Here is a 57,671-nt window from a genome sequence, read left to right on the forward strand (position 1 = left end):
CAGAAACAGCATGTCGCCCTGGCCGAGCAGCGACTCGGCGCCCATCTGGTCGAGAATCGTGCGCGAGTCGATCTTCGACGACACCTGGAACGCGACGCGCGTCGGAATGTTCGCCTTGATGAGACCGGTGATGACGTCGACGGATGGCCGCTGCGTCGCGAGGATCAGGTGGATGCCGGCCGCGCGCGCCTTCTGCGCGAGCCGCGCGATCAGCTCCTCGATCTTCTTGCCGGCGACCATCATCAGGTCGGCGAGTTCGTCGATGACGACGACGATCAGCGGCAGCGGCGCCAGCGGCTCGGGCGCATCGGGCGTCAGCGAGAACGGGTTGCCGAGCTTCTTGCCCTTCGCCTCGGTGTCGCGGATCTTCTGGTTGAAGCCGGCGAGATTGCGCACGCCGACGGCCGACATCAGCCGGTAGCGCTTTTCCATTTCGCCGACGCACCAGTTCAGCGCGTTGGCCGCGAGCTTCATGTCGGTGACGACCGGCGCGAGCAGATGCGGAATCCCTTCGTAAACCGAAAGTTCGAGCATCTTCGGGTCGATCATGATCAGGCGCACTTCCTCTGGCGTCGCCTTGAACAGCAGCGAGCAGATCATCGCGTTGATCGCGACCGATTTGCCCGAGCCGGTCGTGCCGGCCACCAGCATGTGCGGCGCCTTCGCGAGATCGGCGACGACGGGATGGCCGGTGATGTCCTTGCCCATCGCAAGCGTGAGTCGCGAGTGCGAGTTCTGGTAGACGCTCGCCTCGAGAATTTCCGAGAGGCGGATCGTTTGGCGCTTCGCGTTCGGCAGTTCGAGGCCCATGCAGGTCTTGCCCGGAATCGTTTCGACCACGCGGATCGACGTGAGACCGAGACCGCGCGACAGGTCCTTCATCAGACCGACGATCTGGCTGCCGCGCACGCCGAGCGCCGGTTCGACTTCGAAGCGTGTGATGACCGGACCCGCCGATGCGCCGACCACCATCACCGGCACCTTGAATTCCTGCAGGCGCTGCTCGATCAGCAGGCCGGTTTCGCGGAGCTTTTCATCCGGGATCGGTTCGATGTCGGCATCGGCGGGGGCGAGCAGATCGAGCGTCGGCAGTTCGACCATCGATGCGGCCGGCGCATGGAACTCGAAGCCGTTGACCGGCGCGTGGCCGGGCAGCGGCGGGCGGGCGGCGGGCTCGGCAGTGGGTTGGTCGGCGGATTGGACCTGCGGTTGCGGTGTTAGCGCGGGCGAAGACGACGGAGCCGGCGACGGAGCCGGCGACGGAGCCGGCGACGGTTCGGCGGCCGGCGTGTTCGCGGCAGGCGTTGCGCTTGCGCCGACCGAAGGCTCGATGCTGGTCGCCGGCGCGGCGAAGCCCGGGAAACGGACTACGTTCGAGACGACGGCCGGTGCGGTTGCCGGCATAGCGAGATTCGCCGCACTCGTCGAAGTCGACGACGGCGAGTCGTTTGCGGTGGTGTTCGCGGGCTCCTTCACAGCGGGCAGGGCAGGGGCGTGCGACGTCGCGGGCTCACCTGACTGCGCACTTTCGCTGGCGAGTTCCGAGACCGTCGCGCCGGACCACGGCGGCACGCTTGCGCTCGACGGCGCGGCGGCCTCCGTCTGCGGCGAGTCCGCTGACGCGGCCGCGCGTTGAGCCGCGGCGGGGGCGAGCTTGCTCTCCCAAGGCACGAGCGTCTTGTCGATGACGATTTCGGCTGCCGGAGCCCGCGCTTGCGGAGGCGTCGCGGTGTCGGCGGTGGCCGGTTCGACGGTTCGCGCGGATTCCTCCCCCTGCGATTCCGGGACGCTGGTGTTGGTTGCTGTCTGCGTCGAATCGTTTTGAACCGCCGGTGCGTCTTCTTGCGAAGCATCGTCCCGTAGGCTGGCTGCGAAGCGCTCGAATGGCGTCGCCGTCGGCGACTCATGTTGCGGCGCGCTTGCGGCGGGTTCGGTGGCGGCAGGCTCAGCCACAGCGGATGCCGATGGCTCGACAACCGCGGATTCGACAGCCGCAGCAGCCACGTCGGCCACCGACTCGGTTGCAGTCGTCGTCTGCGGCGCAGCCGTAAGCGGCGCATGAATGACGGGCGGTTCGGTCGGCCATTGCGCAACCGCTTCGTTGCCGCCCTCGACCGACCTCTCGGACTCGGCCACCGCACGCTCAGCCGGCAACTCGACCGATGCGGTTTCTTGCTGCGACTGCGCCGGCGACACCATCCGCGCCGAACTCTCCACGCTCTGCGCCTGCGGCGCCGCAACCGTCTCGCCGTTTTCGACAGGTAGCACGTCCCGCTGCGCCGGTGGCACATCGAACGTCGTCGACGCACGCTCTGCATCGCCAATCTTCGTGCTATCGGCGCCACGGCTGCGCGCCAGGCTCACACCGGCCATGTCGGTCCAGCGCGCGGCGTTTTCCGCGATGCTGCGCAGCGTTTCCTCGACGCTCGCGGGCGGCGCGACCGTCGACGCGTTCGTCGTCGTTCCAGTGAAGTTCGGTGTAGGCCGGCGCACCGTCGACGGCGAGGTGACGCTATTGGCGCGCGAAGCGGCCGGGAACGGTTGACGCGGGGTCGCGCCGCGATTGAGCGGCGCGCTGCCGTCGGCCGGACGTGGCAGCGACGACGGGCGGCTTGCGCGGCCCGCGGCATTCATCGATCCCGCTGTGATGCCGATACCGGCGCCCGAGGCGGCGGCGCGGCCCGCCATTGCCTGTGCCGCTCGCGCCGACACGCCGGCCGCGTTGGCGGCCGTCGCCGCCAACGCGGCACTGGAGCCGAACGACGCGGCCGCACGCTGATCTCCGACCGAACGCCGCCCGACCTGCGCAGCGCCATCACGAGCCGACATGCCCGATGCACCCGCCGCACCCAGCGATGCCGCCGCCGTCGCCGCGCGCGGCTCCGTGGTGCGCAGCCAGCCGGCCGGCGCGACCGGCTCGGCCGGCACGAATGGTGCGGCGGATCTGTCCGCAGCCTTGTCCGCATGCAGCGCCTGCGTTGCCGTCGACGTTGCCGGGCGCGGCGACGCGCTCGACCCCGTCCGTAGCACCGGCTCGGTCTGCTTGACCGGCCCGCGCGCCGCGTCAGCGGCCGCATCGGCTCGCCCGCTTGCGCCGGCGCCACGGGCGGAAGCGTCCTTGCTAACCGCGATGCCAGCCGCCGCGGTGCCGGCAGCAGCGGCGGAGCCCGCGCCGCGCCCGCTCGCGGGCGGACGCCACACCGTCGGCCGCGCGTAGCGACCCTTGTTATTGCGTGGCGCCATCGTGTTGGTAGCAGGCGACACATGCGACGGCGCGCCGTCGTCGACGCTGCGGTGGCGGCGCGCATCCTCGTCGCGCTTCGCGAGTCCCCGCGACAGACCGAGGCCGAACGCGCCGTCGGCCCAAACGGCGACGTCGCTCCAGCGGAAGTCGACGAGCCACGGCAGGCTGATCACGAGCAGCGCGAGCGCCGCGAGCGGCGTGCCGACATGGCCGAGCAGATGTCCAAGCCCCGCGGCGAGCGCATGACCGAAACCATTGATGCCGGCAACGCCGATCAGCGAGCCCTCGAGCGTGCAACTCGCGATCAGCACGCAGACGAAGCCGAGCCACAGCCGGATCGTGCCGGGGCCGCGCAGACCCGCGCCGCCCGGCAGCATCGACTTCACGAGGCGCCACAAAAGAGGAATGAACCAGCCGGCCGACCCGCCGAACCAGCCGAAAACTACCGTGTGCATACCAGACATCTACGAATGACGGAGCGCGCGAGAAGCGCAATCCGTCGAGTTTAAACGGCGCAGCGCGCGGCTTCGAAGGCCGGCGCAAATCCCGAACGCGGCGCAAACTCGCATCACTTATCGCTGCGATCGAAAATCAGGGTGTCGCCGTTGTCGAGGATTAGCTGCATCTGCTGCGGCGCTCGCATCTGCACGCCGGTGCGATCGATGCGCTCGAGCGCATCGAGGAACGGCTTCTCGATGTCGCCGCCCGGCGAGACGCACGCCATGCGTGTGCCGGCGAGGGAACCGAAGCTCAGCTTGCCGTCCTTCAGCATGTACGAACCCATGAAGCGGTTGCAACCGGAAAAGCCGCTCGCGTGACGCCGGCCGCCTTCGGTCGACAACGTCAGCGTGAGCGGCTTCTGATCCTTCGACGGCACCGCGCGCGCCGTGCCGTCGGCGTTCTTCCACGAGCTCAACACCCAGCTGGTGTCGTCGAGCAGTTGCACGGCGGCGGGATTGAACGGATCAGGCGGCGGCGCCGACGAGTCCGGATGCTTCGGGATCGCGCAGGCACCGAGCAGCGCGGCGATGCTCAACGCGGCGACGGCCGTGCGCAGGCACGGAATGATGCGCGCAAGAGGTCGCGGGCGGGAGCGGATGAGCATGGCGTCGTTCCTGTTCAAACTGGCGAAGGCGTAAGGGTAACGTACTAGGGTCTGTTTACATATGGAACGCACGTGCGTTGCCGCGAGAAGGGCCGCTCGCAAGGATTGCGACGCCGCGAATACTCGACGTATTCGCAAGGAGCATGACGCAGCGAGCGGCCCTTCTCGCGGCAACCCCAGTTCTGAATTCCATTCCAGGGGAATGCCCGCTATCGGCCGCATGGCGGCGTCGTGCGTCGCTCACGTGGCGCGGCCACGCAGCGCTCCTTACTCCTTGCCCTGCGGCCGATAGCGGGCATTCGCACGTGCGTTCCATATGTAAACGGACCCTAAGCTTGTCGTGCGCGAGCGATGCTCGCGGTGACGTGATCGCGGCTGCGAACGTCGACGCGGCGGCACGGTTCCGCTCGACCGCCACGGCCTCGCGAGCGCACCCAAAGCGCACCCTGAGCGCCGCGCGGCAAGGGGCCCGCATGTTAACATCGCGGTCTATCCAATCCCACCCTCATCCCGACTTTTATCTGGAGTTCCCATGCAGATCGGCCAACGGATCGGCACGCCCCTTTCTGAATCCGCGACGCGCGTGATGCTGCTCGGCGCCGGCGAACTCGGCAAGGAAGTGATCATCGCGCTGCAACGGCTGGGCGTCGAAGTGATCGCCGTCGACCGTTACCCGAACGCGCCGGGCCATCAGGTCGCGCATCGCGCGCATGTGATCGACATGACCGACCGCGCCGCGCTGCGCGCGCTGGTCGAGCAGGAGCGCCCGCATCTGATCGTCCCCGAAATCGAGGCGATCGCCACCGACGAACTCGCCGCGATCGAAACCGAGGCGCTCGCCGAGGTGATCCCGACCGCGCGTGCCACCCAACTGACGATGAACCGCGAAGGCATCCGCCGCCTCGCTGCGGAGGAGCTTGGCCTACCGACCTCGCCGTACGCATTCGCCGATTCGCTCGACGAGCTGCGCGCGGGCATCGCGAAGGTCGGCTATCCGTGCGTAGTGAAACCGGTGATGTCGTCGTCGGGCAAGGGGCAGTCGGTGCTGCGCAGCGACGCCGACGTCGAACCCGCCTGGCAGTACGCGATGGCGGGCGGCCGCGTGAATTTCGGGCGCGTGATCGTCGAGGGTTTCATCGACTTCGAATACGAAATCACGCAGCTCACCGTGCGCGCGATCGACCCGGCGAGCGGCGCGGTCGGCACGTACTTCTGCGATCCGATCGGCCACGTGCAGGTCGCGGGCGACTATGTCGAATCGTGGCAGCCGCAGCCGATGAGCCCGCGCGCGCTCGAGCGTTCGCGCGAGATCGCGCACAAGGTGACGGCGGCGCTCGGCGGCCGCGGCCTGTTTGGCGTGGAACTTTTCGTGCGCGGCGACGACGTATGGTTTTCGGAAGTGAGCCCGCGTCCGCACGACACGGGGCTCGTCACGCTGTGCTCGCAGCGCTTCTCGGAGTTCGAGCTGCATGCGCGCGCGATCCTCGGCCTGCCGGTCGATACGTCGCCGCGGGCGGCGGGCGCGTCGGCGGTGATTTACGGCGGTCGCGACGAGGCCGGCATCGCGTTCGAAGGCGTCGCGGCCGCACTTGCAGTGCCCAATGCGGATCTGCGCCTGTTCGGAAAGCCGGAAAGCTTCGTCAAACGTCGCATGGGCGTCGCGCTCGCGACCGGCGAGAACATCGGGGAAGCGCGCTCGCGTGCCAGGCAGGCGGCGGCCGCGGTGCGGCCGGTGTCGGCGAACTAACGGGCAGGCGGCGAGGCGCGGCGCAAAAGTGTGCGGGACGCACACGAAAGAGCTCCGCATTCGTTTCTGGTTTATCGAAGCAAAGAGATCGGAGTAGAGGATCGTATGGCGCTTGAAACTCGCAGCAATCCATGGCGCGGCGCGCTTCGCTGGGTCGGCGCACTCGGCGTGGCGTTCGCGCTGAGCGCCGGCATCAGCGGCTGCGGGCTCGCGGCCGCGCCGTGCCGGATCGCTTCGGCGGGACTGAAGATCGTGCCGGTGGTCGGCCACGTCGCCGCTGCGCCGACCGATGCGTGTGCCGGCGTGATCGATCCTTGAAGCGTCGTTGAGCTGTCCGTGAATCGCCCATGAGCTGCCTGTGACTCGGCCGTGACTCGGCCGTGGCTCGGCTGTGACCGGCGTCGCGGCCGGTGCTGCCCTCCCTGCCTGACCCCCGCAACAATCGAGGTATTCGATGAAGACATGGCGTGTTGCAATCCTCACGACAGCAGCATCGACGGTGGCCTGGCTGGCGGCATCTTCCGGCGGCGCATCGGCCGCGCCATTGCAATTCAAGCACATTGAGGGCAAGAACCATCAGACGCGCAAATACACCTGCGCGACCGGCAAGATCTTGCAAGTCACCTACTGGAACGCGCGGAACGGCCAGAGCTTCGCCGTGCTGCCGGTGAAAGGCGCGTCGATGCTGTTCGTCAACACGATCTCGGCGTCCGGTGCGAAGTACCAGGCCGGCAGCTATACGTGGTGGACCAAGGGTCCGCGCGCCAACCTGTACGACCTGACGAGCGGCGAAAATGCGCCGCCGATTCTCTCCGACTGCGTGACCGTGATTCGCTGATTTGCTGATCGGCGGACACGTGCACCGCATGCGGCGGCTTCACCCCCGACCGCCGCCTGCTTCTTCTCGCGCCTGGCTTCCTGTCCCCCGCGCCGCCCCGTGGGCTCGCGCGCATCGTTTCCGTTCGAGTAGTAAGCTGTCCGGCATGGCGTTCGCCATGCCGTTTGCCATGCCGCGCGCGCGGAGCGGTGTTTCGCGCGCAGCCGTCGTTGTCGTCTTCGATTGTCCGTTCCCCGAGTCATCAAGCGAGACCCTCAATGAAAGCATCGGACCTGTTCGTCAAATCGCTGGAAGCCGAAGGTGTCGAGTATGTGTTTGGCATCCCCGGTGAAGAAAATCTCGATCTGCTGGAGTCGCTGCGCCGCTCGAAAATCCGTCTGATCCTCACGCGCCACGAGCAGGCGGCCGGCTTCATGGCCGCCACCTACGGGCGGCTCACCGGCCGCACGGGAGTATGTCTGGCGACGCTCGGCCCCGGCGCGACCAACTTCGTGACCGCGGCCGCCTACGCGCAGCTGGGCGGGATGCCGATGCTGATGGTCACGGGCCAGAAGCCGATCAAATCGAGCAAGCAGGGGCACTTCCAGATCGTCGACGTGGTGCGGATGATGGAGCCGCTCACCAAGTACACACGGCAGATCGTGTCGATCGGCAACATTCCGGCGACGGTGCGCGAGGCGGTGCGCCGCGCCGAGGAGGAGCGGCCCGGCGCCACCCACCTCGAATTGCCCGAGGACGTCGCGCACGAAGAGGGCGACGGCAAGCCGATTCCGAAGAGCTACAGCCGCCGTCCGGTCGCCGAGGAGAGAGCGGTCGCGCGCGCGGTCGAGGCGATCACCGCCGCGAAGCATCCGCTGCTGATGATCGGCGCGGGCGGCAACCGCAAAACCACCACGAAGATGCTGCGCGAGTTCGTCGACCAGATCGGCATTCCCTTTTTCACCACGCAGATGGGCAAGGGCGTGATCGACGAATCGCATCCGATGTGGCTCGGCAACGCGACGCTCTCCGACGGCGATTTCGTGCACCGAGCGATCGAGCACGCCGACTGCATCATCAACGTCGGTCACGACGTGATCGAAAAGCCGCCGTTTTTCATGCGCAGCGGCGAGGCGGGGGAGAAGACCGTGATCCACGTGAACTTCCTCGGCGCCGAAGTCGATCCGGTGTATTTCCCGCAGATCGAAGTGGTCGGCGATATCGCCAACGCGGTGTGGCAGCTCAAGGAGAGCCTGAAGACGCGTCAGGAGCATTGGGACTTCACGCGTTTCAAGGAGATCAAGGAGCACTTCGAGGCGCATCTGGTGAAGGGCCAGCACGACGACCGCTTTCCGATGTACCCGGTGCGGATCGTCAACGACGTGTACGAGACCACGCCGGTCGACGGCATCGTGTGTCTGGATAACGGCATGTACAAGATCTGGTTCGCGCGCTACTACCGCGCGCACGAGCCGAATTCGCTGCTGCTCGACAACGCGCTGGCGTCGATGGGCGCGGGGCTGCCGTCGGCGATCGCGAGCAAGATCGTGCATCCGGAGCGCAAGGTGATCGCCGTGTGCGGCGACGGCGGCTTCATGATGAACTCGCAGGAACTCGAAACGGCGGTGCGGCTGAAGCTCGATCTGGTGATCCTGATTCTGCGCGACGACGCGTTCGGCATGATCCGCTGGAAGCAGGAGAACATGAACTTCCCGGACTACGGCATGACGCTTGCGAACCCGGATTTCGTCGCCTATGCGCAGAGTTATGGCGCGCAGGGGCATAGGATCGAGGCGGCCGAGCAGTTCGCGCCGCTGTTGCGCGAGTGCTTCGCGACGCCCGGCGTGCACGTGATCGACGTGCCGATCGACTATTCGGACAACGAGCGCGTGCTCAATCGCGAGATCAAGCGGCTGTCCGCGCGGCTTTGAGCATCCGTGCATCGAATCAAGGAGAGTGCGACATGTTGCAGAAAACCTATCCGTACTACCTGGCCAACGAGCCGGTGGCCGCCAACACCGATCTCGAAGTCACCGACAAATTCAGCGGCGAAGTCGCCACGCGCGTCGCAATGGCCGACGCGGCCGCGATCGACAAGGCGATCGGCCTGGCGGTCGATGCGATGCCCGCCATGCGCGCCTACCCGCCGTTCAAGCGCCAGGCGGTGCTCGAGCACTGCGTGAAGCGCTTTCGCGAGCGCTACGACGAACTCGCCCTCGCGCTGTGCATCGAGGCGGGCAAGCCGATCAACGATTCGAAGGGCGAAGTCACGCGCCTGATCGATACGTTCAAGGTCGCCGCGGAGGAGAGCGTGCGGATCGACGGCGAGATCGTCAATCTGCAGATTTCGCCGCGCGCGAACGGGTATCACGGCTATGTGAAGCGCGTGCCGATCGGGCCGTGCTCGTTCATCTCGCCGTTCAATTTTCCGTTGAACCTGACCGCCCACAAGGTCGCGCCGGCGATCGCGGCCGGCGTGCCGTTCGTGCTGAAACCGGCGAGCCGCACACCGGTCGGTGCGCTGATCATGGGCGAAATTCTCGCGGAAACCGATCTGCCGAAGGGCGCGTTCTCGATTTTGCCCGCGCATCGCGACGGCGCCGACCTGTTCACGACCGACGAGCGCTTCAAGCTGCTGTCGTTCACTGGGTCGCCCGCGGTCGGCTGGGAGTTGAAGCGCAAAGCCGGCAAGAAGAAGGTGATTCTGGAGCTGGGCGGCAACGCGGCGGCGATCGTCGATGGCGATCAGGGCGGCAAGCTCGACTACGTGGTCGACCGGCTCGCGTTCGGCGCGTTCTATCAGTCGGGGCAGAGCTGCATCGGCGTGCAGCGGATTCTCGCGCACACGAGCGTCTACGACGCGCTGCGCGAGAAGCTGATCGCGAAGACGAAGTCGCTCGTGATGGGCGATCCGAAGAACGAAAAGACCTTCGTCGGGCCGATGATCTCCGAATCGGAAGCGAGGCGGCTCGCTGGCTGGATGGAGGGGGCGGTGCAGGCGGGTGCGCAGATCGTCGCGGGCGGCAAGGTCGACGGCGCGATGTTCGAGGCGACGCTGCTGGAAGGCGTGAAGCGCGACACCGATCTGTATCGCAAGGAGGCGTTCGGACCGGTTGCGATACTCGAGCGCTTCGACGATTTCGAGGCGGCGCTCGCGCAGGTCAACGACAGCGACTTCGGCCTGCAGGCCGGCGTGTTCACCGATTCGCTCGCGCATGCGCATCGCGCGTGGGATGCGCTCGAAGTGGGCGGGGTCGTGATCAACGACGTGCCGTCGTTCCGCGTCGACAACATGCCGTATGGCGGCGTCAAGGATTCGGGGCTCGGGCGCGAGGGCGTGCGCTACGCGATCGAGGACATGACCGAGATGCGGCTGATGGTGATGCGCGAGACGTGGTGAGGGGCGAGCTGACGTGAGCGGGGGCGGGCGACCGTTCGCAATGGGGCCGGTGCGGGCGCGGGGACGGCTGACGAACGCCGCGTGCCGCCCGCCGAAGTGCCCGGCTGTCACGCCACTGTCGTCTGTGCGCACTACGCTGCGACCGAAGCAACGGCCGCGAGCCGCCGGCCGGCCAGCCGTCACGAGCGTTTTTGCTGAAGTGCTACAATACTCGGCTTTCGGCGGATGCTTCCGCCAGCCGGAGCCGGCCGCATTATCCGAACTCAGACGGGTCTCGCGCGGAACGACGTGGCTCCGCCTTCATCCTGATGCCCTCCGCGGTCCCGACCGCTGCCGCGCGCATCGCGCCACGCGCCTTTTTAGCGAAAGCCACCATGTCCGACACAGCCGTCACGCCCAGCACCGAGACTTTTGATCAATTCGGCCTCGCGCCCGACATCCTGAAGGCCATCAAGGAATCGGGCTACACGTCGCCCACGCCGATCCAGGCGCAGGCGATCCCGGTCGTGCTGGCGGGCCGTGACGTGATGGGCGCCGCGCAGACCGGCACCGGCAAGACCGCGAGCTTCTCGCTGCCGATCATCCAGCGTCTGCTGCCGCAGGCCAGTACGAGCGCGTCGCCGGCGCGCCATCCGGTCCGTGCGCTGATCCTCACGCCGACCCGCGAACTGGCCGACCAGGTCGCCGCGAATGTGCAGGCGTACGCGAAGCACACGGCGCTGCGCAGCGCGGTCGTGTTCGGTGGCGTCGACATGAATCCGCAGTCGGACCAGTTGCGCCGCGGCGTCGAAATCCTGATCGCGACGCCGGGCCGTCTGCTCGATCACGTGCAGCAGAAAACCGCGAACCTGGGCCAGGTGCAGATGCTCGTGCTCGACGAAGCCGACCGCATGCTCGACATGGGCTTCCTGCCCGACCTGCAGCGCATCCTGAACCTGCTGCCGAAAGAGCGCCAGACGCTGCTGTTCTCCGCGACGTTCTCGGGCGAAATCAAGAAGCTCGCCGCGACGTATCTGCGCAACCCGCAGACCATCGAAGTGGCGCGCAGCAACTCGACCGCGACCAATGTCACGCAGATCGTCTACGAAGTCGCCGAGGGCGACAAGACCGGCGCGGTCGTGCAGCTGATCCGCGAGCGTGGCCTGAAGCAGGTGCTCGTGTTCTGCAACAGCAAGATCGGCGCGAGCCGGCTCGCGCGCAGTCTCGAACGCGACGGCGTGGTCGCGACCGCGATTCACGGCGACCGCACGCAGAGCGAGCGCATGCAGGCGCTCGATGCGTTCAAGCGCGGCGAAGTCGAGGCGCTCGTCGCGACGGATGTCGCCGCGCGCGGTCTCGACATCGTCGAACTGCCGACTGTGATCAACTTCGACCTGCCGTTCAACGCCGAAGACTACGTGCACCGGATCGGCCGCACGGGCCGCGCGGGTGCATCGGGCGACGCGCTGTCGCTGTGCAGCCCGAACGAGCGCAAGCAACTGGCCGACATCGAGAAGCTGATCAAGCGTCCGCTCGACTTGCAGCGGCTGTCCGTCGAGGCGCCGGTGCGCCATCATCACGAGGACCGTCCGCCGCGCCGCGAGCGCAGCGAATCGCGCGACGAGCGCAGCCGCCGTCGCCCGGGCGGGGCGTCGGGTTCGTATGACCGTGCGCATCATCATCGCGCGCAACCGGTCGACGATTTCTTCCTGAAGCCGTACGAGCCGTCGCCGGCATCGGTGCTCAAGATCGAGGAGACGGCCGCGTCGAACTCCGCGCCGCAAAAGACGGCGCCGAAGCGGCCACTGGCCGCGTTGCTCGGTGGCTTCGGAATGCCGAGGAAGACGCCTTCGTCGTCGTAAGACGGGCTGTCGGGTTCAGAGCTCGGGGTGCAACGCCTCGAGCGTAAAAACGGTGGGGCCGCGCGGTTCGATGTCTCGGAAAACGCAGCAGGCTTCACGCGTGCGCATCATCGGGATGCGCGAATGTTCATCCGTTTTGCCCAGGCCGCGGTCGCGGCGCTGTAGAACTGCTCCAGCGTCGTGGGCGGCTCGCTTCCCAACTTCAGTCCCAGATGCCGTGCCGCCGCGCCTAGTGCTTCGAGCGGCTTGTCGCTATCGAGCGCGGTCGCGCCGTTCTGCTTGCTCAGTTTCTCGCCGTGCTCGTTGGTGACGACCGGCACATGCAGATACTCGGGCGTTGCCACACCCAGACAACGCTGCAGATAAATCTGCCGCGCCGTCGAATCCATCAGATCCGCGCCGCGCACGATGTGCGTGATGCCCGCGTCCGCATCGTCCACCACCACCGCCAGCTGATATGCCCACTGATCGTCCGCGCGGCGCAGCACGAAATCGCCGACCTCGGTCGCGAGATTTTGCGTCTGCGGACCCTGCCAGCGGTCGTCGAACGCGATCACGGCGGGCTCGCCGTCGGGTACGCGCAGGCGCCACGCGCGCGCCGGCTTGCCATGCAGACCCGTGCGGCAGGTGCCGGGGTAGGCGAGCGTAGTGTTGCGCGCGTGCGCGTGCAGCAGCGAATCGGCGATTTCCTTGCGCGTGCAGCCGCACGGATAGACGAGACCGGTCGATTTCAACTGCTCCAGCGCGTGCTGATAGCGCGCCATGCGCTGGCTTTGCCAGACCGGCGTTTCGTCCGCGCGCATGCCGAAGCGTTCGAGGGTCGCGAGGATGTCCTCGGCGGCACCCGGCGCCGTGCGCGGCCCGTCGATATCTTCGACGCGCACGAGCCACGCGCCGCGCTGCGCGCGCGCGTCGAGCCAGCTCGCGAGCGCGCTGACCAGCGAGCCGAAATGCAGCGGGCCGGTCGGCGACGGCGCGAAGCGTCCGCGATAGGTCATGGTTTGGGGACGACAGGTGAGGCGCCCGCGTCACGGAGCCCCCCGGCTGTCATTACGCGGCGCACGCGGCCTTGCTGTCCGGATGGCACGCCGGACAGGTCTTGCCCGCGACGTACATCGGCGATTGCTGTTGCTCGGGCGTGACCACCGCGCGGCAGCCGAAGCATTGCGCGGTCGCGGTCGGTTCGAGTTGCGGATTCAGCGCGGTCCGGTAGTCGAACACGAAGCAGTCGCCGTGATAATGCGCGCCGCCCACTTCCTCGAAGTATTTGAGGATGCCGCCTTCGAGCTGGTACACGTTCTCGATGCCGACCTCCTTCATATGGATCGCGGCCTTCTCGCAGCGGATGCCGCCCGTGCAGAACGACACCACCGTCTTGTCTTCGAGATCGGCACGGTTGTTCTCGATTACCTCGGGGAATTCGCTGAACTTCGTGATCCGATAGTCGAGCGCGTTGTCGAACGTGCCGACGTCGACTTCGAACGCGTTGCGCGTGTCGAGCATCACGACCGGACGGCCTTCGTCGTCGTGACCGCGGTCGAGCCAGGTCTTCAGCGTCGGCGCGTCGACGAACGGTGCGCGGCCGAGCTCGGGGCGGATCGCTGGCTTTTTCATCGTGATGATTTCGCGCTTGAGCTTGACCAGCATGCGCGTGAAGGCCTGCTTGTCCGACAGGCTTTCCTTGAACTGCAGATTCGCGAACTTGCCTTCGAACAGCGCGTCGTGGCGAATGTAGTCGATGAATGCGTCGGTGTTCTCGCGCGTGCCGGCGATGAACAGGTTGATGCCTTCCGGCGCGAGCAGGATGGTGCCGCGCAGGCCGAGCGCATTGCAGCGTTCGGTGACGAGCGGGCGCCAGGCGGCGGTGTCTTCGATGGTCGCGAATTGATACGCGGCGAGGTTGACGATACTCATGTGTGTTCTGCGGTAAAGATGGCCGGCGTGGCGAGGGGCGGCGGGATGTGCCGCCGCTGTTGCGCCCCGTATGAGACCCGGGGTTTGACGCGCGGGTTCGCGCGCGTTTGCCTCGCGTTTGCCGCGCGTTTGCCGGTTAAATGGCCACGTCGAGAGAGGCGAAAGCCCTATTATCCCTCAACCCGGCATTTTCCCCGACCTGGCCGAATGGCTAACGAGTTGCGCTAGCGCAAACAGCGCTCGCTCCGACCTCGTCCTGGCCGGATGGCCAACGCGCCGTTTTGGCCTGAAATCCGCGGAAGGGTGGAGTTACAATGTCGCCCATGTCAGATCCCCGCTTCGTTCATCTCCGCGTTCACTCCGAATTCTCGATTGCCGACGGCATCGTGCGTCTCGACGACATCGTCGCGGCGGCGGCCAAAGACGGTCAGGGCGCGCTCGCGCTTACCGACCTCGGCAACGCGTTCGGCCTCGTCCGTTTCTACCAGGAAGCGCGTGGCAAAGGGATCAAACCCATTGCCGGCTGCGACGTCTGGATCACCAATCCTGACGACCGCGACAAGCCTTCCCGCCTGCTGCTGCTGGTCAAGGACCGCCGCGGTTACCTGAACCTCTGCGAATTGCTCAGCAAGGCCTCGCTGACGAACCAGTATCGCGGCCGCGCGGAAATCGAAGCCGGCTGGCTCGAATCCGGTCTGGGCGAAGGGCTGCTCGCGCTGTCGGGCGCGCAGCAGGGCGACATCGGTCTCGCGCTGGCGGCCGGCAACGAAGAGGCGGCGAAGCGCCACGCGCAGCATTGGGCGAAGGTGTTCCCAGGCGGCTTCTATATCGAGCTGCAGCGCTACGGCCAGCCTGGCGGCGAGCAGTACGTGCAGCAGGCGGTCGCGCTCGCGGCATCGCTGAAACTGCCGGTCGTCGCGACGCACCCGATGCAGTTCATGACGCCGGACGACTTCACCGCGCACGAAGCGCGCGTGTGTATTTCCGAAGGCGACATTCTCGCGAATCCGCGTCGCCAGAAGCGCTTCACGGCCGAGCAGTATTTCCGCACGCAACAGGAAATGGCCACGCTGTTCGCGGACATTCCTTCGGCGCTGGCGAACACGGTGCAGATCGCCAAGCGCTGCAATCTGACGCTCGAACTCGGCAAGCCGAAGCTGCCGCTCTTTCCGACGCCCGACGGCATGTCGCTCGACGACTACCTGGTGCAGCTATCGAAAGAGGGCCTCGAAAAGCGGCTCGAACAGTTGTATCCGGACGAGGCCGAGCGCGACGCGCAACGCCCGACGTACTACCAGCGCCTCGAATTCGAGTGCGGCACGATCATCAAGATGGGCTTTCCGGGCTACTTCCTGATCGTCGCGGACTTCATCAACTGGGCCAAGAACAACGGCGTGCCGGTCGGGCCGGGCCGGGGTTCGGGCGCGGGTTCGCTGGTCGCCTATGCGCTCGGCGTGACCGATCTCGATCCGCTGCGCTACAACCTGCTGTTCGAGCGTTTCCTGAATCCGGAGCGGGTGTCGATGCCCGACTTCGATATCGACTTCTGCCAGCACGGCCGCGATCGCGTGATCCAGTACGTGAAGGAGAAATACGGCGCGAACGCGGTGTCGCAGATCGCGACGTTCGGCACGATGGCGGCGAAGGCGGCGGTGCGCGACATCGGCCGCGTGCTCGATCTCGGCTACATGTTCACGGACGGCATCGCGAAGTTGATCCCGTTCAAGCCGGGCAAGCACGTGACGATCGCCGACGCGATGAAGGAAGAGCCGCTGTTGCAGGAGCGCTTCGACAACGAAGACGAAGTGCACCAGCTGCTCGAACTCGCGCAGCGCGTCGAAGGCTTGACGCGTAACGTCGGCATGCACGCGGGCGGCGTGCTGATCGCGCCGGGCAAGCTGACCGATTTCTGCCCCTTGTACACGCAGGGCGACGAAAGCGGCGTCGTCAGCCAGTACGACAAGGACGACGTCGAAGCGGTCGGCCTCGTGAAGTTCGACTTTCTGGGCCTGACCACGCTGACCATTCTGGATTGGGCCGAGCGCTACATTCGCCGCCTCGATCCGTCGAAGCAGGACTGGTCGCTCGCCCAGGTGCCGCTCGACGACCCGGCGTCGTTCTCGATCCTGAAGAAAGCGAATACGGTCGCCGTGTTCCAGCTGGAAAGCCGCGGCATGCAGGGCATGCTAAAGGACGCGCAGCCCGACCGCTTCGAAGATATCATCGCGCTCGTTGCGTTGTACCGCCCGGGTCCGATGGACCTGATCCCGAGCTTCTGTGCGCGTAAGCACGGCCGCGAGGTGGTGGAATATCCGGACCCGCGCGTCGAACCTGTTCTGAAAGAGACCTACGGCATCATGGTCTACCAGGAGCAGGTGATGCAGATGGCGCAGATCATCGGCGGCTACTCGCTGGGCGGCGCCGACCTGCTGCGTCGCGCGATGGGTAAGAAAAAGCCCGAGGAAATGGCCAAGCACCGCGAAATTTTCGCGGAAGGCGCGGCCACCAACGGCCTCACGCGCGAGAAGTCCGACGAAATCTTCGACCTGATGGAGAAGTTCGCGGGCTACGGCTTCAACAAGTCGCACGCGGCCGCCTACGCGCTGCTTGCGTACTACACCGCGTGGCTGAAGGCGCACCATCCGGCCGAATTCATGGCGGCCAACATGTCGCTCGCGATGGACGACACGGACAAGGTCAAGATCCTGTTCGAAGACTGCCTCGCGAACAAGATGGCCGTGCTGCCGCCGGACGTGAACCTGTCCGCGTATCGCTTCGAGCCGGTCGCCGAAGCCGACGGCAAGCGCTCGCGCACGATCCGCTACGGTCTCGGCGCGATCAAGGGCAGCGGCCAGAACGCGATCGAAGAAATCCTGCGCGCGCGCGAGGAAGGCCGCTTCATCGACATCTTCGATTTCTGCAACCGCGTCGATCGGCGCATCGTCAATCGTCGCACGATCGAGGCGCTGATTCGCGCCGGCGCGTTCGACACGCTGCATCTGAACCGCGCGCAGCTGATCGCGTCGGTGTCGCTCGCGATGGAAGCGGCCGAGCAGGCGGCGGCCAATGCGCTGCAGGCCGGCCTGTTCGACATGGGCGACGCGCCGTCGCAAGGCCACGAACTCGTCGACGAACCGGAGTGGCCGGAAAAGCGCAAGCTGCAGGAAGAGAAGGCCGCGCTCGGTTTCTACCTGTCGGGCCATCTGTTCGATGCATACAAGGACGAAGTGCGTCGCTTCGTGCGCCAGAAGATCGGCGAGCTGAAGGAAGGGCGCGACAAGCTGGTCGCGGGCGTGATCGTGTCGCTGCGCACGCAGATGACTCAGCGCGGCAAGATGCTGATCGCGCTGCTCGACGACGGCACCGGCCAGTGCGAAGTGACGGTGTTCAACGAGGTCTTCGAAGAGCACAAGCAGTTGTTCAAGGAAGACGAGCTGCTGGTCGTGCAGGGCCAGGCGCGCAACGACGCGTTCACGGGCGGCATCCGCTTCACGGTCGAAACGGTGATGGATCTCGGCCGCGCGCGCTGCCGTTACGCGGACTCGCTGAAGGTGCAGATGAACGGCAACGCGGACGCGCAGGCATTGCGCCGGGTGCTCGAAGCGCACACCGCCGGCAAGGACGAGCCGTCCGCCACAGCCGCACCGGCGGCCGCGCCGCGCGGCAATGGCGGTGGGCGTGGCGGCTTCGGTGGCGACGGCGGCCGTCAGCGTCAAGCGGTGCAGATTCCGAACGGGCTCGCGGTGCAGGTCGTTTATCGCAGCGAGCATGCGCAAGGCGAAATGCGTCTGGGCGACGCGTGGCGCGTGAAGCCGACCGATGAACTGCTCGCCGCGCTGCGCGGCGAGTTTGCGGGAAGCTCGATCGAAATCGTGTATTGAGCGCGGTCCGCGGTATGGATGGGCCAGTGCCGCGTGTACCGGCTAGCCTTACCGCCCGCCCGTTTTTTCCAGGCGCGCGAGCTTCAGAAACCGGTAGTACACCGTCTCCGCATTGAACAGCGCGATCATCAGCCCGGTGCGGCCATCCAGAAAACCGCGCCGCAGCAGATAAGTCCGCACGAACGCCCACAGGCCGCGCCCGAGCGCGAGTCGAATGCTGCCTTTCTGCCCGGCCTCGTAACGCTGCCGCGCGCCGGCCGTCGAATACGCGTCGAGCTTGCGCAGCACACCCTCGTAGTCCTCGTACGAGTAGTGCATCAGCTTGCCGGTCAGGCGTTGCGCGGGCGTGTCGAACACGAGGCGCTCGTGCACGAGGTCGTCGGAGAAGCGCGCGGTGCCGCGTTTGAAGAGGCGCGGAATCCAGTCGGGATACCAGCCGCTGTGATGAACCCAGTGGCCGCAGAAGCTCGACAGACGGTCCACCGCGTAGACGTCGGCGGCGGGCGCGGCGAGCGTCGCGCGAATCGATGCGGCAAGTTCCGGCGTGACGATTTCGTCGGCGTCGAGCGAGAGGATCCAGCTGGTGGTCAGTGCATCGACCGCGCGGTTCTTTTGCGGGCCGAAGCCCGGCCAGTCCGTCTGTTCGATGACACGCGCGCCGTGCGCGCGAGCGATGTCGGCGGTGCCGTCGGTGCTGCCGCCGTCGATCACGACGATCTGGTCGGCAAAGGCCACGGCCTGCAGGCATTCGGCCAGCCGCGCCGCCGCGTTCCGGGTGATGATGGCAACGCCAAGAGTGGTTTCTTGCATACCTGAGTTGCGTGGAGGACGAAGTGACGGAGCGGGTCGCGACCCGGCAATCGAGCAGCGAGTATACACATCTCATCCGTCCCCACACCACGGCACCGATCCGCCGGGCGTTGCGCGCATGCCGTCGCGCGCCGAGCGCCGGCCGTCATCTGCAACCGATTACAATGCTCTTTTTTGATATTTCACGCGGCCGTCCGATCATGCGCCGCGTGCTCGCCGTTCCGCATTTCCAGAGGATTCCTTGAGCGCGAAGCCAACGTTAAGCAAACCCATGGGTGCAGGCGATGCGTCGTCGCCGGCCGTCGTCCTGCGGCGCCTGTGGCCTTTCATCAAGCCGCTGCTGGGGGTCGGGGTCGGCGCGATCATCGCGATGGCGGTGAGCGCCGGCACCGACGCCGCCATTCCCGCGCTGCTCAAGCCGCTGCTCGACAAGGGCTTCGGCTCGCACGCAGTCGACAAGACCAAGTGGCTCGTGCCGATCGCGGTGATCGGCCTCGCGCTGATTCGCGGCGTGTCACAGTACGCGTCCGGCTATCTGCTCGCGTACGTGTCGAACAAGATCCTGCTCGAACTGCGTCTGAAGATGTTCGACCGCATGATCCACACGAGCGTCGCGTTCTTCCAGCGCGAAACCGCAAGCACGGTGATCAACGCGATCGTCTTCGAGGTCAATCAGATCCTGAACGTGCTGCTGAGCGTGATGGTCACGCTCGTGCGCGACTCGCTGACGGTGATCTTCCTGCTCGGCTATCTGTTCTATCTGAACTGGCGCCTGACGTTGATCGTCGCGGTGCTGCTGCCAGGCATCGGCTGGCTGGTCGGCAAGATCAATCGCCGGCTGCGGCGACTGAACCGCGAGCATCAGCTGCTCACCAACGAGCTGTCGTATATCGTCGAAGAAACGGTGGGCGGCTACAAGGTCGTCAAGGTGCATAACGGCGAGCAATACGAGACGGACCGCTTCACCGCGATGAGCCGGCGCCTGCGCGGCTACGCGATGCGCATGACGGTCTCCGGTGGCCTCGCGCAGCCGTTGACGCAGTTCCTGGCGTCGATCGCGCTCGCGGTCGTGATCACGATCGCGGTGGTGCAGTCGTCGTCGGATCAGACGACGGTCGGCGGCTTCGTCGCGTTCGTCACGTCGATGCTCCTGATCATCTCGCCGCTCAAGCATCTGATGGACGTGAACCAGCCATTGCAGCGCGGCATGACCGCGGCCGAGCTGATCTTCGGCCTGATCGACGAGCCGGCCGAGCCGGAAGGCGGCGGCAAGCCGCTCGCTCACGCGCGCGGCGAGGTCGAGTTCCGCGACGTGTCGTTCATCTACGGCACGAACTCCACGCACAACCGCCATACGCTCGACCAGGTGTCGTTCAAGATCGCGCCGGGCGAGATGGTCGCGCTCGCGGGGCCGTCGGGCAGCGGCAAGACCACGCTGGTGAATCTGTTGCCGCGCTTCTTCGATCCGACCGGCGGCGCGATTCTGGTCGACGGCGTCGCGCTGCCCGAGTACGACCTGCACGCGCTGCGCAGCCAGATCGCGATGGTGAGCCAGGACGTCGTGCTGTTCAACGACACCATCGCGCACAACGTCGCGTACGGTCAGGAGGTCGATGCGGAGAAGGTCAAGGCGGCGTTGCGCGCGGCTAACCTGTGGGACACCGTGCAGGCGATGCCGCAGGGCATCGAGACGCTCGTCGGTGACAACGGCATGATGCTGTCGGGCGGCCAACGCCAGCGTCTCGCGATCGCGCGCGCGATCTACAAGAACGCGCCGATCCTGATTCTCGACGAAGCGACGTCGGCGCTCGATTCCGAGTCCGAGCGCCACGTGCAGGCGGCGCTCGAAACGCTGATGAAAGGCCGCACCACGCTCGTGATCGCGCACCGCCTGTCGACGATCGAGCGCGCCGACCGCATCCTCGTGATGGAGGCGGGGCGGATCGTCGAGCGCGGCAGCCATCGCGAGCTGCTCGAGCACGACGGCTTGTACGCCCATCTGCATCGCATCCAGTTCCAGCAAAGCCCGGTTTGATCCGGCACATTGCGAACGGGAGCGCGGGCCGGTGTTGTGTTTAAGTCTCAATTTATTGCGCTTTTTCGGCGCTAATCGCATGCTGGCGGGCAATCACGGTCCGCCTCGCGGAAATCGACTGCCCATGTCTCACGACGATCCGAGCAAGCCGCTCGTCTCCATCGCGCTCGCGACGTACAACGGCCGCACTTATCTGCCCGAGCTGCTGGCTTCGCTCGAAGCGCAGAGCTGGCCCCATCTCGAAGTCGTGGTATCCGACGACGCCTCCTGCGACGGCACCCGCGAACTGCTCGCGTCCCATACGGGACGCGTGCCGGTGCGGCTCGTCGGCGATGGCACGCGGGCCGGCATCGTCGGCAATTTCGAGCGCGCGCTCGCCGGCTGCCGCGGCGACTACATCGCGCTCGCCGACCAGGACGACGTCTGGGCGCCCGAGAAGGTCACCGATCTGATGCGCGAGCTGCGGCGCGTGGAAAGCGCGGGCGACGCCGCCGCGACGCCGGCGCTCGCGTTCTGCGACATCGAGCTCGTCGACTCGACGCTGTGCTGTATGTCACGCTCGCTGTTCGATATCACCGCGAAGTCGCGCTGCGCGACGCGACTGCGCGATTTTCTGCTGAGCAACCATGTGCCCGGCTGCGCGATGCTCGTCAATCGCGCGACGCTCGAACGCGCGCTGCCGTTCCCGCCCGGCATCGTGATGCACGACTGGTGGCTCGCGATGGTGGTCGCGTCGTTCGGCGAGATTCGCCACGTCGCGGCGCCGCATCTGAAGTATCGGCAGCATGACGGCAACGCGGTCGGCGCGAGCGCGACCAACGAGCGCGGCGCGGCGCGCGACGAATGCGGCGCCGAGGCGGCACGACGGCGCGGCGCGAGCCGGCAGCGGCAGATCGAAGCCATCGCGGATCAGGTGCGGGTGTTCGTGCGACGCTTCGGCGCCGAGCTGCCCGTCGATGCGCGTCACGACATGTATGCGTTTTCGCGCGGTGTCGCGAGCTGGCGCGGCGCATTCGAGTTCGTGATGATCAGCCACACCGGCGAGACCTTCGTGCGCTCGGTGAAGATCCTGCGGCGCTTGCGCGCGAGCGTGCTGAGCTTCGGCGTCGAGGTGCGAAGGCCGAGTCTCGCGCGACGCTTGCGGCAGCGGCGGGGTGCGTCGCGCGGACTTTCGTGACCGATGTGGCGTCGCCAGGCACCGCGAGACCGTATCGTCGTCTTCAGGCCTTTCTGCCCCGCACGACCCGCTTGATCCAGATGCCCGGCGCGTAGACCATCGGGCAACTCGCATACAGGAACATCCGAATCCGCAGCCCGAGCTTCACGCCGGCGCTGCGCGTCACCAGCCCGAGGCGTTCGCCGAGGCTGCCCGCTTCGAACATCGCATGGATGAACTGCTCGCGCGCGAGCTTCGGCGCCATCGCCGCGCGCATGCGTTCACCGACGCCGGCGATCTGAGCGTCGCGCTGCAGTTGCGCGAGCTCCGCGAGTCCGTAGCGATTGCTTTGCCGCATCCGCGCGATCAGCTCGTCGACCGACTGGTAGCGGCGCTTGCGCGAAAGTCCGCCGCGCCGATAGCGCACCAGCGGCTCGCGCAGACTGATCGCGCCGCCCGACAGGATCGCGCGCAGCACCATGATCTGATCCTCGGCCGCGGCGCCCGGCAGCATCGGCCCGAAGCGCTCGATCAGGCGTCGCGACCACGTATGTGCCGCGCCGATCAGCCATGGACGCTCGACGAGCCAGTCGTCGAAGCTGCGATAGCGATCGAGCTCGGTCGGGCTCACGCGCTCGTGCACGTGACCCGCTTCGTCCATGTCGGCGAGATCGGTGGCGATCAGGTCGGGGCGGCGCCCATGCGCGAGCCAGCAGTCGACGACGCGCTCGCAGCGCTCGGGCGTCGACATGTCGTCGCCGGCGGCGACGAACAGCAGTTCGCCGTGCGCGAGCTGCGCGAGTTGCGACAGGTGCGCGCTGATGCCCTGGTTCACGGTATTGCGCCGTGCGATCACGCGATGCGGGCCCGCGTAGCCGGCGAGCGCCGCTTCGATCGCGGCGTAGGTGGCGTCGCTGGACGCGTCGTCGGAGACGATGATTTCGAGCGGCTCGTAGGTTTGCGCGAGCGCGCTGCGCACGGCGTCGCCGATCTGCTCTGCCTGGTTGTAGGCGATCAGCAGCATCGAGACGAGCGGGCGGGTGGTGTCGACGGTTGCGGCGGACGGCGGGCTATCGGTCATGGAGTCGGGACGAAGGCGATTGGCCTAGATTCTAGCCGCTGACGGCCGCGCCGCGCGACGCACGCGGCAAACCCGGGCACCCCGAGCTGAGCCCGGCGAAACCCATCCTTTACAATTGCCGCTGCCCCGAAACTGCGCACCCACGGCCTCGCCCGCGCGTGCGCCTCACCGAGACCGATCCTTGTCAGAGCCAACCCGCGACGCAGCCCTCGACCCGAACCGCCGCCCCCTCACCGACATCGCGCTGACCGCCCAGGCGCTGAAGAACAGCGGCGGCGCCGAGCGTTACACGCGCGACGTGATCGCCGGCCTGCATCGCATGGGTTTGCGCCCGACGCTGTTCGCGCGCGAGATCGACCGCGCGCTGCCCGAGGCCGCGTGGATCGATGCGCAGCCGCTCGACGTACGCTGGGCGCCGCGCAAGCTGCGCAACCTCGCGTTCGACTGGCGTCTGAAGCAGCGGTTGAAGCGGCATCGTCCGGCGTGCGTGTTCTCGATCAATCACTCGACGCATGCCGACGTCGCGTTGTGCGGCGGCACGCATCCGGGTTCGCTCGAAGCCGCGGGCCGCGCGCCGCGCCGCAGCGACGAATGGCAGATCGAGCTCGAGCAGCGCGTCTACACGCGGGCGCGCTCGATCGTCGCGCATTCGCAATTGATGAGCCGCGAGTTGCAGCGTTTTTATGACGTGCCGGCCGCGCGGATCGACGTGCTTTATCCGCCGGTCGATACCGCACGCTTCAGGCCGCTCGACCCCGCCGCGCGCGCGGCCGTGCGCCGCCAGCTCGGCGTGCCCGACGATCGCGTGATGTTCGTGTTCTCGTCGACGAGTCACGAGCGCAAAGGCTATCCGCTGCTCGAAGCGTTTTTCTCGCGCACGACGCTGCCGGTCTGCCTCGTCGTCGCGGGACGCCCGGTGCCGAAAACCGGCGACACAATTCGTTACGCGGGTTACAGCAAGGAGATCGAAAAACTGTTCGCGGCCGCCGATTTTACGGTCGTCGCGTCGGCGTACGAGCCGTTCGGGCTCGTCGGCGTGGAGTCGGTGATGTGCGGCACGCCGCTCGTGATCGCCGACAACGTCGGCTCGGCGGAGACGGTGACCGGTGCCGCGAAGATCGAGTTCTCGCGGCAGACCGCGGGCAGTTTCGAGCGCGCGATCGAGCAGGCGGTCGAGCGCGTGAAGAGCGGCGCCGCGCGCATCGCGACGCCGCGCGACAGCCTCGTGTACGACCCGAGCGTCGACGCGCACGTCGCGGCGCTTTACGAGGTTTTCACGCGGGGATGAGGGCGGCGCTCCGCGCTCGGGTTGCCGCTTCTCGTCAAATCAAAATCAATCGCGCGGCTGCGTCTCGGGCACGAGCGCGGCTGGCGCCGGCGTGGTCCGCGCATCGCTTCGCAACTCGCGCTTGCGTGCATCGATCACCGCCAGCAGCGTCGCCACCAGCGAGGCGAGCAGCACCGCCACCATCATCGGCACCAGCACGTCGATAGTGAGCCCGAAGATCACCGTGCTCGCCGCGACCGCGAGACCCGCGTACGACGCGGCGCGAATCGCCGGATCGGTCGCATGCCGGTGTCGCCAGAAATACACCGTGATCCCGTAGTAGAACAGCAACAGGCAGATCACGCCGACCGCGCCCATCTCGGCGAGCGTCGAGAAAAAGTCGCTATGCGCGCGCTCGTTGACGATCTCGGCCTTCACTTCGCCGCGCTTCGCCATCACGCCGAGCTCGTCGACCAGATGGCCTTTGCCGACGCCCCACACTGGATGCCGCTCGAACATCATCCGCGACGCGTTCCACAGTTGCAGGCGCAGGCCGGTGGCCGTGTCGTCCTCGCCCTTGCGCATCATCGACACGTCGTTCGGCACCTCGGCAAAGCGCTTCTGAACCCGTTCGGTCGACAACAGACCGCCCGCCCCGATCACGATGACGAGCGTCGCGATCAGCAGGCGCTTCTTGTGCGTGAACCAGTGGTACTGCATGCCGAGCAGCACGACGAACACCGGCACGGCGACCCAGCCGCCGCGCGAGCCCGACAGAAACGATGCATAGCCGCCCGACACCAGCGCGAGCACGCGCGGCACCAGCACGCGCCAGTCGCGCGGATTGTCCCAGCCAAGCGTGAACACCGACAGGAACCCGAGCAGCAGCGCGGTATCGCCGAACGGAATCGCGTTCGTGTACGAGTTGTTCAGGCGGTTCGCGTCGGTCCAGCCGCCGGGCGGCTGATCGATGAACGCCCATGCGCCGACCGCGAGCGCGCCGGCCGCGCAGCCCCAGCCGATCAAGCGCAGATTGCGCGACGGCAATTGCCGCAGCAGCAGGAACACCAGAAGCGCGAGCACGAAACGCGACGCATTGTCGAACTCGCGTGGCAGCCAGTAGCCGAGCACCAACTGCTGCGCGCCGATCCCGACGACGAACGCGAGCATGCCGATCGTGAACCAGCGGTAGGTCCGCAACGCGGAGAAATAGCCCGGCATGCGCCGGTTGACGATGGCCGCGCCGAGCGCGAGCGCGACGAGCGCGAAAAAGCAGTAGCCGGTGCCGCCGCGCCACACCAGATTGACTGCGGGCGCGAGAAACAGCAGAGCCGACGTGAGCCAGACCAGACTGGAAGCAAAAATCATAGGTCTACGTTATCGATGAAAACACTACCGTTCCGGTGGTGAAATTGCAGGGGGACGCCGGACCATTTGAGTTTCTCAAGACGGTAGAGCGATCCGGATTATAACCATGCGCTTCCTTGCGAAATGCTTGCTGCCGAACGCGGAGAGGTTGCGCTGGTCCGCGGCATGCGGGTGGGGCGGGCGCGGGTGGCGTCTGTCGTGCGAGCAGGCGGGGGCGGTACAATCGCGCGACATTCATGGCCGGGGCGCGGCGCATGCCGCGCCCCGCGCCCAGCTCAACGGACCGACTCGATGTTCTCAATCATCATCCCGACCTGGAACAACCTGCCTTATCTGCGCCTCGTGATCAAAAGCCTGCGCCGTCATTCGACGCATCCGCACCAGCTCATCGTGCACGTGAACGACGGTTCGGACGGCACGCTCGCGTGGGTGCGCGACGAGGGCATCGAGCACACGGCGTCGCCCGGCAATATCGGCATCTGCCACGCGGTCAATATCGCGGCGGCGCGCGCGACGCAGGATTACATCGTCTACATGAACGACGACATGTACTGCTGCCCCGGCTGGGACGACGCGCTCGTCAAGCGTCTCGCGCAGATGCCGGCCGACAACCTGTTCATGTTGTCGGGCACGATGATCGAGCCGGTCGATTCGGGCAATCCATGCGTGGTCGTGCGCAACTTCGGCCGCGACGCGCAGGCGTTTCGCGCCGACGAGCTGGTCGCCGCCGCGGCCGGTCTCGTGCGCGCCGACTGGCGCGGCGCGACGTGGCCGCCGACGCTCGTGCATCGGGACTGGTGGTTCAAGGTGGGCGGCTACAGCAGCGAACTGAGCCCCGGCATGAGCAGCGACAACGATTTCTCGATGAAGCTGTGGGACGCGGGCTGCCGCGTGTTCGTCGGCGTCGGCGACAGTCTCGTCTATCACTTCCAGCAGAAGAGCACCGGCAAGATCGTGAAGAACGACGGGCGTCGCCAGTTCCTCAACAAGTGGGGGATGACACAGGCGACCTTCGACCGCTATTACCTGCGCCGCGGCACCGCCATCGACGGCGCGCTCGCGGTCAGCGAGCCCGAGCGCACCGGCCGGCTGCGCCGTGCGCTGCTGAAGTCGCGCATCAAGCGCGCGTTGGGCTGACGGGCGTCGAGCCGAAAACGGCTGCTTGACGCGCTGCGTGTGTCAAACGCCGCGCGTTACGAGCGGCAGCACCGTCAGATCCGGATGCGTGCCGTCGACGATGCTGCGTCCCACGTGCACCGCTTCGGAGAGCGCGTCGGCGAGGCTCGCGAAGCTCTCCTCGCCGTCCGCGTGAAACGGCACCGCATGGCCGGGAAGCTGGGGGTTGGCGCCCGGATGGCAGACGTAGCCTAGATACGTGTAGCGGCTGTTTTTCGCGGCCGCATCGGCGGCATGCGCCGGGTCGGGCGGATCCTTCACGACAGGTGACACGTGTATCTCGAAGCCTTCGTATTGCACCGTCTGCCAGCTTGCGGTTTGGTCGGCCATGACCGCCTCCGTCCGGGTCTGTCCTGTCCAAAAGTCTAGGTGATTTGCCGCCAAAACGCGCGGGCCGCCGGCTACGGCCAAACCATGACGGCTTCGACTATGGAGGCGCTCCTGGGAAGTGGGTTGATGAAGCGCATTCTGCTGAGATCGGCGACGTTTTGATAATTGGGCCGCAGTTGGAGAGATTTTCGTTTAATTTTTGAAATTAGGCGGTCTGCAGGATCGCGTCCGCCAGAACGCCCCGGCTGGTTCTCCTCGGATAAAATGTTGCGCTTTGCCTAAATCCGACTTCGCTCATGTGGTTCAAAAACCTTCAGCTGCACCGTCTGCCCGCGCCGTGGTCCGTTAACCCTGAACAGATGCAGAAGTGGCTCGCGCCGTACGCGTTCGCGCCCGGCCAGAGCATCGAGATGCAGGCCCAAGGCTGGGCGCCCCCGCGCGACGGCGACTCGCTGGTCTACGCAATGAACGGTCAGATGCTGCTGACGTTCCGTGCCGAGAAGAAGCTGCTGCCCGCGTCGGTCGTCACCCAGGTCACGCGCGAGCGCGCGGCCGAGCTCGAGGAGCAGCAGGGCTTCAAGCCGGGCCGCAAGCAGATGCGCGATCTGAAGGAGCAGGTCACCGACGAACTGCGGCCGCGCGCGTTCAGCATCCGCCGCGATACGCGCGTGTGGATCGATTGCACGAATGGCTGGCTCGTGATCGACGCGGCGTCGCAGGCGGTCGCCGACGATGTGCGCGGTCTGCTCGTGAAGTCGATCGACCAGTTGCCGCTGATGACGGTGCGCGTCGCGCAGTCGCCGGTCGCGGCGATGACCGGCTGGCTGCTCGACGGCGACGCGCCGGCGGGTTTCACGCTCGATCAGGACACCGAGCTGCGTTCGCCCGCCGAGGGCAACGCGACGGTGCGCTATGTCGGGCATGCGCTGGACGCCGAAGACATGCGCCGCCACATCGAGGCGGGCAAGCAATGCATGCGGCTTGCGATGACGTGGAACGATCGCGTGTCGTTCGTGCTGACGCCGTCGCTGACGATCAAGCGCGTCGCGCCGCTCGACGTGCTCAAGGAAGCGAGCGACCCGACCGCGCAGAACGACGACGAGCGCTTCGATTCCGACGTTGCGCTGATGACGGCCGAGCTCGACCGCATGCTGCGCGATCTGCTCGATGCGCTGGGCGGCGAGCAGGGCGAGCAAGGGTTCGCGTTGCCGCAGGCCGTCGCGGCCTGAGCGTCAGATTCTCGCGCTGTCGAGCGCTTCGACGACGGTCCAGTAAGGCGTGATCGAGCGCAAGCGGATCGGGTAGGTCCGCTGCAGCAGCGCGAGCGTCGCGTCGGTATCGGTGAGCTGATAGATGCCCGACACGCGCAGATCGGCGACGTCGTCGGCATAGCGCAATACGCCGGCGTGATAGCGCGCGAGTTCGTCGACGAGATCCGCGATACGCATGTTGTTCGCGTAGAGCAGGCCACGCGTCCACATCGCCTCGCGCGGGTCGAGCGCTTGCGGCGCCGCGACGCCGAAGCGTGTCAGCGTGCACCGTTGGCCTTGCGTCAGCACCAGCGCCGCGCCTGATGCCGGCCTCACCAGCGCGTCGCCGCGAAACGCGGTCACGCGTGTGAAACCATCCCCTTGCCTCACGCTGAACTGCGTGCCGCGCGCTTCGACGACGCCTTCGGCCGTCTGCACGAGCAAAGGCGCATGAGTCGTTCGGGCGCCCGGTGCGCCGCCAACATCGCTCACGGGCCGCACCATGATTTCCCCTCCGAGCAGATCGACGCGCCGAACCTTCGCCTCGAACGCGGCGTTGATCGCGCTCGCGCTGCCCAGCGTGATATGAGTGCCGTCCGCCAGCAGCACGTCGTCCAGTTCGCCAGTCGCGGTGTGGAATTCGGCGGTCCACATCTGCCACGGCAAGCGGCTCGCGAGCCAGCCCGCGGGCGCGGCGATCGCAAGCCCCCAGAGCGTTTTCAGCGCGCGCCGCCGTCCCTGCGACACGCCGGCAGCATCCGCGTCTTCGCGTAGCGCGGGGCCGACGTCCGCGGGCACGGCGCCGGTTTCGCGCCGTAATTGCTGCGCTCGCCGAAGCATTTGGTTAAAGATGCGGTACTCCGGACGCATTTGACAAATGTGATTTAAATTGAATTTAGCAGATCGGGATTTAACGATTTATATCTGTTAATAATGATTTGCGGCGGATATTCGGATCGAGTTCACAGCGAATTGACTCAATACCTTATCCTAAGCGGAAGCGTAGGCCCAGATTGCGTCAGGACATGCAGATCCATTGTCATCGATACAAAAAATTTAGGCTATGTATGGATCGTTACTTTTCGTGAATTCTTAAGCAGAAATGCGGCTAATTGCGCTGCAATAGAACGTGGCATTTTTGTCACGAATTACAGCGTGCCGGGTTTAGCTGACGAGCGTGTAAATCTGATGAAACTCTTCGCATGCGCACGGCGCTGACGACGGTCTGCGCACAGCCGGCCACTCATGAACCCCGGTAAAACTCCGTGCGCTGCCGCACCTTCGATGCAGACGAAAAAACGACAGGCGTATCAAAGGCTTGCGGATTTTCCCGGGAAGTTATGCACAGATTTGCCAACAAAAACTGTGGGTAACTTCGAGCGTGTCGTCGCGCGTCGAAGCGCCGTTAGTCTTCGAGCGCCCACGCGCGCTTGCGGCGCCGCAGCGCCGAGCCGATCGATACCGCCGCGCCGATGCCGCCCATCGTCAGCGACAGCGCGACGATCAGTGGGCCGGTTTGGGTGCTTGCCGAGAACACGCCGACGAGCAGGCCGGCGAGCGGCTGCGTCAGGTTGTTCAGCAGAATCGCGACGCCGATGGTCTTGCCGTAGTCCTCGGGCGGGATGATCTGCAAACGCGCGCTGCGGATGTAGACGTTGAACATCTTGTCGAAGCCGACGATCAGCAGGAAGCCGAGCGCATAGCCCCACGGCGACGCGCTCGCGCCTGCGATCACGCCGCCCGAGCAGATCGTCACGAATGCGACGAGACCGAGCACGCGCGCCGGCCATCCGGCGCGCGCAACCGTCAGCAGCACCAGCACCGTGGCGATCGCGCCGGCCGTTTGCAGACCGGCGTAGTAGCGGCTCGATTGCGCATGCAAACCCGTCACCATCGCCGCCGACGTCGCAAGCGTGACACCGATGACGAGGTTCTCCGCGGCCGCGAGCATGATGACCTTTTTCAGGCCCGGCAGCGTCCACACGTGATCGAGCGCGATGCGCAGCGGCGTGGTCCAGTGGGCGGCGGACGTGAGCGATCGAGCGGACACAGGCGAAGGCGCGCGAAAGCCGCTCAGTCGCTGCCAGACGAACAGTGCGGCGTCGGCGCACAGAAACAGCACACCGGTCGCGGCGACCACCGATTCCCAATGCCACACACCGAGCAGCAACGCGGCGAGCATCGGCCCAAGCACGAGGCCGAGCTGATCGGCCAGTTGCGAATACGCGAGCACCTTCTGGATCTGCTGCGTGCTGAAGATCTGCGGCAGCATCACCTCGCGCGCGACGAGTCCTTGGCTCGTCAGCACGCCGCACGCGGCCGACAGCGCGATCAGCCAGCCGATGCCGCCGAACAGCGCATAGGCGGCGATACCGCCGAAGCATGCGAGCGCACGCACCGCCTGGCTCAGCCGCATCAGGCGCAGCGGTGCAAAGCGGTCGCAGAGCGCGCCGAAGAACGGGAACACGAGGTAGCGCGGCAGCGTTTCGATGAAAAACGCGAGCCCCGACCACGAGACCTGGCGCGTCGTTTGAAACACCACGAGCGGCACCAGAAAGAGCAGGATCTGATCGGCGAGACGCGCGATGAACAGCGAGCAGAAGAAGGCCTGATGGTTGACGCGCACCGTGGTTGTCTCGCCGTGTTGGGGTCGAGACCGATCCTATCAAAAGATCGCGCGGGCGAGGCGGGGCGCCCGCTGGCCGCCGTCCTATTCGCCGCGATACGCCTGTTCGAGCGGCGCGATATCGAGCTTGACCATCTTCATCATCTGCGCCATCACGCGGCTTGCCTTTGCGCGATCCGGGTCGCGCAGCATCTGCAGCAGCACGTTGGGCGCGATCTGCCACGACACGCCGAAGCGGTCCCGCAGCCAGCCGCAGGCCCACGGCTCGCCGCCGCCGTCGAGCAGCTTCGACCAGTAGCGATCGATTTCCTCCTGCGAGTCGCAGTGCACGAACAGCGAGATGGCCGGCGTGAATTTGTATTGCGGGCCACCGTTCAGCGCCATGAACTCCTGGCCTTCGATTTCGAAGGTGACGGCGACGACCTTGCCCGCCGGTCCTGGGCCGGCGTCCGTGGCGTGCAGCGTGGTGGCGATGCGCGACGCCGAAAACACCGACGTGTAGAACTCCACGGCTTCTTCCGCGTTGCCGTCGAACCACAGGCACGGCGCGATTTTCTGCATGACGTTGCTCCTTCGGGATTGGTGTCGGTGGGCGTGGGCGTGCGATTGCCCGACGCCCATCGGCCGCTCACTTCTTCTCTAGGGACGAACAGTCCATCGCGGCCATCGCCTGCTGGATTTCCTCGGCGCTCAGGTCGCGCTTGTGCGTCGCGAGCGACCAGTTGTGGCCGAACGGGTCCCTGACCTGGCCGTAGCGGTCGCCCCAGAACATGTCGGTGACGGGCATCGTGACGGTCGCGCCCGCGTCGACCGCCTGTTTGAAACTTGCGTCGACGTCCGGTACGTAGTGGTGAATCGTGACCGGCGTGCCCTTCAGCGTGTTCGGGCCGAAGGTTTGGTGCTCGGGCCATTCGTCGGTCAGCATCAGCATGGAGTCCCCGATTTTTAGGGTCGCGTGCATCACCTTGCCGTCGGGGCCCGGCAGACGGACCTGTTCGACGGCGTTGAAGGCTTTCGTGTAGAACGCGATCGCTTCGGCGGCGTTCTTGCAGATCAGGTACGGCGTGAGCGAGTGCATCCCGTCCGGGATCGGTTTGGCTGCGGCGCTGGACATGACGGTGACTCCTTGAAGTAACGGTTCCTCAGGGGAAAGACCGGCTGCATGAGCTGGGTCTTCAACGTTACGACGAGTTGGCCACCGTCGGATCGACACTCCGAAAAAAATATTTTCAGGCGCGGGGGAGGGCGGCCCGCCATTTATCCCGCCGGATTGTCCTCGTCCGCCGGCGGCGCGGACGACGGCGCCGTGCTGCCCGCCGGCGCGCCGAGGATGCTGATCTGGAACGTGGGCGTCGCGGCGAGCGACTGCAGCGTCGCGTCCTCGGGGATGTGCTCGTCGAGCGGCAGGATCACCGAGCCGCCGATGACCGCGCGCCGGCTGTTGTCGGCCGGGCGCAGGCCCCACACGTCCTGATAGACGACGGGGACCGTGGCGCCGTTGCGCGTCGTGTTGCCGAGGTACAGCATCACGTGGCCGCCGATGTAGATCAGCGTGCGCAGCGGCACGCCATGCCGCGCCAGATAGTCGAGCCGTTCGGCGGGTGTCGACTCCGACAGATCGACCATGCGGCCGGCGCTCATCTGCGTCGACGAATGGCGCGGCAGCCACACGCCGAACGCGGCGAAGATGCTTTGCAGTTCCGACGAACAGTCGTTGTAGAGCCCGCTATTGCCCCAGCCGTACGGCCGGCCGATCAGCGCCTTCAACAGCATCGCGAGATGGCGCGGCGTCGCGGCGAGCGGCATCGGCGTGATCTGCGTGGCGTCGAGCGACGCGGTGCGGATCAGCGCGCGGCCGTCGACGTCGCGTGCGGGAACGAGGAGCTGGAGTGTGCCTGCATTGGTGCTGGTCGCGGCTGGCGATGCCGAGGCACCCGCCACCAGCGGCAGCATCGTCCCGGCCGGGGCAGCGAAGCGGAACACGCCGTGGCCGTCGTTGACCGCCGCCGACGCGACGATCACCGCCCCTAGCGACTTCCCGGCCGCCGCGCGCCATTGATCGATGAAACCATCGTCGGCGAACGCGACGCCGTCGCTGCGCACCCAGCCCTGCACGTCGGGCGTCTGCACGTAATGCCACGCGCCGTCGACGCTGCTACCGAGCACATAGAGCGGCGTGCCGGGTCGCACCGCCGAGATCTGCAGGTTGTCGAACGGATAACCCTCGCCGGCCAGGCGATGGTCGTAGAACGACGGATCGGTGGTAGGCAACTCGCGCACCATCAGGTTGCCGGTCGCGATCGCGCGCCGCTCGGGCTGATAGACCGGCGTTTGCGTGAACTGCGCGACGTTGATGTTGCGCGCGATCGCGTCGATCCACGCCTTGTCGTGCGGCCGGAAGTTTTCGCCGTAACCGATGATGCTGCCACGCTTGCCGGTGTTGTCGAACCTGTCGATGCGGCGCTGTTGCAGTGCCGCAATGTCCTCGCCCTGCTCGCGAAACACGCGTGTCGTCACCCAGGCGGGATTCCACGGCGACGGCGCGTTCTCGCCCGTGCCGAAGTAGCGCGCGAACAGCGCGTCGAAATGTGCGCGCTGCTCGGCGGCGCTGAGAAACGGCCGATCGTAGTCGGGGCTGTTCGGATCGAGCCAGTGATCGACGTTCTGGTCGTAATGGGCGAGCGAAAACAGCGTGACGTTGTCGACGAACGCGTGCGTGCCGCGCGGCGGCGTTGGCGTGCTGCACGCGGCGAGCGTCGTGACGGCGACGCACAGCACGACGGCGCGGCAGGCACGGCGGGAGAGAACGGCGACGGGCATAAAGATTCGGCGTATGAGGTGCACGGCCAAGATGATACGGTGTCGGCGATGCGCACGGCGCATCGGATGTTGGGCGGGGACGCGCGCGGCTTCGATTACACTCGCTTTATCCGCCCACCCGCGCGTCGCCACGCGCGACAATCGCCAGGGAGTCCGCCATGAAAACCAGCGCACGCAATCAGTTCAGCGGCGAAGTCACCGACGTCAAGCACGGTGCCGTCAACGACGAAGTCACGCTGCGCACGCCGGACGGTCTCGAGGTCGTCGCGATCATCACGCACGGCAGCGCGAAGTCGCTCGGGCTGGCGACCGGCAAGCAGGCGTTTGCGCTCGTGAAGGCATCGTCGGTAATCGTAATGGTCGATGTCGAGAGGCAGCAGGTGTCGGCGCGCAACTGCATCGAAGGGACCGTCGCGGCGGTGACGAAGGGCGCCGTCAATTCGGAAGTGACGATCAGTGCCGGCAGCGCGCAGATCGCGGCGATCATCACGAACGACAGCGTCGAGCGCCTCGGCCTCGCGAGCGGCAAGGCGGCGACGGCGGTTTTCAAGGCGTCAAGCGTGATCATTGGGGTCGATCAGTAAAAGGCCCGGGCCTCTGGGACGGGTACTCAACGAGCTCTCACTGATCGCGGATGGCGCGAACGATGATCCCGTCCCATCCAAAAACAATCCTGTGAGCGTCCATCCGGAAGATCGCAAAACAATTGTCGCTATCTACGACCACGGTTGTAGCGGGCAACCCGGTTTCATTCACGCGAAGGTCGAACTGTTTCTTCAACGCCGAAAGCGTGTCAATTCGCTTGCCGGTAAAACCTGTGTTGGGCTTGCAGGTTTCACTGTCGAAGCTCATGGATTGCGGCGTAATTGTCATCGTCATGCCGAGAATCCGTTTTGCTTCGGGGATGCCACCAGAAATATCGGCATAGTCAACTACATCGGTCACGACCCAATTGCCGATGAAATCATTAATCGTCGCGTGTGGTGGTGTTTGTGCCGCGCACACGCTTGCCGAGGCGGTCAGCGTGAGAGCCACATACGAAAAAAGCTTGTGGCCTGTCATTGCGCCGACTGCCGGAAGGGAGAAACCAAGGACGGAGAGTCGAGAACCGACGGGGAAGGCGAGCGTAGACGCGCGGCGCGTGTCACAGCGTTCGACACCCGCGCGCGGGGATTGCGCTTGCTTTACACTTCACCCCTTACCGCTTGCCATCCCGCTCTGATCACGGACGCCGTCATGTTCGAAGTTTCCTCCACCTCGCATCTGCCCAAAGCCGCGCAATATGAAGAACTGGTCGCGCAGGCGCGCGCGCTGCTGGCCGGCGAAACGGACTGGATCGCCAACGCCGCGAATTTCTCGTCGTTCGTCTTTCATTCGTTGAGCGATCTGAACTGGGCCGGCTTTTACTTTCACGACGGCCGCGAACTGGTGGTCGGCCCGTTCCAGGGCAAGCCCGCGTGCGTGCGCATTGCGCTGGGCAAGGGCGTCTGCGGTACGGCCGCGCAAACCCGTCAGACCCAGGTTGTGCGCGACGTGCACGAGTTTCCCGGCCATATCGCATGCGATTCGGCGTCGCAATCGGAAATCGTCGTGCCGCTCGTCGCGCCCGACGGCACGCTGATCGGCGTGTGGGATGTCGATAGCCCGGTCGTCGCGCGCTTCGACGAGGAGGACGCGAAGGGCATGGAAGCGTTGTGCGCGGTGTTCATCGAGGCAGCGCTGCCGCGCGGCGTGTAGCGTCGCCGGTCCGCTCCGCTTCGGCCAGCAAGTCGCGCACCGCGAGGCGTAACGGAGGGCCAGGAACGCATCACGCGTCGGCGCGATGTTCGCGAAGGCGCACACGCGCACGCACGCGGACCCGACCCTCGCGCCGATGTTGGCCGCGTTGGGCACGTGGGCGAGGTCGCCGGATGCGTCGTTGGCTGGCCGCAATCTGCACCAGAGGGCGCAGGCTGTGTTGGAGCAGACGGGGTGTGACGTGGCGGCTGAGAGGTTAGGGCTTGTTGCTAGTCGCTGCAATCTGCGCAATCTGACACGCCGGGACCGAAAAAGTACATTCTATCGGGCCGTTTCAATCTGCTGCAGTTTTCGCGTAACCGCAGCTTGTCGCGACCGGCCGCAGCCGACCCTGAACAGCCTTTCAGTTCTACCAATAACGGCCGTTCAACATACGCGGCTAACCACCGCGGTTTACACGCCAGCCAGCGCTGGCAACTCCACGCCATACGAACTGCGTTCGGACCAGCGGCTCATCGGTGGTTGATGCATCACTTGGCTCGGATGCGGCGCGCTATCGACGCGCTTCTGTAAGCGCGATGGATTGCGGGCGTTTTTCTTTTCGAGAATGGCTCGGCTCAGAAATTCGGCGCTATAGGCTTTCAGCAAGTGTGCATGATGCGTTTCGATATACGAGGCAATCTGCTCCTGTTCGCCGTCAATCATGGCCAGGGACATCAGCGTGTGCTCATCCCAACGGAAACGCAGGCCGAGTTCGTCGAAAGCGACGTTATAGGCAGAAAGTTGTGCCTGGACTTCCGCGTCATGCGCGCTGTCGCGAACATGGAATTGAGAGGGATTCATGGTCGACTCCTTCCGGCAAATGGCCTGAGCAGAGAATAGGAGACGGCATAAATAAACAACAGTTAAAGTTTTTTCTACTAACCATACTAATTTGTTTATGCACGTGGAAGGCACTCATTTTCTCGGAGTGCTGCAATAGTACAGAGCATCACACGACATCCGACGACATCCAGGGCAGTGAGAGAACCCAGTCGCGCGTGCGCTCCGATCCGTTCAATTTCCAAATCGAACGCCCGCTGGGCGAAACCCAATTTCAGAGGTCTGCGGGCGAAAATATTACATGCCGGTCAACGTCTGGAAGACTTGCCGTTGGCGGGGGCCGCGTTCCGCATCACCGCGGCCGATCCATATATTATGGATACCTAATGCAAATCATAAAATATTTTAACTTCCGTTTATCACCGTTCTCGCGCAGCATCCCCTCACCCATGCTGCTCGCGCAATAGCTTGCACTCCACTGTTGTACGTTCAACGAGCAAGGGGGTTTCGGTAGTGCAAGTTAGTGCAATACCCTCTGGCCGACCATTGGCGCTTCATTGCCGCAGGCGAACTGGCGACGAAGCGATTCGATCACGTAAGTCCAACGCGCCGCTTGAGCGCGACGGAATATGCAGGAGACGAAGACATGGGACATTCGAACGTATCGGATGGCGGCCGCGCACGATTCTGGCATCACCGGTGGGTGCAACTCGCTATCGGCATCGTGTGCATGGGGCTCGTCGCGAATCTGCAGTATGCGTGGACGCTGTTCGTCGTACCAATGGACAACGCCCACCATTGGGGGCAGGCAGCGATCCAGACCGCATTCACGATTTTCATCGTCACTGAAACTTGGCTCGTACCCGTCGAAGGCTGGCTCGTCGACAAGTTCGGGCCACGCCCGGTTGTAACCGGCGGTGCGCTGTGCGCAGCGCTCGGCTGGATCATCAACGCGCATGCGAGCAGTCTCGCGGAGCTATACGTCGCAGCAGTCATCGCCGGCATCGGCGCGGGCTGTGTGTATGGCACCTGCGTCGGCATGGCGCTCAAATGGTTTCCGGACAAACGCGGTCTCGCAGCCGGTTTGACAGCGGCGGGTTTCGGCGCCGGCGCGGCCGTCACAGTGATACCGATCGCCAACATGATCCAGCGTTCAGGCTACGAGCACGCGTTCATGTTCTTCGGCATTTTCCAGGGTGTCTGCATCCTGCTGCTCGCCACCATGCTGGTAAGGCCAAAGCCGCCCGCCAGTGCGATCCCGACTAGACGTATCGTTGCAAGCAAGATCGACTACACGTCCGGCGAGATGGTCCGCTCGCCGCTCTTCTGGGTGCTGTATCTGATGTTCGTGTTCGTTGCGGCCGGCGGCATCATTGCGACCGCGCAGCTTGGGCCGATCGCGAAGGAATACGGCTTTGCCAAGCTGCCTGTGAGTTTGATCGGCATCACGCTGCCGCTCCTCACGATGACGCTGTCGATCGACAACCTGTGCAACGGACTCACCCGTCCCTTATGCGGCTTTCTGTCGGACCGCATTGGCCGCGAAAACACGATGTTCATGATCTTCCTCGGCGAAGGCGTCGCGCTGCTAGGGCTGATGCAGTTTGGCCACAACCCGTATGCATTCATGTTCTTCGCGGCCGCCGTTTTCCTCTGCTGGGGCGAGATCTTCTCGATCTTCCCCGCGACCTGCGCGGACACGTTCGGCAGCAAATACGCCGCTGCGAATGCGGGGACGCTTTACACGGCGAAGGGTACGGCCTCGATGCTGGTGCCGGTCGCATCGCTTCTGTCGGCGAATGGCGGCTGGAGCACGGTGTTCATCTCGGCGGCAGTGATATCGATCGCGGCCGCCATATCCGCGAAGTTCATCCTTGGACCCATGAGAAAGCGCTGGATCGAAAACTCGGGCGTGCCAGCAGGCGTAGCCATTGCCGAAGCACGACTGCAGCAGTGGCCAGGCGGCTCGTCTGAATAAACGACAGCGTGAGTGCACCGCTCACGACCAACCACACAACGCTCCACCACCAGGAGACATGTCATGGCAGAAGCCGACCAGCTCACAACAGACGGCACGTTGAAACAACGGACGACCGAAACGACCGACGGATTCCATCTCGTCATCGATGCACTGAAACTGAACGACATCAATACCATATTTGGACTGGTCGGCATCCCCATTACCGACCTGGCGCGACTGGCACAAGCCGAAGGAATGCGTTTCATCGGCTTTCGTCATGAGCAGCACGCCGGCAACGCGGCAGCCATATCCGGCTACATCACGCAGAAGCCGGGCATCTGCCTGACCGTGTCGGCGCCGGGCTTTCTCAACGGCCTGACCGCCCTCGCCAATGCGACCACTAACTGTTTCCCGATGATCCTGATCAGCGGCTCGAGCGAACGCGAAATCGTCGATCTGCAGCAAGGCGATTACGAAGAAATGGATCAGTTGAACGCGGCCAAGCCTTACGCGAAGGCTGCATATCGCGTTCTGCATGCGGAGGATATTGGCATCGGCGTAGCGCGTGCGATCCGCGCGGCGGTGTCGGGCCGACCAGGTGGCGTGTATCTGGATTTACCGGCCAAACTGCTTTCGCAAACGCTGGACGCCGTGAAGGCGCAGCAGTCGTTGGTGAAAGTCGTCGACGCCGCACCGCGTCAGCTGCCGGCGCCGGAATCTGTCGAACGTGCGATCGAGGTGCTGAAGAACGCCAAACGTCCGTTGATTCTGCTGGGCAAGGGCGCGGCGTACGCGCAGGCTGACGCCGAGATCCGCGGCTTCGTCGAGCAAAGCGGCATTCCGTATCTGCCGATGTCGATGGCCAAAGGCCTGCTGCCCGATACACACGAGCAATCGGCGTCAGCGGCGCGCTCGTTCGTGCTCCAGGAAGCCGACGTGGTCGTGTTGATCGGTGCGCGTCTGAACTGGCTGCTCTCGCACGGCAAAGGCAAGACGTGGGGAGCGCAGCCGAAGAGATTCATCCAGGTCGATATCTCGCCGACGGAAATCGACAGCAACGTCGCGATTGCCGCGCCGGTGATCGGCGATATCGGCTCATGCGTGGCGGCGCTTCGCACCGGCATCGACGCGAGCTTCGGCAAACCGGACGCCGAGTGGATCGGAGCGATCGCCGAGCGCAAGAACAAGAATCTCGCCAAGATGGCCGCGACGCTCGACAAGAACCCGTTGCCGATGAACTTCCACAGCGCATTGCGCGCGATTCGCGATGTGCTGAAGACGCGCCCGGAAATCAACGTCGTCAACGAAGGCGCGAATACGCTCGACTACGCGCGCAGCATTATCGACATGTACGAGCCGCGCAAACGCTTTGATTCGGGCACGTGGGGAATCATGGGTATCGGTATGGGCTTCGCTATCGGCGCAGCGGTAACGACAGGCAAACCGGTTGTCGCGATCGAAGGCGATAGCGCGTTCGGATTCAGCGGTATGGAACTCGAAACGATCTGCCGTTACGACTTGCCGGTTTGCACGGTCGTATTCAACAACAACGGCGTGTATCGCGGCACCGACGTGAACCCGACGGGCGGCAAGGACGTCGCGCCGACCGTATTCGTGAAGGGTGCGCGTTACGACAGGATGATCGAGGCATTCGGCGGTGTTGGCTACAACGCGACCACTCCGGAAGAACTGGCGAAGGCGTTGCTCGAGGCTATCGCATCAGGAAAGCCGACCTTGATCAATGCCGTCATCGACGAAGCGGCCGGAACCGAAAGCGGCCGACTGACCAATCTGAATCCGCAAAGCGCGGCAATGAAGAAGTAATCAGGCTAACTCAGGAGATACCCAAATGACCAAACCTCTCGAAGGGATCAAGATCATCGACTTCACCCACGTTCAAGCCGGTCCCGCGTGCACGCAGTTGCTCGCCTGGTTCGGCGCCAATGTGATCAAGGTCGAAAGACCGGGTTCGGGCGATGTGACGCGTAACCAGCTGCGCGACATTCCCGATGCCGACGCGCTGTACTTCACGATGCTCAACAGCAATAAGAAGTCGCTAACGCTGGACACCAAAAAAGCCGAAGGCAAGGAGGTGCTCGAAAAGCTGATCCGCGAGTCCGACGTTCTGGTCGAAAATTTTGGGCCGGGCGCGTTGGACCGGATGGGCTTTTCGTGGGAGCGCCTGAATGAACTCAATCCGAAGATGATCGTCGCCTCGGTGAAGGGCTTCAGCGACGGCCATCACTACGATGACCTGAAAGTCTACGAAAACGTCGCCCAATGCGCAGGCGGCGCGGCGTCCACCACCGGCTTCTGGGACGGTCCGCCGACCATTAGCGCCGCTGCGCTCGGCGACAGCAACACCGGCATGCATCTGGCGATCGGCATTCTCACCGCGCTGCTTGGCCGCGACAAAACCGGCAAGGGCCAGAAGGTCGCGGTGTCGATGCAGGACAGCGTGCTGAACCTGTGCCGGGTGAAATTGCGTGACCAGCAGCGGCTTGAGCGAGTTGGCTATCTTGAGGAATATCCGCAATATCCGCACGGCGAATTCAGCGACGTGGTGCCACGCGGCGGCAATGCGGGTGGCGGCGGTCAACCGGGCTGGGTGCTGAAGTGCAAAGGCTGGGAGACGGACCCGAACGCCTACATCTACTTCACGATCCAGGGGCATGCATGGGAGCCGATCTGCAAAGCACTCGGCAAGCCAGAGTGGATCGATGACCCAGCCTACAAGACCGCTGAAGCGCGTCAGCCCCATATCTTCGAAATCTTCAAGACGATCGAAGCGTGGCTTGCCGACAAGACGAAATTCGAAGCGGTCGACATCTTGCGCAAGTTCGACATTCCGTGCGCGCCGGTGCTGACGATGAAAGAACTGGCCAACGATCCGTCGTTGCGCGCGAGCGGCACGATTGTCGAGGTGCCGCACAAGAAACGCGGCTCGTATCTGACCGTCGGCAGCCCGATCAAGTTCTCGGACATGAAGCCGCACGTCACCGCGTCGCCGCTGCTCGGAGAACATACGGACGAAGTCCTGGTGGGCCTTGGCTACAGCCAGCAGGAAATCTTCAATCTACGCGAGATCAAAGCAGTTTAACGGTGTCACGCAGGCGCAGTTTCAGCTTCTGACGTGCAAATGCGGTACCCCTGACGGCGCCGCATCCGATTTAAGTATACCCATTCGCTTTGGAGGAACGCCGTGCAAACTGCCATCGACTTCCAGCAACTTGCCAACGCAATCGGCGACGCCATCATCATCTCCAATTCCGGTGGCAGCATCACTTTCTGGAACCCCGCGGCCGAACGCATGTTCGGATTTACGCAGAGCGAGGCGCTGGGAAAGTCGCTGGACCTGATCGTTCCGGAACGCATGCGCGGCCGCCATTGGGATGGCTATCACAAGACCATGGCAACGGGCGAAACGCGTTACGGCAATGATGTGCTGCGCGTCCCCGCTGTGCACAAAGACGGACGGTCAATGTCGATCGCCTTTACAGTCGCGTTGCTGCATTCGCAGCAAAATGGACTCACCGGCATCGTCGCAGTGATCCGCGACGAAACCACCCGCTTCCAGCAGGATCGCGTGCTACGCAAACGTCTTGCGGAGCTGGAGGCGTTCCAAGGCGCGTGAATGAGCCACTCCCGTTCCGCGTCTACCGCTATCGCAGCCGGGATGACGGGCGTTGCCGCAGCCAGCGGCGCAAGCGCGTAAGCACGGTCCGAGGATGTCCCGGCGAGCCTTGCGACATAGAGAAAGTCTGGGCCGCAATCGGATTGGATAATTGCCTGACCAGATCGAGGTCGTCCCGTGCATGCACTGACGCAGTACGCGCGGCCAGCACGAACGCCGTCGTAGGTGCGGCACGCAACGGAGCCAAGGTAGATCTGATCAGGCGCAGCGCGTCAGAATCGTTCCACCCTAAAGGAATGAGCCGAGATGATGTCCCGGGTCCGTGGGGATCGTCGACGATCTTGGGGATGTCGTCGAGTGACCGGTAGTGGCCGACGAACTGAGACCGTCGAGGCGGCCGCGTTGCTAGTGGTCTGCGTCAAACGGATTGCATCTTATTCAGCTTGGTGCGGGCACGCGTGACTTTCGCCAGAATGTCGGAAGCTTTAGCGGTCCAGATGAAGGGTTTTGGATCACCATTGTGCTTTTCAATGTACTGCTCGATCGTGCTGACCAACTCGGGTACCGAGCGAAAGGCTGACCGCCGTAGCTGGTTCTCGGACAGATCACGAAAGAAGCGTTCGACCATATTGAGCCAGGAAGCGCTGGTGGGCGTGAAATGCATGTGAAATCGTGGGTGCTTGGCCAGCCACGCCTTCACCTCGGGATGCTTATGAGTGGCGTAGTTGTCGGCAATCAAATGTAGTTCCTTACCCTTGGGGGTGCTGCGATCGATCTTGCGCAGGAAGCCCAGCCATTCTTGATGACGATGCTTCGTCTGGCACTGGCCAATGATGCTGCCATCGAGCGTGTTCATCGCGGCGAACAACGTCGTCACACCATTGCGCTTGTAATCGTGCGTCATCGTCTGACCTCGACCTCGCTTCATCGGCAAGCCAGGCTGGGTCCGGTCCAGAGCCTGAATCTGGGACTTCTCGTCACAACTGAACACCAGTGCGTGCTCAGGTGGATCGAGATAAAGGCCGACGATGTCCTCCAGCTTCTCGGCAAAGTGCTTGTCGTTCGAGACTTTGAAGGTTTCTATCCGATGCGGCTTGAGTCCATGCGCCTGCCAGATGCGCCTCACGCTCGCCTCGCTGACGCCGGCCACTGCCGCCATGCTGCGCGTACTCCAATGCGTCGCGTTATCGGGACGCTGCTGCATGGTCATCGCCACGATGGCCTTGACCTTGCGCGCAGAGATCTTCGGCTTGCGCCCGGGTCGCGTCTCGTCCCGCTCGATCCCCGCCACACCGTCCGCGATGAAGCGCGCTCGCCAGCGCGCCACCGTGCCTCGCCAGATACCCAACTGCACACCGATCTCTTTGTCTGTGTGGCCCAGTGCCGCGAGCAATATCATCTTGGCACGCTCGGCCAGTCGTACCGGAACCCTCCGCCCAGCCGCCCACGTTTCCAATTGTTTGCGCTGGCCTTCGCTCAGCTCAACTTTTGCCGCGATTCTCATGGGTTCTCCCTCATCACCTGGAAGGAGACTCGCAAATCGCGATTAAGTTGCATTATTTACGACGCACTACACTAGCGGCGCATGACTTCTACGACGCGAACGCACTTCGCATGACCGATAGCATTGCCGTCGCCTGCTCGGGCGTGATGCCACCATCGGTCGGCCACCTGTAGTAGGTCTGCTTATCAAACGCAGATGCAGATATGGGCGATTTCCACAAGAAAGACAATACAATGCAGTGGGAATGACCAGCCATCGAAACCGCAGCGACTATGCGGTTCGTGTTGTGAATGCGCATGGCGCTCACCATAGGTGCCGCAGCGCTGCCCGAATATCCACAAGCGAGGCGGAGATCATCCTCAGCGCGGGGTTGATGCGGCGGCAGCATGGCGGGCCGATACGTAATTAGGCGTCACTTAGCGCGCTACCAAGGCCCAAATGGGTACCTAGATGGGTACCAGCTTCCTTCTTTGACGCGATTTATGGACGGAAAGCCTTTCTGGATAAGGCTAGAAAGGTTTACATCAACACAATGTCGTACTGCTCCTGACTCAAATTCGACTCCACCTGCAACGACACCGGCTTGCCGATGAAATCGATCAGCATTGCCAGATGCTGCGACTCTTCCTCGAGAAACAGATCGATCACCTGCTGCGAAGCGACCACGCGAAACTCGCGCGGATTGAACTGCCGCGACTCGCGCAAAATCTCCCGCAACACGTCATAGCACACCGTGCGCGCAGTCTTCACTTGCCCCTTGCCCTGGCAAATCGGGCAAGGCTCGCACAGCACATGCGCGAGCGACTCACGCGTACGCTTGCGCGTCATCTCGACGAGCCCGAGTTGCGAGAAGCCATTGACGGTCACCCGCGTGCGATCGCGCGACAACGCCTTCTTCAATTCGCCTAGCACCTGGTCGCGATGCTCGACGTTTTCCATATCGATGAAATCGATGATGATCACGCCGCCAAGATTCCTTAGCCGCAGTTGCCGCGCGATGGTATGCGCGGCTTCGAGGTTGGTCTTGAAGATCGTGTCGTCGAAGTTGCGCGCGCCGACGTAGCCGCCGGTGTTCACATCGATCGTCGTCATCGCCTCGGTCTGGTCGATCACGAGGTAGCCGCCCGACTTCAGATCCACGCGACGCGATAGCGCGCGCTGAATCTCGGCCTCGATGTTGTACAGATCAAACAGCGGCCGCTCGCCGGTGTAGTGGTGCAGCTTCGACGATACCGCCGGTGTGAACTCGGCCGCGAAATCGGCGAGCATCTGATGCGTCTCGCGCGAATCGACCTGGATGCGCGATGTGTCATCGTTGACGAAATCGCGCAGCACGCGCTGCGCGAGATTCAGATCCTGGTAGAGCAGGCTGGTGGGCGGCATGCGCTGGGCCTGCGACAGAATCGTCGCCCACGTCTTGCGCAGATACGCGACGTCGGCTGCGAGCTCTTCGCTGGTCGCATCCTCGGCGATCGTGCGCACGATGTAGCCGCCTTTCTCGTCGGCGGGCAGCACGGCGGTCAGACGCGCACGCACGGCCTCGCGCTCGGCTTCGCTTTCGATTTTCTGCGAGATGCCGATGTGCGGCTCCTGCGGCAGATACACGAGCGTGCGCCCGGCGATGCTCACTTGCGTGGACAGCCGCGCGCCCTTGGTGCCGATCGGGTCCTTGACGACCTGCACCATCAGCGTCTGACCTTCGAAGACGATCTTTTCGATCGGCTGATGCGGTGTTTGATGTTGCGCTTCGCCGGCGATGCGCGGATGCCAGATGTCGGCGACATGAAGAAACGCGGCGCGTTCGAGGCCGATGTCGATGAACGCCGATTGCATGCCGGGCAGCACGCGCACGACCTTGCCGAGATAGACATTGCCGACGCGGCCGCGCGACAGCGTTCGTTCGACATGAAGTTCCTGGACGGCGCCCTGTTGAACGAGCGCGACGCGCGTTTCCTGCGGCGTGACATTGATCAGGATTTCTTCATTCATGGTGTTGTTCTAGAAGTCGATGCGCGCTGCACGCAGGAGGGCAGCGGTTTCAAAAAGCGGCAAACCCATAATACCCGAATAGGACCCGTCTATATGCTCGATAAACTCCGCCGCGCGTCCCTGCACGCCATACGCCCCCGCCTTGCCGAGCGGCTCACCGCTCGCCGCGTAGCGACGCAACGCGTCTGCGTGCACTGCAGCAAAACGCACCTTCGAGACCGACAACGCCGCGGGCAGCAGCGCGCCGTTGGCATCGATCACGGCGAGCGCGGTCAGCACTTCGTGCGAGCGGCCCGCGAGACGTGTGAGCATGGCGACCGCATCGCCGGCATCGATGGGCTTGCCGAGAATCGCGTCGTCGATCGTGACGGTGGTGTCGGCGACGAGTATCGGCCGCACCTCGTGACCGCCGTCGAGGAGCCGCGCGCGGGCCGCCTGCGCCTTCGCGATGCACACGCGCTGCACGTAGTCGCGCGCGTGTTCGCCGGGCCGTTCGGCTTCGAGCGCTTCGGCGTCTTCATCGGGGCGCGGCAGCAGCAATTCGAAACGCACGCCGAGCTGTTGCAGCAGCTCCTGGCGGCGCGGACTTTGCGAGGCGAGGTAGACGAACGGATGCAGCGAAGCGGAGGGCGTGGGCATGTACGGGTCTCGATGAAGCGGGAAACGGATGGCGCGGGGTGGTGAACGCGGGTGGGCGTGGAAGAGTGAGCGGGCGAGGTTGACCCGGTGATCCGATTGATGCGCTGCATCCACCAGCGGCATCGATGCACGGCGCGTCGGGCGCATCATCGCATGAAGCGGCGACAATGCGCTCAAGCGTATGGAGCAGAGCACCCGCGACGCGTCAGCAGCAACGAATCGTTGCCAGGCGTCGCCGCGCGAGGCTCCAGCATCTACGCGCGATGATACGGATGATTTTGCGTGATGGTCCACGCCCGATAAAGCTGTTCGGCCAGCAGCACGCGCACCATCGCGTGCGGCAGCGTGAGGCTCGACACGCGCAGCATCATATCGGCGCGTGCCTTCAGCTCGGGATCGAGCCCGTCCGCGCCGCCGATCAGAAAGGCCACGTCGCGGCCGTCTTGCTGCCAGCCCGGCAACGCGCCCGCGAGCTGCATCGTGGTCCAGTCCTTGCCGCGTTCGTCGAGCGCGACGATGCGCGCGTTCTTCGGCAACGCGGCTTCGATCTTCTGCCGTTCGGCGGCCATCACGCTTTCGGCCGAACGGCCCGACGAGCGCTGCTCCGGTTTGATCTCGCGCAGTTCGATGCGCAACTCCGGCGGCATGCGTTTCGCGTATTCGTCGAAGCCGGTCGCGATCCAGTCCGGCATCTTGTGGCCGACGGCGAGGATATGCAGTTTCATCGCGAGGACAGTAGCGCTCTGGCCGAGACGGCCCGCTTACTTGCGGCGCGCCGTGGTCTTGCGCGCGGGCTTCGCGGCCGGCGCTTCCTCGTCTTCCTCGTCGTCGGGCTCGCTTGCGCGCGCGCCGCCGAACGGATTCGGCGTCGACAGCTTGATGCGCACCGGCTTGTCGCCCCAGATTTCCTCGAGGTTGTAGTACTGGCGCAGCGCCGGCTGCAGGATGTGCACGATCGCGTCGCCGCAATCGACCAGCACCCATTCGCCGATATCCTCGCCCTCGGTGCTGATGATCTCGCCGCCGGCTTCCTTCACGCCTTCGCGCACGCTCGACGCGAGCGCCTTGGTTTGCCGGTTCGACGTGCCGCTCGCGACGATCACGCGATCGAACAGCGAGGTCAGGTGGCTGGTGTTGAACACTTTGATGTCTTGCGCCTTGACGTCTTCGAGAGAGTCGACGATTACGCGTTGCAGTTTGCGAATATCCATGGAGTTACCGGTGGTACAGATGATGTTGAAGAATATAGTCCCACACCGCGGCGGGGACGTGACTCGCGGCCCGATCCTGGCTTGTGCCGCCCGCACCCGCGTGGGCGAGCCGCTGGTTGACCTGCTCGCGCAGATGCGCGCGAATGTCGGTGGCCGATACGTTGAACGCGAGCGTCGTGTCGATCAGCAGATGGCCGCAGGGTGTGGCCTGCAGCACGTCGGCGCGCGCACGGCGCGCGGCGATTTCCTTGGCGACCGCGGGGGCGACCGACGCGAGGTCGAAGCCGGGCCGCGTGGCCGCGCCGATATGCGCGAGCTCGAACAGGCGCCGCCAGTCGCGCCATGTGTCGAGATGCACCAGTTGATCCGCGCCGATCAGCAGGGTGATCGATGCGTCGTCGCCTTCGCGCTCGCGCCAGCATTGCAGCGTCTCGACCGTGTAGGTCGCGCCATCGTGCTCGATTTCGTCGGTCGCGACGCGTACCGTCACGCCGGGGATCGCGAGCGACGCGGCCGCCGCGCGCGTCATCGCGAGCCGATGTTCGGCGGGCGACACGTCGGCTTTCTGCCACGGCTGGCCGGCCGGCAGCAGCACCAGTTCGGTCAGCCGCAGCACGTCGGCGAACCGCCGCGCGAGCGCGAGGTGGCCGTCGTGGATCGGGTCGAAAGTGCCGCCCAGCAGACCGATCCGGCGAGGCAGGGCGACAGGGTGAGCGTTTGGCTTCAGGTGAGGGTCCTTTGTCGTGACCGTAAGCGAGACAGGTGGCGCGTCACACCCACTCGCGCGGCACGAGGAAATCGCTGTACAAACGCGCTTCCGGCGTGCCCCGCTCGGGCTGCCAGTCGTAGCGCCAGTTCGCCACAGGCGGCATCGACATCAAGATCGATTCGGTGCGTCCGCCGCTCTGCAGCCCAAACAGTGTGCCACGGTCGAAGACCAGATTGAACTCGACGTAGCGGCCGCGCCGGTAAGCCTGGAACGCGCGCTCGGCTTCGCCGTACGGCGTGTCGCGGCGCCGCTCGATGATCGGCAGGTACGCCTTGAGAAAGCCTTCGCCGACGCTTTTGAGCATCGCGAACGACTGCTCGAAGCCCGGCGCCGAGAAATCGTCGAAGAAAATCCCGCCAATGCCGCGCGGCTCGTTGCGGTGCTTCAGGAAGAAGTACTCGTCGCACCAGCGCTTGAAGCGCGGGTACAGGTCCGCGCCGTACGGCGCGAGCGCGTCGCGACACACCTGATGGAACTGCCGGGCGTCCTCTTCGTAGCCGTAGTAGGGCGTCAGGTCCATGCCGCCGCCGAACCAGAACACCGGTTCTTCGCCTTCCCTCGTCGCGATGAGCAGGCGCACGTTCATGTGCACGGTCGGGCAGTGCGGATTGTGCGGATGCAGCACGAGCGACACGCCCGTCGCCTCGAAGCCGCGCCCGGCCAGTTGCGGCCGCGCGGCGCTTGCCGAGCCCGGCAGCGCATCGCCCGCGACGTCCGAGAAGCCGATGCCGGCGCGCTCGAAGAACTGGCCGCCTTCGAGAATCCGCGTGACGCCGCCGCCGCGCAGCTTCTCGCCGGGCGCGCGCTGCCACGCGTCGGTAGCGAACGCGGAGCCGTCGAAGGCGCCGAGCGTGTCCGCGATATGCGATTGCAGGCCTTGCAGCCAGCTGCGCACGGCTTGTGCGTCGTAGCTCGAATTGCTCATGAATGCAGGTGCTGGGGCGGCACGCTCGTCGTGCCGCGGGTTCTTCGAAAGAAAGCGATGGCCGCGTTGGCGCCGGGTGTCTGCGAACCTGGACCGCTGGTTCGGATTGCCTGGTTGCCGGAGGCGAACATCAGAGGCGGCTTGCCGCTTCAGTCGATTCGCGGGCTCCGGGCCCGTCTGCCGCGACGAGCGGGACAGATTCAGTGTAGCGCGCGTCGTGTAACGTGCCCGCACGGCGGCGCCTGTGGCGCCGGCAGTGCGCCGCCCGCACGGCGTCCAGCGCTAGCGAAGCTTACTTGCCGTCGTGCTTGCGGTTGAGCGCGCGATAGCCGATGTCGCGGCGGTACTGCATGCCGTCGAACGCGATCTGGTTGATCGTGTGGTACGCGGCCGCCTGCGCGGTGCGCACCGAATCCGCGAGACCGACGACGCACAGCACCCGCCCGCCCGAGGTGGTCAGCTTGCCGTCCGTCAGCGTGGTGCCGGCGTGGAACGTGACTGAATCCGCGGTTTCGGCGGGAATGCCGTTGATGCGGTCGCCCTTCCTCGGCGTGTCCGGGTAGTTGTGCGCGGCGAGCACGACGCCGAGCGCGGTGCGGCGGTCCCATTCGAGCTCGACGGTGTCGAGCGTGCCGGCGATCGCGTGTTCCACCACCTTCGAATAGTCGCCTTTCAGACGCGCCATGATCGGCTGCGTTTCGGGGTCGCCCATCCGGCAGTTGAATTCGAGCGTCTTCGGGTTGCCTTGCGCGTCGATCATCAGGCCCGCGTACAGGAAGCCGGTGTAGCGGATACCTTCCTTCTCCATGCCGCGCACGGTCGGCAGGATGATTTCGCGCATCACGCGCGCATGCAGCTGCGGCGTGACGATCGGCGCGGGCGAGTAGGCGCCCATGCCGCCCGTATTCGGGCCCTGGTCGCCGTCGAGCAGACGCTTGTGATCCTGGCTCGACGCGAGCGCGAGCACGTGCTTGCCGTCCACCATCACGATGAAGCTCGCTTCCTCTCCGGCGAGGAACTCCTCGATCACGACGCGCGCGCCGGCGTCGCCGAGCTTGTTGTCCGACAGCATCATGTCGACCGCGGCGTGCGCTTCTTGCAGCGTTTGCGCGACCACCACGCCCTTGCCGGCGGCGAGGCCGTCGGCCTTGATCACGATCGGCGCGCCCTTGGCGTCCAGATACGCGTGCGCGGCGGCGACGTCGGCGAAGGTTTCGTACTCGGCCGTCGGGATGCCGTGGCGCTTCATGAACGCTTTGGCGAAATCTTTCGAGCTTTCGAGCTGGGCGGCCTCTTTGGTCGGCCCGAAGATCTTCAGACCGCGCGAGCGGAACAGGTTGACAATGCCTGCCGCGAGCGGCGCTTCCGGCCCGACCAGCGTGAACGCGATCTGTTCTTTTTCGACGAAATCAGCGAGCGCGGCCGGCTCGGTGATGTCGAGGTTGAGCAGACGCTCATCCTGAGCGGTGCCGCCGTTGCCCGGCGCGACGTAGACGAGCTGGACCCGCGGCGATTGCGCGAGCTTCCATGCCAGCGCATGTTCGCGACCGCCGGAACCGACGACGAGTAACTTCATGTGAATCCCCGAGACTTGAAAACCATAAACGGCCGAGCGGTGTGCTCAGCCGTGCAATAAACCATCAACAGCAAGGGCAAACGATGCCAGAGCCCGGCGCGCGCCATCACTCGCCGGCGATCGACGCGTTTGTATAGACTTCCTGCACGTCGTCCAGATTTTCCAGCGCGTCGAGCAGCTTCTGCATTTTCACGGCATCGTCGCCGGTGAATTCGACTTCGGTCTGCGGCTTCATCGTGACTTCGGCCAGTTCGGCCTTGAAGCCCGCCGTTTCGAGTGCAGCCTTCACTTTCGAAAAATCGTTCGGCGGGCACAGCACTTCGATACTGCCGTCCTCGTTCGTCACGACGTCGTCGGCGCCCGCTTCGAGCGCGGCTTCCATCAGCGCGTCTTCGGCGGTGCCGGGAGCGAACAGGAACTGGCCGACGTGATCGAACATGAACGACACCGAGCCGTCGGTGCCCATGTTGCCGCCGTTCTTCGAGAACGCGTGGCGCACTTCCGCGACCGTGCGGGTGCGGTTGTCGGTCATCGTGTCGACGATCACCGCCGCGCCGCCGATGCCATAGCCTTCGTAGCGGATTTCCTCGTAGTTCGCGCCGTCCGCGCCGCCGACACCGCGCTGGATCGCGCGGTTGATGTTGTCTTTCGGCATGTTGGCGTCGTACGCCTTGTCGACCGCGAGCCGCAGACGCGGGTTCGAGTCGATTTCGCCGCCGCCCAGACGGGCCGCAACCTGGATTTCCTTGATGAGCCGCGTCCAGACCTTGCCGCGCTTGGCATCGGCCGCTGCTTTCTTATGCTTGATGTTGGCCCATTTCGAATGACCCGCCATACTTTTCTCCGTCGCGCGCGCCAGCGGGGCGCACGCATAGTGCAATTGTCGTTGCGATGTCGGGCGCCTCGCGTGTTGCGCCTCGACGTCAATCCGTCAGGTGAAAGGCTGCCGGCCGCTCGTGCTTGTCGCTCGTGTTGGCCCGTCGAGGCGGCCACCTGTGCCGCCGATCTCAGCCTGGCCGTTCCCGCGCGTCGTTCCGCGCTTGCCCGCCGGTGGGCGTTCGTGCCGGTTCGTGCATGATCGGCCGGCCAGGCGGAGCCGCAGGGCCGCAGCGCGGTGGAGCGGGGCAGCTTGTGCGGCCAGGCGCCGCATGACCTGATGCGAAAGCGCGGGGCGCCAGTCGAAATTGCAGGCGGTGGTGCGAGTGATCGTGCGGGTCGAGCCGCTCCGTCGAGCGGATTCGAATTTTATCATGCCGCGAGGGTGCGGCAGAGGGGGCCGCGCCGCGAAACCGGCCGCAAATGCAATGAAATCGACGCGAAAATGAATGGAGGCGGTGCGGATGTGTCGCCGGGAGGACCGGATGCGGGCGAAAGCGGGGCCGGTTCCGGGGCGGCGGCATCGCCAGGCCACCCCCGCTGGCCCCCGGCGCGTCAGTTCTTCGTACCGAACAACCGGTCGCCCGCGTCGCCCAGGCCCGGCACGATGTACGCATGCTCGTTCAGATGCGAATCGAGCGACGCGACGAACAGCTTGACGTCCGGGTGCGCGTCCTGGAACACCTGCACGCCCTCGGGCGCGGCGACGAGCGCGAGGAACATGATGTTCTCGGCCGCCACGTTGCGGCGCTTGAGCACATCGACCGCGTGCACGGCCGAGTAGCCGGTCGCGACCATCGGATCGCAGAGGATGAACACGCGGTCTTCGAGGTCCGGCAGCCGCACCAGGTATTCGACCGGCCGATGATCCTCCGCGCGATACACGCCGATATGGCCGACGCGCGCCGACGGCACCAGCTCGAGCAGGCCGTCCGACATGCCGACGCCCGCGCGCAGCACCGGCACGATCGCGAGCTTCTTGCCGGCGATCACCGGCGCGTCGATCTCGACGAGCGGCGTGGTGATGCGGCGCGTGGTCATTGGCAGGTTGCGGGTGATTTCGTAGCCCATCAGCAGCGTGATTTCGCGCAGCAGTTCGCGGAACGTGCGCGTCGACGTGTCCCGGTCGCGCATGTGCGACAGCTTGTGCTGGATCAGCGGGTGATCGAGGATGAAGAGATTGGGGAAACGGCTGTCCTGGGTCATGGCGGGCTCGCGCGCGGCGGCAAGGTGGATCGGTTCGGCGCGCTCATCCGTTGGCTCAGTCCGCGCTCGAAGGTCGGACGAACGGTGGAAAAGCGCGCCACCGCGCGAGTTTACCGAAAGAGTACCGCCCGGCGATACCTGAGATTGTAGCGACGCGGCACAGTCCGGCACCGATTCTTCTAGAATCTGGGGAAACTTCGCCAGGAGGGCATACACATGGACATGGGAATCGCAGGACGCCGCGCGCTGGTTTGCGCGGCGAGCAAAGGTCTGGGACGCGGCTGCGCGGAAGCGCTCGCCGCCGAGGGCGTCGACCTGACGATCGTCGCGCGCACCGCCGAAACGCTCGAAGCGACCGCCGAGGCGATCCGCAAGCAGAGCGGCGTCGAGGTGAAGACCGTCGCATGCGACATCACCACGCCTGAAGGGCGTGCGGCCGCGCTCGCGGCCTGCCCGCAGCCGGACATTCTCGTCAACAACGCGGGCGGTCCGCCGCCGGGCGATTTCCGCAACTTCACGCACGAGGACTGGATCCGCGCGCTCGAAGCCAACATGCTGACGCCGATCGAGCTGATCCGTCAGACCATCGACACGATGAGCGCGCGCGGCTTCGGGCGCATCGTCAACATCACGAGCTCGGCGGTGAAGGCGCCGATCGACGTGCTCGGCCTGTCGAACGGCGCGCGCTCCGGCCTGACCGGTTTCGTCGCGGGGCTCGCGCGCAAGGTCGCGCCGACCGGCGTGACGATCAACAACTTGCTGCCGGGCCTGTTCGACACCGACCGTATCGCGGTCACGTTCGAGGCGCAGGCGAAGACGCACAACATTTCGATCGACGAAGCGCGCAAGCAGCGCATGAAGACGATCCCCGCCGGCCGCTTCGGTAATCGCGAAGAATTCGGCCGCGCCTGCGCGTTCCTGTGCAGCACGCACGCGGGTTACATCACCGGGCAGAACTGGTTGATCGACGGCGGCGCCTATCCCGGTACGTACTGAGCTGGTACGTACCGAGCAGGCACGTACCGAGCCGCCGCGCGCGAACGACACCCGTCACATCACAACAACGATAGTCACAAGGGTTTGAGGAGTCTTACGTCATGAGCACCCGCATTGCGCTGATCGCGCACGATCACAAGAAGGACGACATCGTCAAACTGGCCGGCGAATACGTCGACACGCTCGCGCGCTGCGAGATCGTCGCAACCGGCACGACCGGCGGACGCATCAGCGACGCGCACGGCCTGACGGTCGAGCGCATGCTGTCGGGCCCGCACGGCGGCGACCTGCAGATCGGCGCGCAGCTCGCCGAAGGGCGCGTCGACATGGTGATTTTCCTGCGCGACCCGATGACGCCGCAGCCGCACGAGCCGGACATCAACGCGCTAGTGCGCGCGTGCGACGTGCACAACATTCCGTGCGCGACGAACATTTCGACCGCCCGCATGGTGCTCGACGTGCTGACGCTGCGCCTGTCCGGCGAGGCGTGAGCGCGCGCGTCGCCGCACCCACATCCATACAGATGACAGATGAAGGAGACGTGATGGTCAAGGCAATCCGTTTCGACAAAACCGGCGGCCCCGAAGTCATGAAATGGGTCGACGTCGAGGTGGGCGAGCCCGGCGCGGGCGAGATCCGCATTCGCCAGACGGCGGTCGGCCTCAATTACATCGACGTGTATTTCCGCACCGGTCTGTATCCGCTGCCGCTGCCGGGCGGGCTCGGCATGGAAGCGGCCGGCGAGGTCAGCGCGGTGGGCCCGGGCGTGACCGGTCTGAAGGTCGGCGATCGCGTCGGGTATGTCGCGCGGCCGCCCGGCGCGTATGCGCAGGAGCGCGTGCTGCAGGCCGCGCAGGTCGTCAAGCTGCCCGATGCGATCAGCGACGAGCAGGCCGCGTCGGCGATGCTGCAAGGCTTGACTGCGCAATATCTGCTGCGCCGCACGTATCGCGTGAAGGCCGGTGACACGATCCTCATTCAGGCCGCAGCGGGCGGCGTCGGCCTGCTCGTGTGCCAGTGGGCGAAGGCGCTCGGCGCGACGGTGATCGGCACGGTCGGTTCCGACGAGAAAGCCGAGATCGCGAAAGCGCACGGCTGCGATCACGCGATCGTCTATACGCGCGAGAACTTCACGAAGCGCGTCCGCGAGATCACCAACGGCGCGGGCGTGCCGGTCGTCTACGATTCGATCGGCAAGGACACCTTCGAAAAATCGCTCGACTGTCTCGCGCCGCTCGGCCTGTTCGTGAGCTTCGGCAACGCGTCGGGGCCGCTGCCGCCGATCGATTCGTCGGAATTCGCGGGACGCGGCTCGCTGTTCTTTACACGACCGACGCTCTTCACCTATATGGCGAAACGCAGCGACTACGAGGCGATGTCGGCCGAGCTGTTCGACGTGCTGAGCTCGGGCAAGGTCAAGACCAGCATCAATCAGCGCTATGCGCTGCCGGACGTCGGGCAGGCACATGCGGACCTCGAAGGGCGCCGCACGACGGGGTCGACGATCCTGCTGCCGTAAAGAAGTGGCAGCGCGGCCTCGGGCTGCGCTACACGTCATCCATCAGGGCCGTTTCATCGCGAGATGAAACGGCCTTGTCCGTTTACGCGATTTTTACGCGTACCCCGCGATCTTTGACCAGCCCTTTAGGCCGATCGGCATACCGTTCTATCCATCCAAAGTCCGTGAATGGAGAACGAGAATGGATGTGCTGTATGTCGGGGGCCTGGCGCTGTTTGCCTTGCTGACCTTTGGGCTGATTGGCGGCTGCGAGAAGCTGATGCAGTTGCGCCGCGGACAAGGAGCGCGCTGATGACCTGGATGCTGTGGCTGGCCGGCGCGTCCACCGCGCTGCTGTTCGTCTATCTCGTGTATGCGCTGCTGCGCGCGGAGGACATTGAATGAACACGAACGATGTCCTGCAGGCGAGTCTTTTTATTGTCGTGCTACTGGCCGCGGCGGTGCCGATGGCGAGCTATCTCGGCGCCGTGATGGACGGCAGTTCGCGCGTGGTGCGCTTCGGCGCGCCGCTCGAACGGCTGCTTTACCGTATCGCGGGCGTCGATCCAGCGGCGGAAATGGGCTGGAGGCACTACGCGGTCGCCACGCTCGCGTTCAACGTGCTCGGCGCGGCGTTCCTGTACGTGCTGCTGCGCGTGCAAGGGTGGCTGCCCGGCAATCCGCAGCAGTTCGGCGCGATGTCGGTCGACAGCGCCTTCAACACCGCGGTCAGCTTCGTGACCAACACCAACTGGCAGGACTACACGCCCGAGCAGACCGTCGGCTATCTGACGCAAATGCTCGGCCTGACCGTGCAGAACTTCCTGTCGGCGGCGACCGGCATCGTCGTCGTGTTCGCGTTGATGCGCGGCTTCGCGCGTCATACCGCGCAGACGATCGGCAACTTCTGGGTCGACATCACGCGCGTGACGATGTACGTCCTGCTGCCGATGGCGGCGATCATCGCCGCACTGCTGATGAGTCAGGGCGTGATCCAGAACTTCAAGGCATATCAGGAGGTGCCGACGCTGCAGACCACCACCTACGCCGCGCCGAAGCTCGACGCGCAAGGCAATCCGGTGAAGGACGCGAAGGGCGATCCGGTGATGCTCGACACGCCCGTGAAGACGCAGACCATCGCGATGGGCCCGGTCGCGTCGCAGGAAGCGATCAAGATGCTCGGCACCAACGGCGGCGGCTTCTTTAACGGCAACTCCGCGCATCCGTACGAAAACCCGACGCCGTTCTCGAACTTCGTGCAGATCATCTCGATCCTGATCATCCCGGCGGCGCTCGCGCTCGTGTTCGGCCGCGTGATCGGCGACCGGCGGCAGGGCGTCGCGGTGCTCGCGGCGATGACGATCGCGTTCGGCGTTTGCGTGTTCGGCGAGATCAGCGCCGAGCAGAGCGGCAATCCCGCGTTCACGGCGCTCAACGTCGACCAGTCAGCGGACGCGCTGCAGGCGGGCGGCAATGCGGAGGGCAAGGAAACGCGCTTCGGCATCGCGCAGTCGGGCATCTTCACGGTCGCGACGACGGCGGCTTCGTGCGGTGCGGTCGACAACATGCACGATTCGTTGACGCCGCTCGGCGGCCTGTATCCGATGCTGCTGATCCAGCTCGGCGAAGTGATCTTCGGCGGTGTCGGTTCCGGCATGTACGGGATGCTCGTGTTCGCGCTGCTCGCGGTGTTCGTCGCGGGACTGATGATCGGGCGTACTCCTGAATATGTCGGCAAGAAGATCGAGGCCTACGAGATGAAGATGGTGTCGATCGTCGTGCTGCTCACGCCGCTGCTCGTGCTGGTGGGCACCTCGATCGCGGTGCTCAGCGAGGCGGGCAAGGCCGGCATCGCAAACCCCGGCGCACACGGCTTCTCCGAGATCCTCTATGCGTTCAGCTCGGCGGCGAACAACAACGGTAGCGCGTTCGCGGGTCTCACGGTGAATACGCCGTTCTACAACTGGCTCACCGCGATCGCGATGTGGTTCGGCCGCTTCGGCACGATCGTGCCGGTGCTCGCGATCGCCGGTTCGCTCGCCGCGAAGAAGCGCATCGCCGTCACCGGCGGCACGCTGCCGACGCACGGACCGCTGTTCGTCGTGCTGCTGCTCGGCACGGTGCTGCTGGTCGGCGCGCTGACCTACGTCCCGGCGCTCGCGCTCGGTCCCGGCGTCGAGCATCTGATGATGATCGGCGTGCAGTGACCCACGGCAGGGAGCCAACGACCGAACAGGCGCTTGCACGCGGCAAGCCTGCAAGCGCCCACGGACATTCGAGGATTCAATGACTGAACATAACGCTACCCGGTCCATGTTCGACCCGGCGCTGCTGCGCCCGGCGATCGTGGACTCCTTTAAAAAGCTCACGCCGCGCACGCAGTTTCGCAACCCGGTGATGTTCTGCGTGTACGTCGGCAGCATCCTGACGACCATTCTGTGGATCGCCGCGCTCGGCGGTC

Annotated in this window: 50 protein-coding genes (2 of these 50 running past the window's edge); 25 read left to right on the forward strand and 25 right to left on the reverse strand. The window is 65.0% G+C overall.

Annotation, left to right across the window (positions count from 1 at the left end):
* Together OKW27_RS33620 and OKW27_RS33625 are read right to left on the reverse strand one after the other, a co-directional pair.
* Positions 1–3,699, reverse strand: partial view of a DNA translocase FtsK gene (locus OKW27_RS33620; protein ID WP_429335993.1) — the 5' portion only. The gene continues 381 nt to the left of window position 1, outside the view; the window shows 3,699 of its 4,080 coding nt (coding positions 1–3,699); the start codon lies at positions 3,697–3,699; the stop codon falls past the left edge of the window.
* A gap of 113 nt (positions 3,700–3,812) precedes the next feature.
* Positions 3,813–4,349, reverse strand: coding sequence for an META domain-containing protein (locus tag OKW27_RS33625; RefSeq protein ID WP_090803653.1), 537 nt, complete (start codon positions 4,347–4,349; stop codon positions 3,813–3,815).
* A 532-nt stretch (positions 4,350–4,881) separates the two neighbouring features.
* Here OKW27_RS33625 and purT point away from each other — a divergent pair.
* The 6 genes from purT to OKW27_RS33655 all read left to right on the forward strand — a co-directional run bounded on the left by purT (position 4,882) and on the right by OKW27_RS33655 (position 12,154).
* Entirely contained in the window at positions 4,882–6,096 is a 1,215-nt protein-coding gene (purT, locus tag OKW27_RS33630; RefSeq protein WP_429335994.1) for a formate-dependent phosphoribosylglycinamide formyltransferase, read from the forward strand.
* 105 nt (positions 6,097–6,201) lie between these two features.
* A complete protein-coding gene (locus tag OKW27_RS33635) occupies positions 6,202–6,414 on the forward strand; it encodes a DUF6726 family protein (RefSeq protein WP_429335995.1) in 213 nt (70 codons plus the stop codon).
* Positions 6,415–6,550: 136 nt separating this feature from the next.
* Entirely contained in the window at positions 6,551–6,934 is a 384-nt protein-coding gene (locus tag OKW27_RS33640; RefSeq protein WP_429335996.1) for an MliC family protein, read from the forward strand.
* A gap of 257 nt (positions 6,935–7,191) precedes the next feature.
* The gene (locus OKW27_RS33645) at positions 7,192–8,844 is read left to right on the forward strand and encodes an acetolactate synthase large subunit (RefSeq protein WP_090803661.1); all 1,653 of its coding nucleotides are present in this window, start codon (positions 7,192–7,194) and stop codon (positions 8,842–8,844) included.
* A gap of 32 nt (positions 8,845–8,876) precedes the next feature.
* Positions 8,877–10,313 (forward strand): aldehyde dehydrogenase family protein, encoded by a 1,437-nt coding sequence (locus OKW27_RS33650; protein WP_429335997.1) that lies wholly within the window; start codon positions 8,877–8,879, stop codon positions 10,311–10,313.
* Between the two features lie 374 nt (positions 10,314–10,687).
* A complete protein-coding gene (locus tag OKW27_RS33655; RefSeq protein ID WP_429335998.1) occupies positions 10,688–12,154 on the forward strand; it encodes a DEAD/DEAH box helicase in 1,467 nt (488 codons plus the stop codon).
* A gap of 107 nt (positions 12,155–12,261) precedes the next feature.
* Here the strand turns inward: OKW27_RS33655 and gluQRS are convergent, their stop codons facing one another.
* Entirely contained in the window at positions 12,262–13,152 is an 891-nt protein-coding gene (gluQRS, locus tag OKW27_RS33660) for a tRNA glutamyl-Q(34) synthetase GluQRS (protein ID WP_429335999.1), read from the reverse strand.
* 52 nt (positions 13,153–13,204) lie between these two features.
* On the reverse strand, positions 13,205–14,068 hold the full coding sequence (locus OKW27_RS33665; RefSeq protein ID WP_429336000.1) for a sulfurtransferase: 864 nt from the start codon (positions 14,066–14,068) through the stop codon (positions 13,205–13,207).
* Between the two features lie 314 nt (positions 14,069–14,382).
* On the opposite strand from OKW27_RS33665, the gene dnaE reads away from it, so the two are divergent.
* Positions 14,383–17,949, forward strand: a complete 3,567-nt coding sequence (dnaE, locus tag OKW27_RS33670) for a DNA polymerase III subunit alpha (protein WP_429336001.1) — start codon at positions 14,383–14,385, stop codon at positions 17,947–17,949.
* A 48-nt stretch (positions 17,950–17,997) separates the two neighbouring features.
* On the opposite strand, the gene OKW27_RS33675 is transcribed toward dnaE, so the two are convergent.
* Positions 17,998–18,759 (reverse strand): glycosyltransferase family 2 protein, encoded by a 762-nt coding sequence (locus OKW27_RS33675; protein ID WP_090803668.1) that lies wholly within the window; start codon positions 18,757–18,759, stop codon positions 17,998–18,000.
* 241 nt (positions 18,760–19,000) lie between these two features.
* Here OKW27_RS33675 and msbA point away from each other — a divergent pair, with 241 nt between their 5' ends.
* Positions 19,001–20,794, forward strand: a complete 1,794-nt coding sequence (gene msbA / locus OKW27_RS33680; RefSeq protein WP_429336002.1) for a lipid A export permease/ATP-binding protein MsbA — start codon at positions 19,001–19,003, stop codon at positions 20,792–20,794.
* 124 nt (positions 20,795–20,918) lie between these two features.
* The gene (locus OKW27_RS33685) at positions 20,919–21,971 is read left to right on the forward strand and encodes a glycosyltransferase family 2 protein (protein ID WP_429336003.1); all 1,053 of its coding nucleotides are present in this window, start codon (positions 20,919–20,921) and stop codon (positions 21,969–21,971) included.
* 43 nt (positions 21,972–22,014) lie between these two features.
* On the opposite strand, the gene OKW27_RS33690 is transcribed toward OKW27_RS33685, so the two are convergent.
* Positions 22,015–23,031 carry a glycosyltransferase family 2 protein gene (locus tag OKW27_RS33690; protein ID WP_429336004.1) on the reverse strand — a complete coding sequence of 339 codons (1,017 nt, stop codon included), beginning with the start codon at positions 23,029–23,031 and terminating at the stop codon, positions 22,015–22,017.
* A gap of 181 nt (positions 23,032–23,212) precedes the next feature.
* On the opposite strand from OKW27_RS33690, the gene OKW27_RS33695 reads away from it, so the two are divergent.
* Positions 23,213–24,319 (forward strand): glycosyltransferase family 4 protein, encoded by a 1,107-nt coding sequence (locus OKW27_RS33695; RefSeq protein WP_429336005.1) that lies wholly within the window; start codon positions 23,213–23,215, stop codon positions 24,317–24,319.
* A 45-nt stretch (positions 24,320–24,364) separates the two neighbouring features.
* On the opposite strand, the gene OKW27_RS33700 is transcribed toward OKW27_RS33695, so the two are convergent.
* Entirely contained in the window at positions 24,365–25,666 is a 1,302-nt protein-coding gene (locus OKW27_RS33700; protein ID WP_090803677.1) for an O-antigen ligase family protein, read from the reverse strand.
* 291 nt (positions 25,667–25,957) lie between these two features.
* On the opposite strand from OKW27_RS33700, the gene OKW27_RS33705 reads away from it, so the two are divergent.
* The gene (locus OKW27_RS33705) at positions 25,958–26,803 is read left to right on the forward strand and encodes a glycosyltransferase family 2 protein (RefSeq protein ID WP_429336006.1); all 846 of its coding nucleotides are present in this window, start codon (positions 25,958–25,960) and stop codon (positions 26,801–26,803) included.
* A 42-nt stretch (positions 26,804–26,845) separates the two neighbouring features.
* Here the strand turns inward: OKW27_RS33705 and OKW27_RS33710 are convergent, their stop codons facing one another.
* Positions 26,846–27,172, reverse strand: a complete 327-nt coding sequence (locus OKW27_RS33710; protein WP_429336007.1) for a hypothetical protein — start codon at positions 27,170–27,172, stop codon at positions 26,846–26,848.
* 296 nt (positions 27,173–27,468) lie between these two features.
* Here OKW27_RS33710 and OKW27_RS33715 point away from each other — a divergent pair, with 296 nt between their 5' ends.
* The gene (locus OKW27_RS33715; RefSeq protein ID WP_090803682.1) at positions 27,469–28,401 is read left to right on the forward strand and encodes a recombination-associated protein RdgC; all 933 of its coding nucleotides are present in this window, start codon (positions 27,469–27,471) and stop codon (positions 28,399–28,401) included.
* Between the two features lie 3 nt (positions 28,402–28,404).
* On the opposite strand, the gene OKW27_RS33720 is transcribed toward OKW27_RS33715, so the two are convergent.
* The 5 genes from OKW27_RS33720 to OKW27_RS33740 all read right to left on the reverse strand — a co-directional run bounded on the left by OKW27_RS33720 (position 28,405) and on the right by OKW27_RS33740 (position 33,868).
* Positions 28,405–29,262: a FecR family protein gene (locus OKW27_RS33720; protein ID WP_429336008.1), complete on the reverse strand. Its 858-nt coding sequence runs from the start codon at positions 29,260–29,262 to the stop codon at positions 28,405–28,407.
* Between the two features lie 565 nt (positions 29,263–29,827).
* Complete coding sequence (locus tag OKW27_RS33725) at positions 29,828–31,048, reverse strand: MFS transporter (protein ID WP_429336009.1); 1,221 nt, start codon at positions 31,046–31,048, stop codon at positions 29,828–29,830.
* A gap of 84 nt (positions 31,049–31,132) precedes the next feature.
* Entirely contained in the window at positions 31,133–31,609 is a 477-nt protein-coding gene (locus OKW27_RS33730; protein WP_187611002.1) for a VOC family protein, read from the reverse strand.
* Between the two features lie 67 nt (positions 31,610–31,676).
* Positions 31,677–32,162, reverse strand: coding sequence for a VOC family protein (locus tag OKW27_RS33735; RefSeq protein WP_429336010.1), 486 nt, complete (start codon positions 32,160–32,162; stop codon positions 31,677–31,679).
* 143 nt (positions 32,163–32,305) lie between these two features.
* Positions 32,306–33,868, reverse strand: coding sequence for an SH3 domain-containing protein (locus tag OKW27_RS33740; RefSeq protein WP_429336011.1), 1,563 nt, complete (start codon positions 33,866–33,868; stop codon positions 32,306–32,308).
* A 158-nt stretch (positions 33,869–34,026) separates the two neighbouring features.
* Between OKW27_RS33740 and OKW27_RS33745 the strand changes: the two genes are divergently transcribed.
* Positions 34,027–34,452 (forward strand): TOBE domain-containing protein, encoded by a 426-nt coding sequence (locus tag OKW27_RS33745; RefSeq protein WP_429336012.1) that lies wholly within the window; start codon positions 34,027–34,029, stop codon positions 34,450–34,452.
* 37 nt (positions 34,453–34,489) lie between these two features.
* Here OKW27_RS33745 and OKW27_RS33750 read toward each other — a convergent pair whose 3' ends face one another.
* Positions 34,490–34,930, reverse strand: a complete 441-nt coding sequence (locus OKW27_RS33750; protein WP_429336013.1) for a hypothetical protein — start codon at positions 34,928–34,930, stop codon at positions 34,490–34,492.
* Between the two features lie 174 nt (positions 34,931–35,104).
* On the opposite strand from OKW27_RS33750, the gene OKW27_RS33755 reads away from it, so the two are divergent.
* Complete coding sequence (locus OKW27_RS33755) at positions 35,105–35,605, forward strand: GAF domain-containing protein (RefSeq protein ID WP_018419924.1); 501 nt, start codon at positions 35,105–35,107, stop codon at positions 35,603–35,605.
* 453 nt (positions 35,606–36,058) lie between these two features.
* Here the strand turns inward: OKW27_RS33755 and OKW27_RS33760 are convergent, their stop codons facing one another.
* Complete coding sequence (locus tag OKW27_RS33760) at positions 36,059–36,448, reverse strand: hypothetical protein (protein ID WP_429336014.1); 390 nt, start codon at positions 36,446–36,448, stop codon at positions 36,059–36,061.
* 625 nt (positions 36,449–37,073) lie between these two features.
* Between OKW27_RS33760 and oxlT the strand changes: the two genes are divergently transcribed.
* From oxlT to OKW27_RS33780, 4 genes are all read left to right on the forward strand, one after another.
* On the forward strand, positions 37,074–38,405 hold the full coding sequence (oxlT, locus tag OKW27_RS33765; protein WP_429336015.1) for an oxalate/formate MFS antiporter: 1,332 nt from the start codon (positions 37,074–37,076) through the stop codon (positions 38,403–38,405).
* 63 nt (positions 38,406–38,468) lie between these two features.
* Positions 38,469–40,211, forward strand: coding sequence for an oxalyl-CoA decarboxylase (gene oxc / locus OKW27_RS33770; RefSeq protein ID WP_429336016.1), 1,743 nt, complete (start codon positions 38,469–38,471; stop codon positions 40,209–40,211).
* A gap of 25 nt (positions 40,212–40,236) precedes the next feature.
* The gene (gene frc / locus OKW27_RS33775) at positions 40,237–41,487 is read left to right on the forward strand and encodes a formyl-CoA transferase (protein ID WP_429336017.1); all 1,251 of its coding nucleotides are present in this window, start codon (positions 40,237–40,239) and stop codon (positions 41,485–41,487) included.
* Positions 41,488–41,589: 102 nt separating this feature from the next.
* Positions 41,590–42,021 carry a PAS domain-containing protein gene (locus OKW27_RS33780; protein ID WP_429336018.1) on the forward strand — a complete coding sequence of 144 codons (432 nt, stop codon included), beginning with the start codon at positions 41,590–41,592 and terminating at the stop codon, positions 42,019–42,021.
* Positions 42,022–42,439: 418 nt separating this feature from the next.
* Here OKW27_RS33780 and OKW27_RS33785 read toward each other — a convergent pair whose 3' ends face one another.
* The 10 genes from OKW27_RS33785 to upp all read right to left on the reverse strand — a co-directional run bounded on the left by OKW27_RS33785 (position 42,440) and on the right by upp (position 52,716).
* On the reverse strand, positions 42,440–43,525 hold the full coding sequence (locus OKW27_RS33785) for an IS630 family transposase (RefSeq protein WP_429333246.1): 1,086 nt from the start codon (positions 43,523–43,525) through the stop codon (positions 42,440–42,442).
* Between the two features lie 519 nt (positions 43,526–44,044).
* Positions 44,045–45,514, reverse strand: coding sequence for a ribonuclease G (gene rng, locus OKW27_RS33790; protein ID WP_090803712.1), 1,470 nt, complete (start codon positions 45,512–45,514; stop codon positions 44,045–44,047).
* Between the two features lie 9 nt (positions 45,515–45,523).
* Entirely contained in the window at positions 45,524–46,153 is a 630-nt protein-coding gene (locus OKW27_RS33795) for a Maf family protein (protein WP_429336019.1), read from the reverse strand.
* Positions 46,154–46,407: 254 nt separating this feature from the next.
* Positions 46,408–46,878, reverse strand: coding sequence for a 23S rRNA (pseudouridine(1915)-N(3))-methyltransferase RlmH (rlmH, locus tag OKW27_RS33800; protein ID WP_008919684.1), 471 nt, complete (start codon positions 46,876–46,878; stop codon positions 46,408–46,410).
* A gap of 36 nt (positions 46,879–46,914) precedes the next feature.
* A complete protein-coding gene (gene rsfS / locus OKW27_RS33805; RefSeq protein ID WP_187610991.1) occupies positions 46,915–47,364 on the reverse strand; it encodes a ribosome silencing factor in 450 nt (149 codons plus the stop codon).
* 4 nt (positions 47,365–47,368) lie between these two features.
* On the reverse strand, positions 47,369–48,091 hold the full coding sequence (locus tag OKW27_RS33810) for a nicotinate-nucleotide adenylyltransferase (RefSeq protein ID WP_221307877.1): 723 nt from the start codon (positions 48,089–48,091) through the stop codon (positions 47,369–47,371).
* 43 nt (positions 48,092–48,134) lie between these two features.
* Positions 48,135–49,058: an oxygen-dependent coproporphyrinogen oxidase gene (hemF, locus tag OKW27_RS33815; protein WP_429336020.1), complete on the reverse strand. Its 924-nt coding sequence runs from the start codon at positions 49,056–49,058 to the stop codon at positions 48,135–48,137.
* A 292-nt stretch (positions 49,059–49,350) separates the two neighbouring features.
* Entirely contained in the window at positions 49,351–50,634 is a 1,284-nt protein-coding gene (purD, locus tag OKW27_RS33820) for a phosphoribosylamine--glycine ligase (RefSeq protein WP_184059377.1), read from the reverse strand.
* A gap of 106 nt (positions 50,635–50,740) precedes the next feature.
* Entirely contained in the window at positions 50,741–51,469 is a 729-nt protein-coding gene (locus tag OKW27_RS33825) for a YebC/PmpR family DNA-binding transcriptional regulator (RefSeq protein ID WP_018419973.1), read from the reverse strand.
* 596 nt (positions 51,470–52,065) lie between these two features.
* A complete protein-coding gene (gene upp / locus OKW27_RS33830; RefSeq protein ID WP_062126416.1) occupies positions 52,066–52,716 on the reverse strand; it encodes a uracil phosphoribosyltransferase in 651 nt (216 codons plus the stop codon).
* 216 nt (positions 52,717–52,932) lie between these two features.
* Here upp and OKW27_RS33835 point away from each other — a divergent pair, with 216 nt between their 5' ends.
* From OKW27_RS33835 to kdpB, 7 genes are all read left to right on the forward strand, one after another.
* Positions 52,933–53,712: an SDR family oxidoreductase gene (locus OKW27_RS33835; protein ID WP_090803723.1), complete on the forward strand. Its 780-nt coding sequence runs from the start codon at positions 52,933–52,935 to the stop codon at positions 53,710–53,712.
* Between the two features lie 101 nt (positions 53,713–53,813).
* Positions 53,814–54,203, forward strand: coding sequence for a methylglyoxal synthase (locus OKW27_RS33840; RefSeq protein WP_013088898.1), 390 nt, complete (start codon positions 53,814–53,816; stop codon positions 54,201–54,203).
* A gap of 53 nt (positions 54,204–54,256) precedes the next feature.
* A complete protein-coding gene (locus OKW27_RS33845) occupies positions 54,257–55,231 on the forward strand; it encodes a quinone oxidoreductase family protein (protein WP_429336021.1) in 975 nt (324 codons plus the stop codon).
* A gap of 181 nt (positions 55,232–55,412) precedes the next feature.
* Entirely contained in the window at positions 55,413–55,523 is a 111-nt protein-coding gene (locus OKW27_RS33850; RefSeq protein ID WP_018419977.1) for a hypothetical protein, read from the forward strand.
* Positions 55,523–55,615, forward strand: coding sequence for a K(+)-transporting ATPase subunit F (kdpF, locus tag OKW27_RS33855; protein ID WP_013088901.1), 93 nt, complete (start codon positions 55,523–55,525; stop codon positions 55,613–55,615). Before OKW27_RS33850 ends, kdpF begins: the two co-directional genes overlap by 1 nt.
* The gene (kdpA, locus tag OKW27_RS33860) at positions 55,612–57,417 is read left to right on the forward strand and encodes a potassium-transporting ATPase subunit KdpA (protein ID WP_429336022.1); all 1,806 of its coding nucleotides are present in this window, start codon (positions 55,612–55,614) and stop codon (positions 57,415–57,417) included. Before kdpF ends, kdpA begins: the two co-directional genes overlap by 4 nt.
* Before the next feature lie 79 nt (positions 57,418–57,496).
* Positions 57,497–57,671, forward strand: the 5' portion of a protein-coding gene (kdpB, locus tag OKW27_RS33865) for a potassium-transporting ATPase subunit KdpB (RefSeq protein WP_429336023.1). 1,937 nt of this gene lie beyond the right edge of the window; the window shows 175 of its 2,112 coding nt (coding positions 1–175); it begins with the start codon at positions 57,497–57,499; the stop codon falls past the right edge of the window.

Origin of the sequence: Paraburkholderia sp. 35.1 (assembly GCF_050436525.1) — a bacterium.
Classification (GTDB): domain Bacteria; phylum Pseudomonadota; class Gammaproteobacteria; order Burkholderiales; family Burkholderiaceae; genus Paraburkholderia; species Paraburkholderia tuberum.

What these genes read in the sequence shown, in the direction of transcription:
- OKW27_RS33740 (WP_429336011.1), bottom strand. Translation starts at nt 33,868, where the DNA reads ATGCCCGTCGCCGTTCTCTCCCGCCGTGCCTGCCGCGCCGTCGTGCTG.
- OKW27_RS33735 (WP_429336010.1), bottom strand. Translation starts at nt 32,162, where the DNA reads ATGTCCAGCGCCGCAGCCAAACCGATCCCGGACGGGATGCACTCGCTC.
- OKW27_RS33845 (WP_429336021.1), top strand. Translation starts at nt 54,257, where the DNA reads ATGGTCAAGGCAATCCGTTTCGACAAAACCGGCGGCCCCGAAGTCATG.
- gluQRS (WP_429335999.1), bottom strand. Translation starts at nt 13,152, where the DNA reads ATGACCTATCGCGGACGCTTCGCGCCGTCGCCGACCGGCCCGCTGCAT.
- OKW27_RS33745 (WP_429336012.1), top strand. Translation starts at nt 34,027, where the DNA reads ATGAAAACCAGCGCACGCAATCAGTTCAGCGGCGAAGTCACCGACGTC.
- OKW27_RS33685 (WP_429336003.1), top strand. Translation starts at nt 20,919, where the DNA reads ATGTCTCACGACGATCCGAGCAAGCCGCTCGTCTCCATCGCGCTCGCG.
- upp (WP_062126416.1), bottom strand. Translation starts at nt 52,716, where the DNA reads ATGACCCAGGACAGCCGTTTCCCCAATCTCTTCATCCTCGATCACCCG.
- OKW27_RS33795 (WP_429336019.1), bottom strand. Translation starts at nt 46,153, where the DNA reads ATGCCCACGCCCTCCGCTTCGCTGCATCCGTTCGTCTACCTCGCCTCG.
- OKW27_RS33690 (WP_429336004.1), bottom strand. Translation starts at nt 23,031, where the DNA reads ATGACCGATAGCCCGCCGTCCGCCGCAACCGTCGACACCACCCGCCCG.
- OKW27_RS33720 (WP_429336008.1), bottom strand. Translation starts at nt 29,262, where the DNA reads ATGCTTCGGCGAGCGCAGCAATTACGGCGCGAAACCGGCGCCGTGCCC.
- OKW27_RS33655 (WP_429335998.1), top strand. Translation starts at nt 10,688, where the DNA reads ATGTCCGACACAGCCGTCACGCCCAGCACCGAGACTTTTGATCAATTC.
- OKW27_RS33675 (WP_090803668.1), bottom strand. Translation starts at nt 18,759, where the DNA reads ATGCAAGAAACCACTCTTGGCGTTGCCATCATCACCCGGAACGCGGCG.
- dnaE (WP_429336001.1), top strand. Translation starts at nt 14,383, where the DNA reads ATGTCGCCCATGTCAGATCCCCGCTTCGTTCATCTCCGCGTTCACTCC.
- rng (WP_090803712.1), bottom strand. Translation starts at nt 45,514, where the DNA reads ATGAATGAAGAAATCCTGATCAATGTCACGCCGCAGGAAACGCGCGTC.
- OKW27_RS33835 (WP_090803723.1), top strand. Translation starts at nt 52,933, where the DNA reads ATGGACATGGGAATCGCAGGACGCCGCGCGCTGGTTTGCGCGGCGAGC.
- OKW27_RS33645 (WP_090803661.1), top strand. Translation starts at nt 7,192, where the DNA reads ATGAAAGCATCGGACCTGTTCGTCAAATCGCTGGAAGCCGAAGGTGTC.
- OKW27_RS33715 (WP_090803682.1), top strand. Translation starts at nt 27,469, where the DNA reads ATGTGGTTCAAAAACCTTCAGCTGCACCGTCTGCCCGCGCCGTGGTCC.
- oxc (WP_429336016.1), top strand. Translation starts at nt 38,469, where the DNA reads ATGGCAGAAGCCGACCAGCTCACAACAGACGGCACGTTGAAACAACGG.
- kdpA (WP_429336022.1), top strand. Translation starts at nt 55,612, where the DNA reads ATGAACACGAACGATGTCCTGCAGGCGAGTCTTTTTATTGTCGTGCTA.
- OKW27_RS33850 (WP_018419977.1), top strand. Translation starts at nt 55,413, where the DNA reads ATGGATGTGCTGTATGTCGGGGGCCTGGCGCTGTTTGCCTTGCTGACC.
- OKW27_RS33785 (WP_429333246.1), bottom strand. Translation starts at nt 43,525, where the DNA reads ATGAGAATCGCGGCAAAAGTTGAGCTGAGCGAAGGCCAGCGCAAACAA.
- kdpF (WP_013088901.1), top strand. Translation starts at nt 55,523, where the DNA reads ATGACCTGGATGCTGTGGCTGGCCGGCGCGTCCACCGCGCTGCTGTTC.
- rsfS (WP_187610991.1), bottom strand. Translation starts at nt 47,364, where the DNA reads ATGGATATTCGCAAACTGCAACGCGTAATCGTCGACTCTCTCGAAGAC.
- OKW27_RS33640 (WP_429335996.1), top strand. Translation starts at nt 6,551, where the DNA reads ATGAAGACATGGCGTGTTGCAATCCTCACGACAGCAGCATCGACGGTG.
- OKW27_RS33665 (WP_429336000.1), bottom strand. Translation starts at nt 14,068, where the DNA reads ATGAGTATCGTCAACCTCGCCGCGTATCAATTCGCGACCATCGAAGAC.
- OKW27_RS33760 (WP_429336014.1), bottom strand. Translation starts at nt 36,448, where the DNA reads ATGAATCCCTCTCAATTCCATGTTCGCGACAGCGCGCATGACGCGGAA.
- OKW27_RS33730 (WP_187611002.1), bottom strand. Translation starts at nt 31,609, where the DNA reads ATGCAGAAAATCGCGCCGTGCCTGTGGTTCGACGGCAACGCGGAAGAA.
- OKW27_RS33840 (WP_013088898.1), top strand. Translation starts at nt 53,814, where the DNA reads ATGAGCACCCGCATTGCGCTGATCGCGCACGATCACAAGAAGGACGAC.
- OKW27_RS33700 (WP_090803677.1), bottom strand. Translation starts at nt 25,666, where the DNA reads ATGATTTTTGCTTCCAGTCTGGTCTGGCTCACGTCGGCTCTGCTGTTT.
- OKW27_RS33755 (WP_018419924.1), top strand. Translation starts at nt 35,105, where the DNA reads ATGTTCGAAGTTTCCTCCACCTCGCATCTGCCCAAAGCCGCGCAATAT.
- OKW27_RS33750 (WP_429336013.1), bottom strand. Translation starts at nt 34,930, where the DNA reads ATGACAGGCCACAAGCTTTTTTCGTATGTGGCTCTCACGCTGACCGCC.
- OKW27_RS33635 (WP_429335995.1), top strand. Translation starts at nt 6,202, where the DNA reads ATGGCGCTTGAAACTCGCAGCAATCCATGGCGCGGCGCGCTTCGCTGG.
- OKW27_RS33705 (WP_429336006.1), top strand. Translation starts at nt 25,958, where the DNA reads ATGTTCTCAATCATCATCCCGACCTGGAACAACCTGCCTTATCTGCGC.
- purT (WP_429335994.1), top strand. Translation starts at nt 4,882, where the DNA reads ATGCAGATCGGCCAACGGATCGGCACGCCCCTTTCTGAATCCGCGACG.
- OKW27_RS33625 (WP_090803653.1), bottom strand. Translation starts at nt 4,349, where the DNA reads ATGCTCATCCGCTCCCGCCCGCGACCTCTTGCGCGCATCATTCCGTGC.
- rlmH (WP_008919684.1), bottom strand. Translation starts at nt 46,878, where the DNA reads ATGAAACTGCATATCCTCGCCGTCGGCCACAAGATGCCGGACTGGATC.
- OKW27_RS33825 (WP_018419973.1), bottom strand. Translation starts at nt 51,469, where the DNA reads ATGGCGGGTCATTCGAAATGGGCCAACATCAAGCATAAGAAAGCAGCG.
- frc (WP_429336017.1), top strand. Translation starts at nt 40,237, where the DNA reads ATGACCAAACCTCTCGAAGGGATCAAGATCATCGACTTCACCCACGTT.
- OKW27_RS33710 (WP_429336007.1), bottom strand. Translation starts at nt 27,172, where the DNA reads ATGGCCGACCAAACCGCAAGCTGGCAGACGGTGCAATACGAAGGCTTC.
- OKW27_RS33650 (WP_429335997.1), top strand. Translation starts at nt 8,877, where the DNA reads ATGTTGCAGAAAACCTATCCGTACTACCTGGCCAACGAGCCGGTGGCC.
- hemF (WP_429336020.1), bottom strand. Translation starts at nt 49,058, where the DNA reads ATGAGCAATTCGAGCTACGACGCACAAGCCGTGCGCAGCTGGCTGCAA.
- oxlT (WP_429336015.1), top strand. Translation starts at nt 37,074, where the DNA reads ATGGGACATTCGAACGTATCGGATGGCGGCCGCGCACGATTCTGGCAT.
- purD (WP_184059377.1), bottom strand. Translation starts at nt 50,634, where the DNA reads ATGAAGTTACTCGTCGTCGGTTCCGGCGGTCGCGAACATGCGCTGGCA.